The 57,671-nt window shown below is 52.1% G+C and carries 59 protein-coding genes and 3 pseudogenes; 33 read left to right on the forward strand and 29 right to left on the reverse strand.

The genetic code is table 11. The annotated features are described in order from the left end of the window. Window positions 1-67 precede the first annotated feature (67 nt). From A2G06_16395 to A2G06_16405, 3 genes are all read left to right on the forward strand, one after another. Window positions 68-436 (forward strand): hypothetical protein, encoded by a 369-nt coding sequence (locus A2G06_16395; protein ID ANA41842.1) that lies wholly within the window; start codon window positions 68-70, stop codon window positions 434-436. Then, window positions 423-1,010, forward strand: a complete 588-nt coding sequence (locus A2G06_16400; protein ID ANA41725.1) for a hypothetical protein — start codon at window positions 423-425, stop codon at window positions 1,008-1,010. The genes A2G06_16395 and A2G06_16400 overlap by 14 nt, the downstream gene beginning before the upstream one ends. Before the next feature lie 767 nt (window positions 1,011-1,777). Then, window positions 1,778-2,077, forward strand: coding sequence for a hypothetical protein (locus tag A2G06_16405; GenBank protein ANA41726.1), 300 nt, complete (start codon window positions 1,778-1,780; stop codon window positions 2,075-2,077). 13 nt (window positions 2,078-2,090) lie between these two features. Here the strand turns inward: A2G06_16405 and A2G06_16410 are convergent, their stop codons facing one another. The 14 genes and pseudogenes from A2G06_16410 to A2G06_16475 form a co-directional block, all read right to left on the reverse strand. Continuing rightward, on the reverse strand, window positions 2,091-2,270 hold the full coding sequence (locus tag A2G06_16410) for a hypothetical protein (protein ID ANA41727.1): 180 nt from the start codon (window positions 2,268-2,270) through the stop codon (window positions 2,091-2,093). Between the two features lie 326 nt (window positions 2,271-2,596). Then, window positions 2,597-3,795: pseudogene (locus tag A2G06_16415) on the reverse strand (DNA polymerase IV). Between the two features lie 26 nt (window positions 3,796-3,821). After that, complete coding sequence (locus A2G06_16420; protein ANA41728.1) at window positions 3,822-4,076, reverse strand: hypothetical protein; 255 nt, start codon at window positions 4,074-4,076, stop codon at window positions 3,822-3,824. A gap of 3 nt (window positions 4,077-4,079) precedes the next feature. Next, a complete protein-coding gene (locus tag A2G06_16425; GenBank protein ID ANA41843.1) occupies window positions 4,080-4,685 on the reverse strand; it encodes a LexA family transcriptional regulator in 606 nt (201 codons plus the stop codon). Between the two features lie 104 nt (window positions 4,686-4,789). Further along, a pseudogene (locus tag A2G06_16430) lies at window positions 4,790-5,460 on the reverse strand (hypothetical protein). 14 nt (window positions 5,461-5,474) lie between these two features. Further along, window positions 5,475-5,861, reverse strand: a complete 387-nt coding sequence (locus A2G06_16435; protein ID ANA41729.1) for a hypothetical protein — start codon at window positions 5,859-5,861, stop codon at window positions 5,475-5,477. Window position 5,862: 1 nt separating this feature from the next. Next, window positions 5,863-7,347 carry a hypothetical protein gene (locus A2G06_16440; GenBank protein ANA41730.1) on the reverse strand — a complete coding sequence of 495 codons (1,485 nt, stop codon included), beginning with the start codon at window positions 7,345-7,347 and terminating at the stop codon, window positions 5,863-5,865. Between the two features lie 142 nt (window positions 7,348-7,489). After that, window positions 7,490-8,362, reverse strand: coding sequence for a hypothetical protein (locus A2G06_16445; GenBank protein ID ANA41731.1), 873 nt, complete (start codon window positions 8,360-8,362; stop codon window positions 7,490-7,492). Next, window positions 8,362-10,221: a hypothetical protein gene (locus A2G06_16450; GenBank protein ID ANA41732.1), complete on the reverse strand. Its 1,860-nt coding sequence runs from the start codon at window positions 10,219-10,221 to the stop codon at window positions 8,362-8,364. The genes A2G06_16445 and A2G06_16450 overlap by 1 nt, the downstream gene beginning before the upstream one ends. A gap of 83 nt (window positions 10,222-10,304) precedes the next feature. After that, on the reverse strand, window positions 10,305-10,772 hold the full coding sequence (locus tag A2G06_16455) for a hypothetical protein (protein ANA41733.1): 468 nt from the start codon (window positions 10,770-10,772) through the stop codon (window positions 10,305-10,307). Window positions 10,773-10,872: 100 nt separating this feature from the next. Next, window positions 10,873-11,160: a hypothetical protein gene (locus A2G06_16460; GenBank protein ANA41734.1), complete on the reverse strand. Its 288-nt coding sequence runs from the start codon at window positions 11,158-11,160 to the stop codon at window positions 10,873-10,875. 2 nt (window positions 11,161-11,162) lie between these two features. Continuing rightward, entirely contained in the window at window positions 11,163-12,137 is a 975-nt protein-coding gene (locus A2G06_16465; GenBank protein ANA41735.1) for a hypothetical protein, read from the reverse strand. Continuing rightward, a complete protein-coding gene (locus tag A2G06_16470) occupies window positions 12,134-12,409 on the reverse strand; it encodes a hypothetical protein (GenBank protein ID ANA41736.1) in 276 nt (91 codons plus the stop codon). Before A2G06_16470 ends, A2G06_16465 begins: the two co-directional genes overlap by 4 nt. A gap of 3 nt (window positions 12,410-12,412) precedes the next feature. Beyond that, on the reverse strand, window positions 12,413-12,613 hold the full coding sequence (locus A2G06_16475) for a hypothetical protein (protein ID ANA41737.1): 201 nt from the start codon (window positions 12,611-12,613) through the stop codon (window positions 12,413-12,415). 331 nt (window positions 12,614-12,944) lie between these two features. Here A2G06_16475 and A2G06_16480 point away from each other — a divergent pair, with 331 nt between their 5' ends. Beyond that, a complete protein-coding gene (locus tag A2G06_16480) occupies window positions 12,945-13,856 on the forward strand; it encodes a DNA polymerase III subunit epsilon (protein ANA41738.1) in 912 nt (303 codons plus the stop codon). 331 nt (window positions 13,857-14,187) lie between these two features. On the opposite strand, the gene A2G06_16485 is transcribed toward A2G06_16480, so the two are convergent. Continuing rightward, complete coding sequence (locus A2G06_16485; GenBank protein ID ANA41739.1) at window positions 14,188-14,736, reverse strand: hypothetical protein; 549 nt, start codon at window positions 14,734-14,736, stop codon at window positions 14,188-14,190. 475 nt (window positions 14,737-15,211) lie between these two features. Between A2G06_16485 and A2G06_16490 the strand changes: the two genes are divergently transcribed. After that, the gene (locus A2G06_16490) at window positions 15,212-15,574 is read left to right on the forward strand and encodes a hypothetical protein (GenBank protein ANA41740.1); all 363 of its coding nucleotides are present in this window, start codon (window positions 15,212-15,214) and stop codon (window positions 15,572-15,574) included. A 161-nt stretch (window positions 15,575-15,735) separates the two neighbouring features. On the opposite strand, the gene A2G06_16495 is transcribed toward A2G06_16490, so the two are convergent. The 8 genes from A2G06_16495 to A2G06_16530 all read right to left on the reverse strand — a co-directional run bounded on the left by A2G06_16495 (window position 15,736) and on the right by A2G06_16530 (window position 23,613). Then, complete coding sequence (locus tag A2G06_16495) at window positions 15,736-16,188, reverse strand: hypothetical protein (GenBank protein ID ANA41741.1); 453 nt, start codon at window positions 16,186-16,188, stop codon at window positions 15,736-15,738. A 29-nt stretch (window positions 16,189-16,217) separates the two neighbouring features. Further along, complete coding sequence (locus tag A2G06_16500; protein ANA41742.1) at window positions 16,218-17,705, reverse strand: hypothetical protein; 1,488 nt, start codon at window positions 17,703-17,705, stop codon at window positions 16,218-16,220. A gap of 178 nt (window positions 17,706-17,883) precedes the next feature. Continuing rightward, window positions 17,884-18,513 carry a thioredoxin gene (locus tag A2G06_16505; GenBank protein ID ANA41743.1) on the reverse strand — a complete coding sequence of 210 codons (630 nt, stop codon included), beginning with the start codon at window positions 18,511-18,513 and terminating at the stop codon, window positions 17,884-17,886. A gap of 202 nt (window positions 18,514-18,715) precedes the next feature. Beyond that, window positions 18,716-20,314, reverse strand: a complete 1,599-nt coding sequence (locus tag A2G06_16510) for a hypothetical protein (protein ID ANA41744.1) — start codon at window positions 20,312-20,314, stop codon at window positions 18,716-18,718. Beyond that, window positions 20,314-21,681 (reverse strand): conjugal transfer protein TraG, encoded by a 1,368-nt coding sequence (locus tag A2G06_16515; GenBank protein ID ANA41844.1) that lies wholly within the window; start codon window positions 21,679-21,681, stop codon window positions 20,314-20,316. Before A2G06_16515 ends, A2G06_16510 begins: the two co-directional genes overlap by 1 nt. Window positions 21,682-21,709: 28 nt before the next feature. After that, window positions 21,710-22,423 (reverse strand): hypothetical protein, encoded by a 714-nt coding sequence (locus tag A2G06_16520; GenBank protein ANA41745.1) that lies wholly within the window; start codon window positions 22,421-22,423, stop codon window positions 21,710-21,712. Next, window positions 22,410-22,928 (reverse strand): transglycosylase, encoded by a 519-nt coding sequence (locus A2G06_16525; protein ANA41746.1) that lies wholly within the window; start codon window positions 22,926-22,928, stop codon window positions 22,410-22,412. Before A2G06_16525 ends, A2G06_16520 begins: the two co-directional genes overlap by 14 nt. A 100-nt stretch (window positions 22,929-23,028) precedes the next feature. Next, the gene (locus tag A2G06_16530; GenBank protein ANA41747.1) at window positions 23,029-23,613 is read right to left on the reverse strand and encodes a hypothetical protein; all 585 of its coding nucleotides are present in this window, start codon (window positions 23,611-23,613) and stop codon (window positions 23,029-23,031) included. A gap of 130 nt (window positions 23,614-23,743) precedes the next feature. Between A2G06_16530 and A2G06_16535 the strand changes: the two genes are divergently transcribed. From A2G06_16535 to A2G06_16550, 4 genes are all read left to right on the forward strand, one after another. Then, window positions 23,744-25,048 carry a hypothetical protein gene (locus tag A2G06_16535; GenBank protein ID ANA41748.1) on the forward strand — a complete coding sequence of 435 codons (1,305 nt, stop codon included), beginning with the start codon at window positions 23,744-23,746 and terminating at the stop codon, window positions 25,046-25,048. 444 nt (window positions 25,049-25,492) lie between these two features. Continuing rightward, the gene (locus A2G06_16540) at window positions 25,493-26,119 is read left to right on the forward strand and encodes a hypothetical protein (protein ANA41749.1); all 627 of its coding nucleotides are present in this window, start codon (window positions 25,493-25,495) and stop codon (window positions 26,117-26,119) included. A 686-nt stretch (window positions 26,120-26,805) separates the two neighbouring features. Next, complete coding sequence (locus tag A2G06_16545; GenBank protein ID ANA41750.1) at window positions 26,806-27,132, forward strand: hypothetical protein; 327 nt, start codon at window positions 26,806-26,808, stop codon at window positions 27,130-27,132. A gap of 138 nt (window positions 27,133-27,270) precedes the next feature. Continuing rightward, window positions 27,271-28,158 carry a hypothetical protein gene (locus A2G06_16550; protein ID ANA41751.1) on the forward strand — a complete coding sequence of 296 codons (888 nt, stop codon included), beginning with the start codon at window positions 27,271-27,273 and terminating at the stop codon, window positions 28,156-28,158. A 435-nt stretch (window positions 28,159-28,593) separates the two neighbouring features. On the opposite strand, the gene A2G06_16555 is transcribed toward A2G06_16550, so the two are convergent. Then, window positions 28,594-28,776, reverse strand: coding sequence for a hypothetical protein (locus A2G06_16555; protein ANA41752.1), 183 nt, complete (start codon window positions 28,774-28,776; stop codon window positions 28,594-28,596). A 1,103-nt stretch (window positions 28,777-29,879) separates the two neighbouring features. Here A2G06_16555 and A2G06_16560 point away from each other — a divergent pair. Both A2G06_16560 and A2G06_16565 read left to right on the forward strand, forming a co-directional pair. Further along, window positions 29,880-30,647 carry a hypothetical protein gene (locus A2G06_16560; GenBank protein ANA41753.1) on the forward strand — a complete coding sequence of 256 codons (768 nt, stop codon included), beginning with the start codon at window positions 29,880-29,882 and terminating at the stop codon, window positions 30,645-30,647. Beyond that, entirely contained in the window at window positions 30,637-31,209 is a 573-nt protein-coding gene (locus A2G06_16565; GenBank protein ANA41754.1) for a hypothetical protein, read from the forward strand. The genes A2G06_16560 and A2G06_16565 overlap by 11 nt, the downstream gene beginning before the upstream one ends. Before the next feature lie 347 nt (window positions 31,210-31,556). On the opposite strand, the gene A2G06_16570 is transcribed toward A2G06_16565, so the two are convergent. After that, the gene (locus A2G06_16570) at window positions 31,557-32,771 is read right to left on the reverse strand and encodes a hypothetical protein (protein ANA41755.1); all 1,215 of its coding nucleotides are present in this window, start codon (window positions 32,769-32,771) and stop codon (window positions 31,557-31,559) included. Window positions 32,772-33,803: 1,032 nt separating this feature from the next. Here A2G06_16570 and A2G06_16575 point away from each other — a divergent pair. From A2G06_16575 to A2G06_16625, 11 genes are all read left to right on the forward strand, one after another. After that, entirely contained in the window at window positions 33,804-34,409 is a 606-nt protein-coding gene (locus A2G06_16575) for a hypothetical protein (protein ANA41756.1), read from the forward strand. Between the two features lie 7 nt (window positions 34,410-34,416). After that, the gene (locus A2G06_16580; protein ID ANA41757.1) at window positions 34,417-35,160 is read left to right on the forward strand and encodes a hypothetical protein; all 744 of its coding nucleotides are present in this window, start codon (window positions 34,417-34,419) and stop codon (window positions 35,158-35,160) included. A 30-nt stretch (window positions 35,161-35,190) separates the two neighbouring features. Beyond that, window positions 35,191-35,493 (forward strand): hypothetical protein, encoded by a 303-nt coding sequence (locus A2G06_16585; GenBank protein ANA41758.1) that lies wholly within the window; start codon window positions 35,191-35,193, stop codon window positions 35,491-35,493. A gap of 86 nt (window positions 35,494-35,579) precedes the next feature. Further along, a complete protein-coding gene (locus A2G06_16590) occupies window positions 35,580-35,846 on the forward strand; it encodes a conjugal transfer protein TraL (protein ID ANA41759.1) in 267 nt (88 codons plus the stop codon). Further along, window positions 35,843-36,439, forward strand: coding sequence for a hypothetical protein (locus A2G06_16595; protein ANA41760.1), 597 nt, complete (start codon window positions 35,843-35,845; stop codon window positions 36,437-36,439). The genes A2G06_16590 and A2G06_16595 overlap by 4 nt, the downstream gene beginning before the upstream one ends. A gap of 62 nt (window positions 36,440-36,501) precedes the next feature. Next, window positions 36,502-37,455, forward strand: coding sequence for a hypothetical protein (locus A2G06_16600; GenBank protein ID ANA41761.1), 954 nt, complete (start codon window positions 36,502-36,504; stop codon window positions 37,453-37,455). Beyond that, on the forward strand, window positions 37,452-37,730 hold the full coding sequence (locus A2G06_16605; GenBank protein ANA41762.1) for a hypothetical protein: 279 nt from the start codon (window positions 37,452-37,454) through the stop codon (window positions 37,728-37,730). The genes A2G06_16600 and A2G06_16605 overlap by 4 nt, the downstream gene beginning before the upstream one ends. Before the next feature lie 542 nt (window positions 37,731-38,272). After that, window positions 38,273-38,827, forward strand: a complete 555-nt coding sequence (locus tag A2G06_16610) for a hypothetical protein (GenBank protein ID ANA41763.1) — start codon at window positions 38,273-38,275, stop codon at window positions 38,825-38,827. Next, window positions 38,824-39,330 carry a hypothetical protein gene (locus tag A2G06_16615; protein ID ANA41764.1) on the forward strand — a complete coding sequence of 169 codons (507 nt, stop codon included), beginning with the start codon at window positions 38,824-38,826 and terminating at the stop codon, window positions 39,328-39,330. Before A2G06_16610 ends, A2G06_16615 begins: the two co-directional genes overlap by 4 nt. Then, window positions 39,327-41,777 carry a conjugal transfer protein gene (locus tag A2G06_16620; protein ID ANA41765.1) on the forward strand — a complete coding sequence of 817 codons (2,451 nt, stop codon included), beginning with the start codon at window positions 39,327-39,329 and terminating at the stop codon, window positions 41,775-41,777. Before A2G06_16615 ends, A2G06_16620 begins: the two co-directional genes overlap by 4 nt. A gap of 46 nt (window positions 41,778-41,823) precedes the next feature. Next, entirely contained in the window at window positions 41,824-43,743 is a 1,920-nt protein-coding gene (locus tag A2G06_16625) for a hypothetical protein (protein ID ANA41766.1), read from the forward strand. Between the two features lie 284 nt (window positions 43,744-44,027). Here A2G06_16625 and A2G06_16630 read toward each other — a convergent pair whose 3' ends face one another. Both A2G06_16630 and A2G06_16635 read right to left on the reverse strand, forming a co-directional pair. Continuing rightward, on the reverse strand, window positions 44,028-44,237 hold the full coding sequence (locus tag A2G06_16630; GenBank protein ID ANA41767.1) for a hypothetical protein: 210 nt from the start codon (window positions 44,235-44,237) through the stop codon (window positions 44,028-44,030). Between the two features lie 2,238 nt (window positions 44,238-46,475). Continuing rightward, complete coding sequence (locus A2G06_16635) at window positions 46,476-46,676, reverse strand: hypothetical protein (GenBank protein ID ANA41768.1); 201 nt, start codon at window positions 46,674-46,676, stop codon at window positions 46,476-46,478. Between the two features lie 280 nt (window positions 46,677-46,956). On the opposite strand from A2G06_16635, the gene A2G06_16640 reads away from it, so the two are divergent. From A2G06_16640 to A2G06_16660, 5 genes and pseudogenes are all read left to right on the forward strand, one after another. Further along, a complete protein-coding gene (locus tag A2G06_16640) occupies window positions 46,957-47,454 on the forward strand; it encodes a hypothetical protein (GenBank protein ANA41769.1) in 498 nt (165 codons plus the stop codon). Continuing rightward, a pseudogene (locus A2G06_16645) lies at window positions 47,451-48,067 on the forward strand (hypothetical protein). The gene A2G06_16640 and the pseudogene A2G06_16645 overlap by 4 nt, the downstream one beginning before the upstream one ends. Next, window positions 48,064-48,648, forward strand: coding sequence for a hypothetical protein (locus A2G06_16650; protein ANA41770.1), 585 nt, complete (start codon window positions 48,064-48,066; stop codon window positions 48,646-48,648). Before A2G06_16645 ends, A2G06_16650 begins: the two are co-directional and overlap by 4 nt. Further along, on the forward strand, window positions 48,645-49,634 hold the full coding sequence (locus A2G06_16655) for a conjugal transfer protein TraU (GenBank protein ID ANA41771.1): 990 nt from the start codon (window positions 48,645-48,647) through the stop codon (window positions 49,632-49,634). The genes A2G06_16650 and A2G06_16655 overlap by 4 nt, the downstream gene beginning before the upstream one ends. A 29-nt stretch (window positions 49,635-49,663) precedes the next feature. Further along, entirely contained in the window at window positions 49,664-50,617 is a 954-nt protein-coding gene (locus A2G06_16660) for a hypothetical protein (GenBank protein ID ANA41772.1), read from the forward strand. A 37-nt stretch (window positions 50,618-50,654) separates the two neighbouring features. Here A2G06_16660 and A2G06_16665 read toward each other — a convergent pair whose 3' ends face one another. Both A2G06_16665 and A2G06_16670 read right to left on the reverse strand, forming a co-directional pair. Beyond that, window positions 50,655-51,041, reverse strand: coding sequence for a transcriptional regulator (locus A2G06_16665; protein ANA41845.1), 387 nt, complete (start codon window positions 51,039-51,041; stop codon window positions 50,655-50,657). A 5-nt stretch (window positions 51,042-51,046) separates the two neighbouring features. Continuing rightward, the gene (locus A2G06_16670; GenBank protein ID ANA41773.1) at window positions 51,047-51,406 is read right to left on the reverse strand and encodes a hypothetical protein; all 360 of its coding nucleotides are present in this window, start codon (window positions 51,404-51,406) and stop codon (window positions 51,047-51,049) included. Between the two features lie 537 nt (window positions 51,407-51,943). Here A2G06_16670 and A2G06_16675 point away from each other — a divergent pair. The 6 genes from A2G06_16675 (at window position 51,944) to A2G06_16700 (ending at window position 57,437) form a co-directional block, all read left to right on the forward strand. After that, complete coding sequence (locus A2G06_16675; protein ID ANA41774.1) at window positions 51,944-52,303, forward strand: hypothetical protein; 360 nt, start codon at window positions 51,944-51,946, stop codon at window positions 52,301-52,303. Window positions 52,304-52,367: 64 nt separating this feature from the next. Beyond that, window positions 52,368-52,772, forward strand: coding sequence for a peptidase (locus A2G06_16680; GenBank protein ANA41846.1), 405 nt, complete (start codon window positions 52,368-52,370; stop codon window positions 52,770-52,772). Between the two features lie 40 nt (window positions 52,773-52,812). Then, on the forward strand, window positions 52,813-53,067 hold the full coding sequence (locus tag A2G06_16685) for a hypothetical protein (protein ANA41847.1): 255 nt from the start codon (window positions 52,813-52,815) through the stop codon (window positions 53,065-53,067). A gap of 9 nt (window positions 53,068-53,076) precedes the next feature. After that, entirely contained in the window at window positions 53,077-53,820 is a 744-nt protein-coding gene (locus A2G06_16690) for a hypothetical protein (protein ANA41775.1), read from the forward strand. 12 nt (window positions 53,821-53,832) lie between these two features. Continuing rightward, a complete protein-coding gene (locus tag A2G06_16695) occupies window positions 53,833-55,167 on the forward strand; it encodes a hypothetical protein (GenBank protein ID ANA41776.1) in 1,335 nt (444 codons plus the stop codon). Further along, complete coding sequence (locus A2G06_16700) at window positions 55,146-57,437, forward strand: hypothetical protein (GenBank protein ID ANA41777.1); 2,292 nt, start codon at window positions 55,146-55,148, stop codon at window positions 57,435-57,437. The genes A2G06_16695 and A2G06_16700 overlap by 22 nt, the downstream gene beginning before the upstream one ends. Window positions 57,438-57,671 lie beyond the last annotated feature (234 nt).

A 57,671-nucleotide genomic window follows, 5' to 3' on the forward strand; every position in this document is an offset into this window, starting at 1 on the left:
GAATGGCGTAATTTTGCAATGCGACAATTTTCCCAACAATGAGGAGGAAGGAAAGGAGGCGAGGGCGATGGCGACGAGTTTCGGGCAACTCCTGAAAGACGCTCGGAAGAAAAAAGAGAAAACGCTCAAGGAAGTCAGCCAGGTTGCAGGACTATCACTAAGTTACATTAGCGATATGGAGCAGGGGAGAAAGAAGGCGCCGGCAATCGATATAGTGAGGAAAATCGAGACGTTTCTTGAGATTGCTGATGGCTCCCTCGTAAAGGCCGCGAACGCAGAGGTAAATACCCGCAACGAGGTTCGGACGATATTCCGTAAGCGCCCTGAACTGAATACCGCTCTTTTACGTGTTGCAGAAGACTGCACCGAGGAAGAGGTTAATGAATTGATAAATGAAATGCTTAAAAGGAAGGGCAAACTGAATGAGCAACCCTAATTTCTCCTTCAAGCCGATGAGTGGCAAAAAGATTGACCAGCTTGCCACAGCCTACATCTCATTTTATCAGCCTGAAATCCTGAAAAAACCCGCACCATTTGACGTCCACAGGTTCGTCGACACGAAACTGGAGGATCTGACCGGTGTGGTCCCTGTATATTCGCGAGAACTCCCCCCAGAGATTTATGGCCTCACTGACAGCTCCGAGAATCGGCTGGAAATCCAGGAGGCTCTCGCCGAGGACCCGTTCCAGGAAAAATTCTTCCGTTCAACACTGGCCCACGAATCAGGGCACTGTATCATCCATGTCCCTCAGCTGCGAAAAATAAATCGGGGGCAGGTGTTCAGGCAAGGGAAAGAAGAAGGTGGGGTCCAACTATACCGGAAAGACGATATCCCACTATACTGTAATCCGGAGTGGCAAGCGTTTCGCTTCGCGGGTGCATTGCTGGTACCTGAGGGGCCGTTACGGATGATGCTTGCCGATGGGGCAAGTAACTTCGAAATTGCCAATACTTTCAATATTCATCAACCATTCTTGAGGTCGAGGATGAAAGCGTTGAAGCTCATATAAGTAAAAATAGAAAAGCTCTAACGTCTGGCAACGCTAGAGCTTTCCCCCGAGTGGTAGGCCTTGGGGGCTTTGCAACCGGTATTCCCTTAAAGGGTAAAAATAGCAAAAACCCTCCTGGTTTGCAAGGTCTAAATTGCCTATCGGAAAGGATAGGTACTCCACATGGAACCTGTGGAAAGACCTGGGAAACGGCTGATTTACGTCGCGTACATCACCATAAAGGGTGTTCGGCGTTACGCAAGTCAGTACGGCCGTAAGGCATGGCCCATCTGGGTAGATGCCTAAACTAAACCAGGAGGGGGAGTAATCCCCCTCCGCAACCCGCAAGTACGGAGGTAACAATAATGGCAAAGAATCCACCGGCCGGCGACGCTCACAGGCATGGGCAGGTAACAGGCAGAAGCCAAATCTATAACCCGAAAACGGAGACCTGGACAAAGCGGGATACTTCAACCGGTAGGTTCATGGACCAGAAAACCGACGGCACTCCCTTCAAAGGGGTGAGAAAGGAAAAGTAAACATGCCTGACAACAAGAAACTGACTGGTTCACCCGACAACAAGAGAATCGATATCAACGACCCCAGTGAGGTCCGGGACTGGACAATGTCCTTTGGCTGTACTCCTGCCGAACTGAGGAAAGCGGTTAGCGAAGTAGGGACATCCGCGGCTGCCGTAAAGAAGTACCTGAACAAGTAGTAACGGATTAATTACCGACCGGCTCTCCTGTTTCGGCAGGAGGGCCTTTCTTTAGGAGATATCCGTGGTTGTGTACCCTATTAATGTCCCGCGCCGTCATTACAACGGAAAGGAGGCAAAAAGACGGGCAAAAACGGCTGAGTTTAATCGTATCGCTGCGGAATTGCGGGTATATCTCAATCGGTGCATAGAAAGGCGATCGGACGACATCCAGGTGTACTACTACAATGGGATTGCCTCAGAAACCGGGAATAGCGTGGATGTAGTTCGGGACATACTTTTCCCTCTCGAATGTGGCCACTACGGTCTCACTGTGGCTAAGTCAGAAGAAGCTCTCCGGAGGCAGTTCCAGATAGCCACGACAGCCTAAGCCGGTTTCACTCTTAGTCGTCAACCACAACTTCGCCATCTTTGACCACGCCTTCCTTAATTGAGCCGTCAGGCATTTTTACATCTACCTTGGTTCCCTCGGGAAGATTGGTGCCGGTATTGGGATGAACCGCTTCGACCAAGCCTTTTACAATGCTTTCCCCGGAACTTATAAGCGCATCCAAGATACCCATAGCCGTTTCTCCTTTCACCAAGAATGTGCAAGATAATTATACCAAGGGACGAACGAGAATCTGTTGTTTTCGGATGTAATAGTTCTTTTTACTCGAGCCAGGAAAAGAGTTCATCCCTGCTTTTTCATCCGTTTCAACTCCTCCAGGATTTCTTCCTTTCTTAGAGCCCCTTTGCGCTCAAGCACGTTTATCAAGGCCTCCAGCTGAAAAGCGTTACTGAGCGCCAACTCCTCGACTGTCACGATTTGCCCTTTTTCCAACATCTTTGCCATGTGCCCTCCTAAAATTCCCCGTCATATTTACTATTTTCGCAGGTTAATTTCGCGCTATTTCACATCCACATTCCGGATACCGTCTGGCCTCCATGCCGGAGAGATGACGAAGCTCCCCTTCTCCTCCCCGGAGTCCAGCAAACTCCCGAAGGTCACTGCGAAGTCGCCGTACTTGTTGTTTACTGCATCCATTGCCCCGGTTGCTAAAGCCTTCCGTCTTTCCGATTCGAAGAGCGGCAACTGCTCCCGCATGTAGCAGAGGTTCGAAATTCTTACCCCAAGGAGCCGCACAGGCTGCTGAATGTCGTAAGTGTCAAGGATCTTCACCGCCTCTTCGTAGATCTCGTCGCTGGAGTTTGTGGGGGTAGACCTCGACTGTTGCCTACCGAAGGTCGAAAAGTCGGAATAACGGATCGTTAGATGTACGGTCTTCCCAGCCACCCCATACCTACGAGCCGTCTGCCTACCATCTCGGAGAGTTGGAGGAGATACTTGAGGATTTCCTTGCGTTCGGTGATATCCCGGTCGAGGGTTATCGAGTGACCCACCGATTTCACCTCCTCCGCCTCCTCCGCCGGAACCACAGGGGAGTTATCCATCCCCAGCCCCATGTAATGTAACCTCTCCCCTATCACTCCGAACTTACGCCGGAGTATGTCCACCGGGAACCGCCCCAGGTCGCCGCAGGTTTTGATACCAAGGAGGTAGAGTTGCCGCTGGGTCTTCCTCCCGATCCCACACAGGTCTTCGATGGGAACCGCCTCCATGATGCCGAGGACCTCCTCAGGCCGAATAATCGTGAGGCCGTCCGGCTTCTTCATGTCAGAAGCAAGCTTAGCCAGGAGCTTGTTGGGAGCGATGCCGATGGAGCAGGTGAGACCGAAGTGGTGCTTGATTTGCGCCTTGATCAGGAAGGCTATCCGTTCGTCGCCACCGAAGAGGGTGAGAGAGCCGGTAACATCGAGGAAGGCCTCGTCGATGGAGAAGGTTTCAACCAGCGGAGTGTATTCAAGAAAGATCTTGTTGATTTGACAGGAGGTCCAAGTGTATTTGCGGTTATTCCCGACGACGAAGATGATATCCGGACAGGCTCTCTGGGCCTCCCACTTTGTCATGCCCGTCTTGACTCCGTAAGCCCTGGCTTCGTAGGAGGCAGTGGTCACCACTGTTCGACCCGAACCGACCACGGCGATGGGTTTCCCCCGAAGGGCGGGATTACTTTGCTGCTCAACCGACGCGAAGTAGGCATTCATGTCCGCGTGGATGATTACCCGGCCGTTCACAGCACATCCCCATCTACCGCCTCCAAAGTCCAGAGCTGGTCCTTGGCATTGTAGATCAGTTCGTAGAGGGAGGTCCCGTCGGTCACGGCGAAGTGGAGGAGAAGCGCGTTTCCAGCCATGTGTCGCCAGCGGTAGGTCACCTTCTCGATGGTGCGCTTCTCCCTGCGCCAGTCAAACCAGATTGGATGGATGGACGGCCCCGGGCCGAAGACGACCCCTACCCTGATCTGTTCCCGTATCCTCTGCAGCATGTCTCATTCCAGCGTCCGAAAGATACCGACAACCTTCCCCACGATCGTCACCTCCCCTTCCCCCTCGCGGACAACGATCGGCTCCATGTTCGGGTTGCGGGGCTGAAGGCGGATTTGGCCCCGCTCCCGGTAAAACGCCTTGAGGGTCGCCTCGCCGTCGACCATGGCAACGACGATGTCGTTGTTGGCCGCGGTGGGTTGGGGGCGGATCAGGGCGAGATCGCCGTCGAGGATGGCGGCATTAACCATGGAGTCTCCCTTTACCCGCAAGAAAAACTTCCCTCCTTTGATCTGGGCCTGATCGATGGCGAGATACCCCTCGATGTCCTCGATCGCCGGTTGAAGCATCCCGGCCCGCACCACTCCGACGACTGGCAACGATACCGACCTAGCAGCCTGGCCCATGAGAGAAACACCGCGCGAGCTGCCGGACTCTCGCCGAAGGTACCCCTTGCGCTCCAAGGCTTCCAGATGCTTCATGACCCCGAGGGTGCCGTTCACCTTGAGATGCGCGGCGATCTCTCTGATCGTCGGCGGGTAGCCATTGGCAGCGAGGAAGTCACCGATGAAGGTGAGCACTTCCTGCTGTCGGGGGGTGAGGTTCTCGATCATCGCTCCTCCAGGTTGTCAAATGTTATAGTTGTCACATGTCAACCTAACACCATTTTGGAGACCTGTCAAGAAGGCCGTGCGATGGTCTGCTGCTGCTCGGTTTAGGGATGTTGAAGGGGCTCGATCAACTCCGGAGAGTCGTTTCGGGGGCTGTTGACCCCGGTTCCCACCGGGTACATGGCGAGGAGTTCCGAGGGATAGGGCTGGAAAAGCGGCGTCAGCTGCTCCCGAGTGGCCTCACAGGAGAGCCAGATGTCCCAGTCGTTTCGGCCAAGGATCACCGGCATCCGGTCATGGAGCGGCCGGATGAGGCCGTTGCTGCTTGTGGTGAGGATGGTACAGGATTCGACAGTCTCCCCCTCCGGGGATTTCCAGGACTCCCAGAGACCGGCGAAGATCATGGGTCCGCCATCCTTCATGTGGACGTAGAGAGGCTGTTTTCGGCCCCCTTCCTCCTTCCACTCGAAAAAGCCCGAGGCGGGAACAAGGCAGCGCCGGGAACGGAAGGCATGGCGGAAGGCTGGTTTCTCCGCAACCGTCTCGGAGCGGGCGTTGATCATGTGGTTGCCCACGGCAGCATCCTTTGCCCACGGGGGAATGAGACCCCAACGTAGGTAGCGAGATGCCTCTTGCCGCCGGCGTCCAGACGGATCACCGCCACCTGCTGGGTCGGGGCGATGTTGTACCGAGGCTGGATGCGTTCAGCCTCGATTTCGCCGATGACTTCGGCAAGAAGTTCTGGTGATATCGCAAGGGTAAATCGGCCGCACATATATTTCAGTTCACCTACAGCCTCAGAGCCCGCTTAACCATTGACAGGATATTCTCCGTCCCGCTCGTCTTGATGAAGTGGTCAAAAGCTCCCATGCCCATACATCTCTCAGCCAAGTCCAAATGGTCCTGTCCAGTCAGGACAACAACCGGGACATCAGGGTAAGCAGGTTTGATCTCAGCCAATACCTGCTCTGCGTTCATATAAGGCATTGTGTAATCGAGAAGGATCAGAGACATCGGCTGGGAGGCAAGAAGTGTGCTCACCATACGGCTATCCGTGCAGAAAATGACATTGTTGATACCCAACTTACGCAAGAGAAGCATTCGCATGCTCACGAGCCAGGATTCTTCGTCGTCCACAAGGAGAACGGGTCTCGCCGGGAATTTCACTTTATGCATATCATGACATCTCCGAAGCAATGGGTAGAGAAATCGTCACTGTCATACCTTTACCAACATCTGACTCGAACTTGATGGCACCACCATGTTCCTTGATGATCTTCGCCGTAATGGCAAGGCCGACACCCGTGCCTCCCCGATCTCTTTTCGTCGTGAAGAACGGGTCTGTCAGATGGGGTATCAAGGCAGCCGCGATCCCCTCTCCCTCATCTTTCACGATGACCACAACCTGTCGAGTCTGTTGGTCGTTGGAGGTAGAGAGAGCGATTTTCCTGTTCATGTCCGGAAGAGCCTGGCATGCATTGATGATCAGGTTGATCAGCACCTGTTCCAGCTGTTGGGCATTTCCCCGCACCGCAGGGATGGGATCGGTTAAGTCTAATTCAAGATTATCTGTTGAACTCCTGACCTTTCGTGACGTTAACCTGACTGCGCTCATTACCACGCTGTTTATATTGACATTTTCCTTCATGTCGGCAGACTCGTTCTTGGCAAACCTCTTCAGGTCCTCGACAATCCGCTTTATTCTTTGGGCACCGTTGCGCATCTCGTCAATAAGGTACGGCATTGTCTCGTCGTACTCATGGTAGTCAAGCCCCCCAAGGGTGAAATCCCCGTGCGTCCTGTAGTGCTCCGCCAAGATCTCGCGACTATCCTCGAAAGCGTCCTTCAGCAGGTCAAGGTTCAGAATCATGGTCCCCACTGGGTTGTTGATCTCGTGGGCCATGTATGAGGCCATGGTTCCAAGGGAAGAAAGCTTGTTGGCTTCCGTCAGTTTTGCGTGCATCGTTTCTTCTGCATGAACAACCCGAGATTCCATTTGATTCAATAGTTCCTGCTGGAGGGAAAGGTTCTCCTCTTCCCGGGCATGGAGCGCCTCAGACATGTCGTTGATGGCACCCGTCAGGTACGCAAACTCATGTTCAAAGAAGTCTGCTTCGATCTGCCGGGAGTCCCCTCTCTCTATCGCCGCCATCCCTTCCACCAGTTGGTCGAGGGAGGAAGTCAGACGGCGCATAAGAAGATAGCCAAGATACGTTGCCACCATCCAGAGCAGAAGGCCAGCGCCGAGGATCGGAACGGCTACCAGAAGACTCTCTCGCTTCCGTCCTTCGTAATCCATGTGAACCACCACCTTGCCGACAACGGTGGATCCCGGGTCAACACCAGCGATAGCCGCTTCGGGCGATAGCGACTGATCGATGACAATGTTTGCATCGGCGGTGACAACGTTGTTGTTGTGCCGGCAAAGCGGTTCAGAAACGTACTCTGTGCCGTCAGGCAGATATACCTTTATGCAAGAGACTCCCTTGTTGCGAGCCCCCGCCACAAGATGACTCCGTACCGCCTCATTGTCGCCAATATACACTGGCGTCTGCAGGGTAGTTGCCAAAAGCTTGGCAATTACTTCACCGCTTTGGGCTAGTTCATCTTTTGTCGAAGAGTATTCGTGATAGATGAAAAAGGCGAGAAAAGTGCCCGTCATCAGGCAGATAGGATCGCGACCAGTCCTAGCGTACTGCGCCGATAGCCAGGCCTGAAGACATGGCGGAAATCGCTCCAGGACGCAGCCTTTCTGAACTTACGCAGGGAGGAACGGAAGCGTTGCGTGGGTTTGGTCAACATGCCTAATTATCACATGTCGACTCGAATACTGAAGAAGAAATTCCCAGGCGTCGGCCAAGCTCTTCATTTCCGCACTGTGAGAAAAAGGAAGACGCAACCGTAGGCTCCTCGGGAACTATCCCATCCTCAATCGCTTGGCATAGCATCCTGCCGGCCTGTTTGCCAATGCTCGTCCGGTCGGGCTCGATTGCCAGGGTCGCACCTACCTTGAGGTACGTTTTACTGAAAACAATGGCAGGGATATTGTTCGCGGAAGCGAATTTCAGCAGAGGTTCCACCGTGCCTGCCGTGACGACATTTGTGTCGGGGACTATCCAGAGGGCTTCGACGTTGGCCCCCTGCAGGCTTGCAAGGGCTGTGGGAAGCCCGACGGGACTCGGGATCTCGCGCTTCTCGAGGGTAATCCCCATGGACTTCGCAATCCTGTCGGCCTGACGGACATACCCGAGAAGTTTTCCGTCATAGACAACGCCAACTCGCTTCTTGCCCATGGACTTGAATACGGAAAGGTACTTTGGGGGTGCAGCCAAGTAGGGGATAGTCTTCGCATTGGAAGGAAACGCCTGGGTCTCAAGGGTCAGTACACCCACTACCGGCACTCGACGTTGTGCGATTGCAGCACGGAATGCCTTGTCGCCGATGGCAAGAACAGCTTTTGCCCGCGTCTCGCGAATCGCCCGCGGCACGTCCACTTCGGCTGTCTCGTCCAGGATGATGATCTTCGCCTTTGCAGAGCTGCAACTCCTGTGAGCGGCAGTGACAACTTCCTGGTACATCTTGCTGCGAAGCGACTGCACAATTAACAATTCTTCGGCATGAGCCGAGATGGTCAGAATTGCCATTGCCACGATGATGAGAAACGATCGCCGTACCATCAGAAATCCACCCTTATCCCCCCTTCTATCCAGCGGGGCTGGTTAGGAAAAACAGGGGATGAATATTGCGACCCTTGGAAGATGTTATGAGCAGCGAATTGTAAAGATGCGGACGAGTTTTCCCAAGACAGGATCTTCCTGGTGAGAAGGAAGTCCCACGTCATGGAGTCCTTGCCGGAGGGAGTATTCCAGAACACATACTTGCCGGAGAGCAGAATGTCCGTCATGTCCGCACGGAAATTCGTGTTGAAGACGACGTGGTGCCGAGGCAGCCCTTCCACAACGCTCCCCGTGTCCCGATCGTAAATGTCGGTGAACGTATACCCAACCGAGAATGTCGTGTTGAAGACCGGGATAGTCTTCAGTTCCGTCTCGAAACCCTGCCGAACAAGGTTTTTCACAGTGACAGGCCCAAGGTCGAAGAATTTCAGACTGAGCTTGATATTCTCCGTCCGATCGTAAAACAGGTTGGTTTTCAGCCACAATCCAGGGACATGGTTCGTTTCCACACCTATCTGGTAACGCCACAGCTGCTCAGGCTCGACTGTCGCGACATTGGCCAGGGTCGGCAGGCTGTAGCCATAACCGAACGAGGACCGCAGGATGGTCTTATCATCCAGCTTGTAGATAAGTCCAAGACTGGGGGAAACGGTATCGTCGCTCTCTGAACTATAGTCATAACGGACAGCGCCAGTGGCCGTCAGGGATCCTGTAATGTTCCACCCGCCGGAAACGTATGTTCCAATGAGGAGAGGATTCAGTTTCTGGCGGATATCTTTCTGTGGCGGGGCAAGCGAGAAATCGGTGTTGCGAAGGGAACTCGTTAAACCATCGAACCCAAGTGTCAGCCAATAGGATTCGGTGTTGAGTTTGTAGGCAAGCTGTAAACCGCCCGTTGTCTCCCTGATCCCTTGTTTTTGCACCAGAATATTGCCGACGGGCAGAAAAGGGGGGATCGGGCTGATGTTTTGGAAATTGTTTACAACATCGAGGTCGTAGAGATAGAGCGATATTTCGAACTCGGAATCCGTATTGATCCGAGTTTGAAGCCTTGCGATTGCAAATTCGGCATCACCGTGGTTATCCGCCTTGACGTTCAGATCTGAGAATTTCAGGAGATCTCTGTCAGCGTACGTGCGGGCGTAGAGGAGTGTCAGATCGTTTCTCGAACCAAGCTTTTGCGTCAATTTGCCGTAATATGACCGGCGGTCATTGTTCACATGGGGTTGGAAACCATTTGAACTTCCATATCCACCAGAAAGGAAATAGCCTGTGCCGGTTTCATCGAGGGTTCCGTTTATATTGGCATGCCCGCTGGTGGTATCCTGCTCACCATATGACCAGGTCACTTCGCCACCAAGCTTGCGGTCTGCCGCCGGATCGCGGCTTATCAGGTTGATGACTGCTCCAACGCTTCTTCCCCAGACAGACGAGGCAGGCCCTTTTACAATCTCGATCCTTTCCAGAGATGTGACCGGAATAATTCCGATATCTGCGGTTCCATCGCCAAGGTTGTTCAAAGGAATGCCATCGTAGGCCACCAAGCATTGCCGGTTTGGCAATCCCTGGACCATGGGTACGGAGAGATCTCCGGGTAAGCGGTTGGGAAACGGGAGAACGCCAGAGTAATATTTCAGAACATCATCCAGGGTATGGGCCTGCAGGCGCTTGATGTCTTCCTGAGTGATGACTGTTACGTTCTCTGCGACTTCTGAAAGGCTTCTGGCCGAACGGCCAAACGTCACCTTCGGAGGGAGGACTTCATCCCCATAGATTTCAGCAATGTCCCGGTCGTCCGCTAATGCATTGCCCGTCAGGCACCCGACAATTGCAAGGACAAGTATCGGTCGATAGTTCATGAGCTAGTAAAATCCGTCGTCTTTTAGTTCGCCATCCTTTCCGTTTATCGGTCAAGCCGCCGAAAACTTTAGAAAATTCAGACTCAATAGACCAAGGGAATCAGTTTTTTTGTTCGGCTGCAGTATTCCGCATAATCGGAGCCAAACTCATCGGACATTACGGACTCTTCAACCCGGATTCTGTATGAAACGGCAAAGAATACCGGGACGGTTAACACGATAAGGCCAATCCAGTTGTTCGTGAGGACGGCGAGACCGAGGAAGGTCAGTAAGAGCCCCGTGTAGCTTGGGTGTCGAACATACCTGTAGGGGCCTGTAACAACCAGACTGTGTCCTCTCGTTATGGCGACATTGACCGTGAAATACTTGCCCAGGTAGATAACCGCCCCCCACCTGATAGCCAAGCCCAGGCAAAGGAAAACAAGAGCAACTTCCTCACAGAGGGAAGTCCCGCAGATGGCGTAGGGAAGGAACCGCTTGGCAAGAATCGCCACGGAGAGGGAAATCAGGATGATTCTCCACATCTTGCGCAACGATCCTTTATCTTTCACGGACGCACTCCCTGCCTTGGCTCGTCTTGTAACTGCCAACATGACCTCCGAGATTGGGACAAGAGTTGCTACGTAATCGGCAGCTGACATTGATCTTCTCCTACTTGTGGCTATGCGCGTTCATGCTCTTTCTCAAAATCGGACTTGGCTTGAACGACACCACTCTCCGGCCATCAATAGTAATTTCTTCGCCGGTCTGAGGATTCCGCCCTTTTCGAGGATGCTTGGACTTGGCTAAAAAAACGCCAAACCCTGAGATCTTGAGCTCGCCTTCACGTGCGATCGCGTTTTTGAAGAGTTCGAACGCACTGTCAACCAACTTGCGGCATTCACTCTGGCTCCCAAGGCCGTTTTCGAACAGTCGCTGGGCAATTTCTTGTTTGGTCATGATTACCTCACCATTCTTGATATGTCATTCAACACTGCATACAGCATCAGGGATACGATCAGGCCAAGACTCAGGGCCGTCATAACCCTCTGCACCTTCTCGTGCAACGGCCTCCGAAACACTCGCTCCCAAATCGTCACCAGCACAGTCCCCCCATCAAGCACCGGGATCGGAAGGAGGTTCAAGGTTACGAGATTGGCGCTGATGATCCCCATGAAGTAGAGTAAAGCCATAAGGCCAAGGCGGCTCTGTTCGGCGCCGGCTTTTGCGATATACAGGGGCCCGGCCACGTCGTTCAGCGATTGCAGGGAAAAGAGCGATGCGAACAGGATGGCAGAGGCCTCGACATTATTCCACGTCATCTTCCATCCCTCGCCGAAAGAACGCATGCCGTAACGGAGGGGGACAGTTTCCCCGGCAGCTTTCACGCCGATCACTCCCCTTCCCTCACGGATCTCCGGCTTCACCGAAATGGTCATTTCGCCATGTCCTGTTGCGACAGTTAGCAGCACATTCCTCTCCCGGCCCTGGTCGATTCGGGAGATCATCTCCGCCCAGGTAGACACAGATTTGCCATCTACCTCAATCACCCGATCGGCTGGCTGGATACCGGAAACTGCGGCCGGACGGCCCGGAAACACTTCGCCGATTTTCGTGGTCATTTGGGGGATACCTACAAGGGCTGCTGTTGTGAAGGCAAGATAGGCAAAGACAAGGTTCGCTGCCGGACCCGCCAAAGACACGATGATTCTCTGCCTTGCCGGCCGCTTCAGAAGGGACTCATCCGTTTTGATATAGCCTCCAAGGGGGATTGCTCGAAGGGAGTAGGCCGTCCCATTACATTCCCAGCCGAAAAGCCGCGGCCCGAAGCCGATGGAAAACTCCGGCACGGGAATGCTATACCAGCGGGCGGCAAAGAAATGGCCGGCCTCGTGCATGAGTATGAGTACGCCAAGAGCAATGATGGATAGGATCATGGTTTCTCTCGCGAACAACCTATTTCCTGCCGCAGCAGCTCTACGATCTCCGGTTGTGGGCGGAGAATCGCTCCGGACTCGACATCAAAAACAGCATCGAGAACCTTTTGCAGTACCTGCTGGTGACGACAATCATCTTCGGCAATCTCATCCAACAACGACAGAGCCGCTCGAAGTTTCCGGGTAGGAGCGGAATCGGAGGGGTTTTCCTGTATGCAGATTAAAGCAAGCTGCAATGCCTCTTTGAGTTGTGCCCAGTGCTCCTCGTTCATTTCTTATTTCCCTTTCTCCACCCGCTTGATGAAATCCTTGGTAGCCATTCGAAAAAGTTCAGCCAATTTCATTCCATGCTTTCGGGCGAAATCGGTGAACCGGGCGTGCTCGTCATCGGTCATCCCAATGGTCAGGCGAGTAGTCCTTTTTTCTTCCTCCGGCAATGGCGGGCGACCTGGCTCTTTTTTCTCTTTTTCAGACATCGTGATATTCCTCCAGTGAAAATAGCCTCTCTGGACTGATTTTGAACGGGGTGACAAGGCCGGCAGCGCAGAGTCTGAACAGCATCGACGGTTATTGATTCTTGCCAATCTGGGCAACGGCAGCGTAGATTTTAGGTTCTCCTTTATCATCCCTGTCGTCCTCGGACGAAAAAAGCACAGGGGTCGGCCCATGGGAATGGAATGGGTTTTTCAGTATATTTCGCTCCCTATAAATTGCACCAATTAAATACCATTTTATTAGTTGTAAATCAATGTTATTATAGGAATTATTCTTGCCCTCTGGGCTCTTATGTGAGAGGGATAATATCTTATGAATGCAAACAATGAATTGGATAAAGCGCTTCAGGTCTTGGAGTCCTCCGGGGACTTCAAAATCCTTCGTAGACTCGACATTGACAAGGATCCGCGGCTTTCCGGCAGTCGGGTTCCCGAGAGAGCCAAAATCGGTCTCTGCCTTGATACAGAAACGACTGGATTCCGATTCCCAGACGACAAGATAATTGAGGTCGGGCTGGTAGCGTTCGAATACGACATGGTGAGCTGCGAAATTACCCGTGTCATTGATCGCTACTCTGCATTCGAGGACCCAGAGACACCGCTCACTCCTGAAGTGATAAAGGTTACGGGAATAACGGATGAAATGCTGAAGGGAAAGAGGTTCGACGACGACATGGTGAATGCCCTCGTCAAGCGGGCAGACCTCGTAATCGCGCACAATGCCGCGTTCGACCGCCCATTCATCGAGAGACGCTTCCCAGCCTTTGAATCACTCCCTTGGGCATGTTCCCTGTCGCAAATCGACTGGGCCGGCGAGTTCATCACCTCGAGGCCGCTGGAATACCTCCTATTCAAGTGCGGCGGGTATTTCATTGATGCTCACCGGGCCTTGAACGACGCCGAGGGGTTGCTCGGCTTGCTCGTGGAGGACCTACCCGATTCAGGAGTACCAGTATTCAAGACCCTTCTGGCCGCAGCACGGCAAACGACCAGCAGAATTCAGGCGGTTGGAGCTCCATTTGAGTCAAAGGATACTCTCAAGCAGCGCAACTATCGCTGGAATGACGGAACGAACGGCAAGCCGAAATGTTGGTGGAAGGATCTGCCGACGGAACAGGAATCCGAGGAACTGGCCTTTCTGGGAGAATTTGTCTATGGCGGAAATACAAGCAGCGTTGTCATATCAAGAATTAACGCCTATTCCCGCTTTTCCGGACGTGAGTGAACCATTCTTGATGTGGTTCCAACAAATCTGCGGCGTCGTATCTCTAAAAACGATTAATTGCACCAAAAAAACTGACCCCTTGCCAAATATTACTCGTAGAGGGATTATTGCGCTCCCTCCCCCGTCTGAGGATGACGGGGTTCCTGTTCAAGAGAGGGCTGGTCTTCGATGAATGGGCTTAAGAAAATGCTCGTATTGGCGGGTTGGTCATTGTCCGTCGTCTATCTTTATGCCGGTGGCTCCTTAAGCGGGTTTGGCCCCCAGGGGGATTATCGCCATCTTGCCCTAGCTGGCCTGATCATTTCCACTGGCGCCATGGTGGACCGGTCCTTCACTCGTTTTTTAATCCGGTCCCGGAAGGTGCTTCGCGATCGTTCGCCGCTGGCCGAGTGCGAATAGAGTTTCCTTCCAGAGCCGCCTTCAATCCCAACAGGTAACGGATCCCCCAGCGGATGTCCCTCCGGTCCTTTTCGGATTGGGGGCTACGTTCTTCTAGCTGCAAACTGACAGGATTCACCGTGGCAAATTGCCGCCGAGCACTGCACCCCAGTTGCCCAGGTGGACAGACCTCATCGATGATTTCCCCATTCTCTTCCACCCACAAATGAGGATATGGTTTTCTATCGGGCGGAGAGATCTCGCCGAAAATGACCCGGCTGCCCGGACGGCGGAAAGCTTCCTTCGAGTTGACGATTCGGCAGTTCCCGTTCCCCCCCAATGGGGTGAACCAGAATCCCGTCATGTCCCAGCCGAGCTTTCCTTCCAGCCATCCCCAAGATTTCGGAGAGATTTCCTTTATTTCAAGTGGCACCAATATCCCCACCACAAAGAAAAGAAATAGGTAACTGAGGAGTTTGAAGTATCTGAAGATATTTATCACTTGTCTTCTGCGTTTCTTGGATTTATTTGGGCTGTTTATCTAAGCCCTGTTTTCTAGCCACCAAATCGACAGCATTTAAACATGGGGAAATGATCACAACAAGTTGATTTAGTCTCCACCTCGTTGTATATTTGGTCCATGGAAAAGAAAGCAACAAATAAAGCTTTTGTGATCGGAGCTAGGCCGCCGCAAACCCTTTCCTCAAAAGCCAAGCGACAGCTTTCAAGCGCAAAACCTTCGAAGAAGGCCCTCAAACTGGCAGAAAACGCTGGTAAGGTCTTGGCCGCAACAGGAGGCGTGTGTCTTGATAAAGCGGGAACGGCTCCTGCGCGCACTTCAAGATCTAGAAAAAAGAAATCTGTGAGCGTTAAGTAGATTGGCTTTCGCACCACCACAGATACTGTCTAAACCTGCATTGACACCTGCCTCTTTCTCGGCAAGGTTTCGATATTCGGATGCCGACGAACGGAACTATGTGGTTCAAACGGTCAAACTTGCTGCAAAAGACCGAACCCGCATACATCTTCTCGGAGATGATGCAGGCAATTCATATGGTTTCGTAGCTCTCTCTTTGAGTTCCTTCGAAAATAAACCCTCTCTCGTAATCGATTATTTGTTCACATCACAGCAGTACCGAGGAATCCCTTTCCCTGACATCGGGGGCAAGATTGCCGATTTTCTGATTGGCTATTCCATTCAGACAGCATCGATGCTCAAAGTAACCGTTCCTTTGAGGTTCATCGCTTTGCAAGCCGCCAACGCAGAACTCGAAGAGTTTTATACGCGAAGAGGCTTCCATAAGATTGACTCCACTCACTGGATGTTCCTCCGCTTCTAATTCTCATTCGCAGGCCGTTACCCAAGAACCAATGTTCCCCTTCAGAACAAGTGATACTCACCTTATCCACAATAACTGTTGATAAGCCTACAAAGCAAAACGCTCCTGGTCACTATTGACAAGGCCAGGAGCGTTTTGCATGAAATTTCAGCAGACCCCTTTTAGGCGGTGGCTGCAGGCATTTCTTGAGGCGACGATTCCGGTTGTTTCGTGTCCGCTTTCGACTGCTCAAGCGGTTTGGCAGTGTACCCGCGGGGCGGTGTATAATTTTGGCCGACGGCTTTGGCCAACTCGATGTTGAACTGATTGATGTCCTCGCGAATCTCATTATTGCGTTTCAGGAATCTCGCGAGATCGTCAATGGTCAGCGTCGGATGCCGGTCGAAGTTGACCATTCGCAAGCGGTACATGAGATAGTCCGTTGCATTGAGGAGGTTTATGTATTCCGCATTGTCTGTAGTTCTTTGCGAGATTACGTTGTAGTCCTTATCCGCGGCAAGCCGTAATTTGCGGTCCTTGAAGCTCTCCCGGGGCTTATCATTGTCCTGGTGCCCCTTCCCGTTGCCGTTGCCCTTCTTTGCGGCGTTGGCCACTTGGTTCTTGTTGTCCGCCATGTTGTTGTCCTCCTTATCCGTTATGATTGCTACTTCTTCGCAAGATGATCGGCGATTCCCTTGGAAAACCGCCCTGTTACTTCAAGGTAAACCTTTTCTTCAGCTGCCTGCATTCGCCGTTGCAGTTCCCCAATGGCGTTTGATTCGGCAAGAACCGAGTTGTAGTTTGCTCTGACAGCCTCGAGCTTGGCCTGGACTCTTTGCTTGAAATCTTCGAATGCTGCTTTCGTAGGGTTGAGCAAGCTTTGTTGACAGGTAGCCGGATCGGCACCTGCCTTCGCCCCTGCAGCAGAACTGTTGATATGAGCCACCACCTCCGGAAGTTGCTGAGCCTTGTTCAGGAGGTCAATCAGCATGTAGTAGGCAAGTGCATTGCCGGCAAGATTGGCGAGTTCCTGGACCGTCGCCCCCTCCATCTTCGTCGATGCGGCCGCACGGAGATAGTTGTAGGCTCCGGGAGGAATACTTCCCAGAAAGTCCTGCTCCTCCTGGGAGTAGGCGGCGCCGGCTTTCATTTTGCCGATGATGCTGTTGAACATGCCCGTCGCATATGTCATGAGTGACTTGTTGGTGTCGGTGATCGGTATACATGCACCTTCCGGCGTCTCTTTGATCTGCGTCTGCCCCATCAGGAAAGCAACGGGGCTCGCGTTTTCATCGCAGGATGCGTACACATTCGCAACGAACGTGCTTCCCGTTTCGGACGGAGGGGTGATCCTGACATCGCCTACAAACCCTCGAATGAGTGCGATGTACTCCGGGTCGAGGCTTTTCTTGGCGCCAACGTTAGCGAGAAAACTTCCTCCGCCATAGATATCGAGCACATCCTGGGGACAGCCTTCGATCGCCCCTTGGGCGGTCTGTTGTATGGTCGGAGCCGTGCTCGCCCCGCCAGTAGCCATGGACTTTTGCTCAGATTTGAACAGGCCGGTAACTTTTGTGTAAAGGTCTCCCATTCCGCTGGAACCCCAAAAGTCAGCCTGTGCAGAGTTGAGTTCCGCCTGCATCTTGTCGCTCATGAGTCCCGACCCGGGTGAGGCAATGGTGGCGACAAGGGCCTTGGAAGCCTTGCAGTCATCCAGCTGTAACTGGTTCAGTTTGTCCGCCCAGGCACCCAAGTCTTTGAGAGTGCCGGAAACTTGCTCGGACACCGCCTTGAGAGCGAGGTCAAAAGCTGCCGCCGGCGCTGCGCTCATGATTCTCTGAAGTTTCTGGACGAGGTACTCAGTGTCCATGAACCCGAATCCCCCCATGAAGGCGTCAATGCCGCCGCAGCCCGACTTCAGGTGCGGTTTTGAGATGGTCATCAGGTAGTCGTTGCTGTTTTTCCAGTGCGCCTGGAACGAGCCACCCGAGTAGTATCCCCTTGTGGCACCTTGGAATGACGAGGGGCCCGTGGACTGTTTGCTGGCAAGCCAGTCATCCACCCACCCCGACCGAGCGATGGCGGGGAACGTGGCCAGCAGTAGCGCTAAGCCAACAGCAGCCCTTTTTTTTGAGCGACGTCCGATTTTCACTGCTTCCTCCCTCCCCCGGCCCTTCCCTGCGCGGCAACCATGGTGACTACCTGCGACAGGATATTCATGCATATGAACCACACTGCTTTCGCTGTCAGGACTCCCGCACAGATGGTTAGCGCCAGTTTCGTGTCTATTCCGAACATCCTCCCCCCCCTCTTCCGCCGACATGACAATTTCATCTCGATTTGTTCGTCACATCATAGCCACCACCCCGCTGAAATTCGTACATGTCGAACTGTTCGGGGGTGACTTCCTTATTGAGAACCCGCACGGCCTTGAAGGTCCGGTCCGTTATTTCGTCGGCCGACGCAACTCCTGCGGTAACCGGGAAATAGTCCTGGTTCCCCTTTTGAATCAGGATGATGGTCGGAGTTATCGAAACACCGAACCGAGCCGCAATGGCGGGGTTCTGAGTGATATCGACGGTCTTGACCGTCCAGCCGGTTGACTGGGTAAACCACTTGAGGATGCCGGCCTGTTCTGTACAGTAGCCACATCCCGGCTTGGTGAACATAACGAGTGCGAATGTCTCGCGGTTGGCCGCGAGCTTGTTTCGTTTCTCCGCTTCACTCATGGTGACCTGAGCGGTACGGCCGGGATTGGTGATCGGGTAGTCGCCCTTTGTAGTCAGCTCTGGATTTTTTTGCCAGGTGTAGTCGCTGACTGCCGTGAAGGCGAAGGCTTTCTTTCTGGTCACTTCGTTGACACGCCAGAAGTCGCGGACATTCTGCTCGGTGGGCCTGCGGAATGCACGGGCCCGCATGTCATCCCAGAGCTCCCCGAGGTCTTTCGGTCCATGTCCCACATCATTTCCTCGGTGATCCCTTTGAGGGACTTGTACTTCCGTTTCTTCTTCCCGGACTTCAGCTCCGGTTCAGGCTTCTTTTCCTCTTCTTTCTTTGGCGGATCACGGTCATACCACCACCACCCCTTGCCGGAGTCCTCATAGTAGTTGGCTGAAGCCTGTCCTCCCGCAGCGAGAGACAGGAATATGGCAGCCGCGGACACTACGAGACGTTTGCGCATTGCTTGACCTCGAACTGTTTCGGTATGATCTTCGTGACCATTTTCTGAATCAACGAGCCTTTCCGATTGTGCAATTCGGCGATCGTCTCACCGAAGGCGGCGGGAAAGAACGGGATAAGAAACATTGAGAAGCTCTTCCCGCTACCAGTCACCGCATTGACCGGGACCTGGTAGTACCCTTCTCCCATGAGACCAACTTCCACTTTCCCCTGCCGGCCAAGCTCCTTAATGGCCGTATATAGGAAATCGCGACGATCGGCCACATTGGCGTCCGCCAGCAGTAGTTTGGTATCCGTATTGCCGGCAACTTTTTTCAGGGAATCCCAGACGAGCCGTTCATCCACCCAGACCATGCCGGTACCGGGGTCGGATACTGCCAGCCAGACCGTTTTCCCTCCGTTGTCTGAGATGATTTTGTCGATGGATTCATGGATGCCCGCCAGCAGCTTTTCCGTATCCCACCATTCGGGCAAAGACATTTCCTTGCAAACGTGGCGGCCTTTTTTGTTGCTACCATCTTCATTGGCATAGACATTTGCCGACGAAGTCGGTGGTGGAGCTGCTTCCCCCTTTGGCCTGGCCTGCCTTTTCCTGGACGGCTTTATTTCAAGTGAAGAGCCTTGTCCGGCTACGGTTTCGGCAGACGGTGCCGCCCTCCCCTCTTCAGTTGCATCTCTCTTGTTCAGGTCGGACCCTACAACAATCGAGTCATGAGCGGCTGCTTCCTTGCGGTCTATCCAGGCAATCAGACCTTCGCCTTCTATCGTCCGGGCTTCCCCATCCGCCGCCTTGAGTTGTTCTGCCAGAGGACTCCCCGGAACCAGAAAGTGATGCCCCATGATGACCCGACTGAGTTCGTTGCGGTTTGGCAGGGATGCGTACTCTTGTATGCCATTCAGGATGTTGGTCGACAGCGCAGGGTGATCGCCCGACTTGTAGAGCTTCTGGTAGTATCGAGGGATTTTCCCCAGGTCGTGTCCAAGAGCTATAATCAGGGCGTCAGGGAGCATGACGTCGTACTGGAACTTGGCTACGTACTTTCGGGCAACCAGGAGAGCGTGCTGCCAGAGGGGCACTCGCGAAAGAAACTGGTACAGTTCGTCACCCAGATCCCTTTCCGCTTCGTGGCTGTTCGCCCTATCCTCTTTGCCGACAACGGACGGGCAATCCCCCTCCTTGTCGAGTATCTGCAGGATTTTGACGATTACCGTCCTACGTGTGCCCTTGACGATCGGCCGGCTGGCGACGAACTCCTCATAGAACTGATCGATCTCCTGATGGTCGAAATGCGGCCTTATAACCATTGCCGCATTTTCCGGCGGCTCATCCTGCTCTCGCCACATGAATGCTATTTTCGAGAGCTCGATCTCCTGATCGATCCATAGCCAGCTGATTTCCTCCAGCTTTTTTTGCTCGTATTCGTCGGTAGCCGGCTGCGAAACCGACGTGATTTCTGCTGGAGGATCAAACGACTGCGAAGGAGATACCGGGTCCTGTTTAGTCATGAGCGATTTCACGCCAAAACAGATTCCTGCTCCGAACACGGCAGCGGCTGATAGGAAATAGGTGGAGGTGTCCATCAGGCGGAACCTTCGACAGTCCCCTCTTCAACGGTCACTGGTGAGAGCAGAGCCGGTGCCGAGGGAAAGATGATCTTCAGCCTGGAGTCTGATACATCGGTGGTAATTCCCCTCCACCGGCCGTTGTAAGAGGTCATCAGGAACTCACGGGGCTGCAAACTCAACACATCGTATGTCTTCACCGCTTCCTGCTCTATCTCGCGGGTTGTGACCTGGTTTGTGCCGTAGATGCCCGCAAGTACGTTCTTGGTCCCAAAGTGCTTGACCACGTACTCACTGGTCACGGCGTCCGGGCAGCGGAGGAATATCTTCGTGTTGCAGGTGTTCAGTACAACCTGGGCCAGCTCTTCGTTTTTCATGGCCGCCTTGAGCTGTGCTATGTCCTGAACGTACAGTGTTGTCATGACGTTCGCCGATCCGGCCATGGCCGTGAGGTTCTCGAAGCCGTCATAAAGGACGTTGTGAGCCTCGTCGATGTGGATGGACAGGGGATGGTTAAGACGCTGCTTGTTGGAGTTATAGACTCGCCCTATATGGCCCTGGATCATGGACACCAGCAACCGGCTCAGGATGGAAGACGCCTCACGAACCATGAGCGCTCCCGTGTGAACGACGAGGATGACCCGCTTCCCCTCTTCCAGGCGCTTGATGAACCGGTTTGAATCGGCTTGGCCGATGATCTTGCCGATGTTGCCGCTGGATAGAGTCATGAGTGTGGTCTGTAGGGACATGGAGACCTTGGCAAAGTGCTCCTGGTCGCTGCACAGGAGATCCTCGATCATGCCGGCAATCCGAACCGCTTCGTCGGTACCTATTCTGACCAGCATCTCCTTTGTTTCTTCCAGGCTCTTCCTTCGGACACTCTGTCGAATGTGGTCGAGGTTCTGGTTGGGGAGCCTTCCCTCGTGCTTGGCAATGATGATGTTGGCTGTGATGGCCACGGTGGAGATAGCAGTTGCCAGCTGCTTGAAGAATTCTTCCTTGGATGGCGGGATGGCCGCGGTTATGTGTCCGACCAGCTCGTCGACCATGAAGTAGTAGGCCATTGGATCGATGACGGCGGAGTATTCAGGATAGATCACGGAGACCAGCTGGAGTTCGTCGAGCCGTTTTGCCTGTCGTGCAGTATCGTAGATCTTCGCGAAGAGGGCCTGATCACCTTTCGGGTCGATACAGACCACGGACTTTCCGCTCAGGATGTCGTGCTCGATGAAGTTCTCTTCAAGCCTTGTCTTACCGACACCGGTTGTTCCCACAACCATCATTCCCCGCCGGCGGTGCTCCTCGGAAATCAAGATTGGCTGAATGCGAGTGGGGTTATCCAGGTTGGATCCCGAACCGATCAACAGAGAGTCGTCCCTTGCGATCTCACGATGCCCCTGTTTTCCAGGCTTTTTACTGAATAATCCGAACACGGTAAATGTCCCCGGTTTCCTTGCCTACTGAGTTAATGATGTCCTTTGGAATCTTCCGTGCTGTGATGATCTCCGCCGGGCCCCCCGGTATCCGACGATGGCAGATGATCCTTTCTATGCCACTCATCTGCCGCAACAGCAGTGCCGGAAGTTCTTTGCTAGTTCGGCTCAGCCTGATACGGACCTTGGCATTTCGTTCGCTGGCTACGGGAAGGACGCTGGTGACAAACCAGTGATAGACCTTGCCGGCCGTGTACTTGTTACGCTCGTGCATTGGCTGGTAACGCAGGGGGCATGTGCCGAGAAGAATGATGCGACGATAAATGTTGCTCAGCTCCATCTCGACCAGCGCGCTTCCATCTGCTTCATATCCTGCAACAACTCCCTGGAGCACCTTTCCCTGGAGCTGGCGCAACCGTTCAGCCTCATGGAGTGCCTGACGCTTCTGCAATTCGACCTCGATTGTGAAGAGGACGTGGCGCCGAAGCTTCTTCCCTATTTTGTCAGGGGTAATCTCGACCGGCTCCCCGCAGTGTGGAAGTCCCGTCATCTTGAGGCCGTCTTGCGTGAAGTGGACGGTAAACGGCATTTGAAACGTGCGCGTGAGCACCTTTGCGACGGCTAACTCCACCGCTTCCATGACATCCGTTCGCTTTAGTTCGCTGTAAAAGGAAAGAATGTCATTCGGAATCATGACTGAAAACTTCCTCCCAGGGGGTCGGATGCTTTTGCCGTTCAGGTTCCCTGTGCTTGGTCGTTGCCAACAGAACGCGTCCCTCTCTGCGATGCTTCACCATCGACTTGAAGATTTTCTGAGCGTATTCCCGGTTGAATTCCGGAGTTCTGCTGTTGTAGCAGCCGATGCCCTGCCAGGTGTAGCCGTAGTCCTTGATGCACTTCGAGAGTATCCAGGCTCCGGCCTTCACGTTGATGCAGGGGTCTCCCAAGTAAGGCCACATTTTCCGGATGTATGGCGACCATTCTGTCCATTTGGAGTTGATCCCCATGAGCCCGTAGTCATAGGTTCCATTGGTGTTCCAATGTATGACCGTAGGTTTAAAGGAACTCTCCACACTGGCGATGTTGTAAAGGATCTCCGGAGCGACGCCATACTCCTCACCTGCCTCTTGGAAGCAAAATCCCCAGACGGCTGAAGGTAGCGCCGCAAGCGTAAGTATGATCGTTACAGTTCGCCTCATAGTCTCGAACGGACGCAGAAATGCCCTCTACGAGTAATATTTGGCAAGGGGTCAGTTTTTTTGGTGCGAAAAATTCGAGTTTTTGGACGAAGAGCGGGTCTTATTCGGGTGGGGCGAGCATCAGTGCTGATCGGCCGATGATCTGGAGATTGACAACTTCTGATTTTTGAATCTGTTCAGGGGGAATCCCGGGCGTTTGACTGGGAAAGAGGACGGAGCCATCCAGGCGGATGGTGGCACGTTTGAGGAGGATGCCGTTTTCAGTGGCTATGGCGTAAATGCCTGCGTTGGTGATCTTTTGTACGCTCGTGTCAACGAGATGGAGATTGCCGTTATCTTGTCTAATAACGATCAGGGCGTCAGGGGCAAGGTTCCTGCTTTCAAGAAATTTCCTACCGGGATGAATTTCATGTACATCGTTGCCCTTCTCGTCCCGGAGAGTTACGATGTCGGAAGTGCCTTTATGCGTGGATTCTATTCCGAGAAGTAACCGGTTGAGATCGATGTTTTTTCGTTGGGCCAGACACAACACTTCGTTCAGGATGGAGCTGTTCCTGGCCTTTTTCATTGAAAGCGAAGCACGGCTGATGGAAAGGCTATCTGCTACTTCCCCGTCGCTCTTTACCCCAAGTATCTCCTTGAGGCGGTCGACCAATTCAGTTGTCGTGAGATGGGCTAATTTCATCGTACCGTGTCCTATCCGGACAGCATATCACATATCGTTGATTTGTATAACGTTTTGTGGCACATTCCTAACCGAACGCAAATTATACGCAATTGCAATAGGTTATGGCTAACAAGGATAGGTGGTCGAAATGAGCGGAGTATTCCCTGTCAATCCTGTTCTCTTGATCGATGATGATGAAGGATGGCTGAAAAGCCTGCCGATCCTTCTGAAACGCAAGGTAGGCATTACGAATTTGATAACTTGCAATGACCCTGAAGCTGTCATGCCGATACTGGCTTCACGAGCTGTTTCTATCGTCCTTCTGGATTTTACGATGCCGCGCATGATGGGTGACCAGGTGCTGACGAACATAAAGAACGAGTATCCAGATATCCCCGTGATCCTTTTGACCGGTAGCGACCAGGTTGATGTAGCTGTCAGGTGCATGCAACGCGGGGCCTTCGATTATTTCGTGAAGACGTACGATACTGGCCGCATACTTTCTGGCATCCTTCGGGCAATACGTCTTCATGAGGTGATGCACGAAAACCGCTTGCTCAATTCAGGGTTCCTCAACGACACCGGCCCACAACACGGCGAGGCCTTCGCCGGCCTGTGGACTCGATCTTTCAGAATGTTGCGGATTTTTCGCTATCTGGAAGCTGTTGCCGGTTCCTCTGTGCCAGTGCTTCTTTCAGGGGAAGGGGGGACAGGAAAAACTACCCTGGCGAAGGCGCTCCATTCTGTTGGCAAAAAAAGGGGAGAATTCGTGCATTGCAATGTTGCTGAGCATGGCGATTTTCTCCCCAACGATCTATGCGGTCGCCGTCAAGGTGGCCTCCTTGACCAGGCCGAGGGAGGAACGTTGTACCTGGACGGCATCGAGCATCTATCCCGCGCGGGCGAGGATTTTCTGTCAGACCTCATAGATTCTCCCCGATATTCTTCCGATGCAGGCAGCCGATCCCGATGGTTTACGGGGCGTATCGTCGCTTCCACCTGTGCTTCGCTCGATTCTATTTCAGGTATGAAGCGTTTCTTGTTGAAGTTTAATTCCCATTCGGTCCAGATCCCTTCCTTGCGTGAGCGCCGAGAGGATTTGCCTGTTCTGCTAGATTGTTTTCTGGACGAGGCCTCAAAGCATTATGGCAAGAGCCGCCCTACCCCACCGCCTGAACTGCTCACGCTCTTAGGCGCTTACAATTTCCCTGGGAACATCCGTGAGCTTCGGGAGATGGTTTTTGAGGCTGTGTCCGTACACACTGCCGGCGTACTGCCGCTCGAGTTGTTCAGGGAGAGAATTTCTAACACGACGGCTGAACTCGCTTGTGATGAACCGCTGGTTCAGTTCACTGGACCCCGGTTGCCGACCCTTGCCGAGGTCCAAGAACTCCTGATAAGCGAGGCCCACCGGCGCGCATCAGGCAATCAGGGGGTTATGCTGATATGCTAGGTATTTCCCGAACGGCCATCAACAAGCGTCTGAACAAAAGTCTGGGGGGCGAGTAACACCCCCCTGCCCTTCCATTCCTCCCCGCTCCAACCATTCGCTCGTTCTTGTGTGAATTTTTTCACATCCTCCTACTTTTCCCATCGTTTTAAGTGCAACAATTTGTTGTTTAACACACCCTCTCAGCCATTACCTTTAGCACATTAACCCTTGTGAATTTATTCACACTTGCTCTTCCTGCAAATATACTGGCATTACAGGCTGTTATCTGTTTTTGACCATGAGAACAAACTCTTTTTCTATTCTTTTTTTCCCCGCACAGATGGCACGTTATCTGCCTAGTTAATCACTTCGTTAACTAATCAATTGCTAATCGGCCAGTTTGACAACAACATTTTGTTGTGATATGCAACATTTTGTTGCGTGATGACGGCGAAGGGGGGCAAAATGACTTTTGACGACGCGATCGGCTGGGTAACAACAAATGCGGGAGCAATCATCAACAATGCAGAGGAATATCTGCAGTACACTCCCTACGATCGGGAGGACCTGATCAGTTGCGCGAATCAAGCAGCCATCACTGCCGTATTCGCATCTCAGGAGACGAATGGCATTAAGTTCGAAGCACTTTTTTGGAACAATTTCCGCGCTCTACTACGGGAACTTGTGCCTTGCCCCCAAAACCACCGCTGGAGTAAGTCAGTCCCATCAAACGTCTGCGTTGATATCGAGGAAATTGCAATTGCTGACCCTTTGTCGGAACAGCCAGAGGTTTCTGCTGCTTTGCTCTCCGAATCCGTATTCTGGGCCGGTTACGAACATCTCACCCCGATTGAAAGACGGCTTCTTTACAACCTGCTTGGGATCGGCCGGGCTGGCTACCACACCTACGAAGAAGCCAGTGCCAAACTCGGACTTACTAAATCATCTGCATACTCAATGTTCGAGAGAGCATGCGAAAAACTTTCCAGGGCTTTCTCTTTGGGGCTGTCATCGATTGATGATCTCCCTGCTTCCATGACAATTGGCGAGTTGGAGTCCAGCATGGATCCCCATCTGTCCGTGGTGGCGTGATGGGCGCAAACTGCCTCAGACGGCTTTTCATGTCTTCCATGGATTTGGGCGCCACTCTTCAGCTCAATACTCTTCAGAAGGGAAAACGCCATCGTGCATTGACCAAACTAGTAAAAGCGGCTGGCGCTTCCGATTGGGTTTTTGAATAGAGCCGTAAGCCGTTAGGCAAATGATGGGAACCAAAGAGAAGACGGAGCTCTCAGACAGTTCAGAAACTAAACGCTTAGATTTATATTTATAAATCTAAGAATTTTTATCGGCAGAATTGCCATAGAAAAATTACTTATATTTTATCTACGTAAAATACTTTCAATAAAATAGTAATTAATTTGATTCTGGGGGATATCGGAATGAAAACTTCTTTCTCAGCCAATGGTCGGGCTGTAGAGGCAAGGACTAGATACAACGAAATCATTTGCGAGGCACACAAACGCGGGATGAGCGTAATGGAAATCACCAGGGTCACAGGTGGAACTAGGCCTGAATTTTTTTATTCGGTTCTTCGAAATTGTGGATGCATCAAGTCCATGAAAAGGGGAAGGGCACCAAAAGTGGAATTACCGCCACGAATTGCAAAGGTCTTTGAGCAAAAATGTTTCTCTTTCCCCAAATGGTGCCACGTCTGGGATTTTTCTGTAGAGGACGCAAGAGCCGCCTTACAGGAGGAGTTCCCCCCAGGAAACGATGTGAGAAGGGCTGACATTCACAAGGCTTTCCGACGAGACTTTCCAGAAAGGTACGCGAATATTTTTCCTGGCAGTGAGTTGTGCCACATGCCAGTTATTCGATTGAAGGCGGGCTTGATCCCGCCCGATACCGACCAAATTGTATCAATGGCGTGGAGCAAGGACGGGGAATATTATCTAGCTTCACTCTACGGAGAGGAGGGCATTGAAGGAATAGGTGAAACTTGGATAGACGCTGTTCGAGACCTTCAACAAGTATGGTGGATTCACAAAGGGATCGTTCGTCTGACAACCGCAATTAAGACAATCAGTTCATGGAGTTATTGAGCCTAAGTGTACTTGTTGATGCACTAAACAGGGCATCCAATTGTTGACTCACAAGTACACCAACGATGCAATTTTACACCTTGTTGGTAGCTGCCGAGTACACATCTTGGTAAATCAATTAGTTGACAAGGAGGTTATATGAAGAATTTTGTATGTGATTTTGGGTTTTCATCGGCAAAATGGATCTTTGGCAACAGGAAAGGCCGGGTTATTTCTGTCTACCAGGATAGATCCGACGGCGAGACTCTTATAGGCGAAGACGCCCTTGATAACCCTGGCGGCGTAGCGTACATCCGCACACCTCAGCATTTGGTCAAATACTACCCACTCTTTCTGGAAAAGTGTCTGGATGAGGCAGGAGTACACGACGAAGTAAAGGTTGGAGTGGGTCTTCCAGTCCAGTTTTATGAAGAGCAAGTGCGGGCCAAGGAGGGTGCCATAGCTGTACTGGGAAGAACACTCCTCTCGAAGAGAGTCAAGGATGTCCTGATACTCCCGCAGGGGATCGGCGGCATACGGTCCTACCTTATCGACGCCGGTCGCAACAAAGCAGGCCTTGTCCTTGGAATCGATATCGGATTCAACACCATCATATATACGCTTTATGACCCACAGAGATCAAAGGTCGTATTCACCGACACCCTCTACAAGAGGGGGATCTCCCAACTTGCCGCCAACTACCTTATGCCGAAGATTGCCGATTTCACATCAGGTTTGTCCATGACCCCGGTCGAGTTATCCAGACTCATGGAACAGGGATACATTACTGTCGGTACCGACCGACACGATCTCATACCGGAAATCAGGACCGCATCCCAGGAGTACATTAACAACATTTTGGCAGAAATCATGGAGGACGTGAAAGCCAACATCAGCATTACCAGACCACTTGAGACCATCGTTTTTTTCGGGGGCGGTGCTACTCACCTCAAGGGTAAGATCTGCTCGGACACGGTAGATGTAATCGTCCTTCCTCAACCCGAATATGCCAATGCTCGGGGTTTCTTGTCTTTCCTGGAGGGATAGCCATGGAGTATGTCCTTCGAATTGATGTTTCTGACGCGTTGTCAGTTGAGTCTCTGGAGAAGGCTCGTAAATGCCGTCGTATGGCTCGTCTCGTCACCGATGCCCTTGCTCATTATGTCCGAACAAAGGAGGGGCGAGCCTCAATTGATCTATTAACCAAAGGTAGTGTCCGCAGCGGTGCATCAAGAGCGCGGGCCGGGGCAAAACAGGTACCTCCTTCAAAAACTATAGCTTCCAAGCAGCCCGTCCCTGAGACGGTGACCATCGGTGATTTTCTGAAAATCTCTCATTTTGATCAGGAAAAATAGTCCACAGCACATCGTACAATTCTTAGTCCTCTGAGGCAGGTCAATTGGCGCTGTAAGAATTGACCTGCCTTTCCCCTCTTGCGCTCTTCTGTCCTTTCGAGCCCTCAACCCACCAGCCGCAGCGGCGTCACCCTCTGACAGCGATGACGGCATATGCCTGCGGGTACATCCTCTGCACCCTCCACCAGGAGCTCCACCAGGAGCACGCCCTGCCGAAGATCTCCCGTGCGTATCTGCGCTGCGCATCGGAAAAGACGGTGATGTCGACAACAGACCCCTCCTCGGCTTCCAGGGTCAGGGAGACCACCACGCGCTGACCGCTCCTTGTGGGGGTCGTATGGAGCACACCTTTATTCCCGCCACGCAGATCCTGTCGCCGTCTCTGTGCCCGCTTACCTGGCTGGAGCTGATCACACCCTATTGCGAGAGCCCCTCGCGCAGGTAGGCGGTTGGGTGACCGGTGAAGGTAAGCCCCGTGAGCGCCATCACGTAGGCCGCCTTTTGGGTTTCGAGGGGAAATCCTCCTCTTCGCCTGATTGGGGCTGGGCTTCCAGGGCAAGCAGGAGCTTTAGCCAGTTTTTCTGGAGGCCGTCGAAGGCTCCGCACAGGATCAGGTTCCGCAGTTCCGAAGTTGTCTCTTCGGCGTCTTGACCCTGCTCCGAAAATCATCAAGCCCAGAAATGGTCCCTTGACCCGTTCGCGGATGAGCTTTTCCAGTTCAGCGATGTCGCCCCTGACCAGCGCGAGTCCGGCACGGATTGCACGGCCGCTCGCCGTGAAGGAGTGCACGCTCATGTTGATGTCCGGTCGTAGCAGATTGATGCCTGCAGTGTTTTCTCCCGCACCTGCCTGACCACGCAACGAGACCGCGGAGATTTTGAATTCTGCGCGATGGGCGTAAGCGTCTGCACGCATAGCGTCAAACGTAACTATGCGGTCTACAAGCGCAGGCGACTTATCCCTTCCGGAATGGCTACGTAGTCAAAGTGAGGGTGTCGTGGGATGTTCCCGTATCGACTTATGTCTTACAGGCAGCGATATGTGGCAGGTACTCAATAACCCATTCGGTAACGAAGGATTTCTTGACCCGAAAAGGAACTTGGGGTATTGCGCGGAGGCGTTCATCGCCACGGGGCACAGGCGATCCCGGCTCTTCTCCGCCTATTGCCTCCTCCCGTCACGACCGACATCGCCCTTCGATTGAGATTTTCAAGTAAGGTGTGCCTTGAATACATATATGCAACACAATAAGAATTACATCTTTTATGCATGTCATATTGCATGCGGTAATTATTGCGAATATGTATTATTGTAATACAATATTTCATAATGTTTCCTTGTAATAGATTATGTGATATTGACATTTTTGGATTAATGCATTATTTAAATTACAACTTCGTACGGGAGGAGACGATGAGAAGAATAGCATTCGTAAACCAGAAAGGTGGGGTAGGGAAAACCACGACGGTTCAGAACGTCGGTGCCGGCCTGGCTCGCCTGGGACGCCGGGTCCTCATTATCGATTTAGACCCACAGGCAAATCTGACCGAAGGGTATGGGGTGAATCCGGATGAAATCGACAAGTCTGTTTACAATCTTCTGATGGGGACAGATGGTCTCTCTGCCGTCTCTGTTCAGCTAAACGAGAACTTATCCCTGGCACCTGCGTGCATCGATCTTGCCGGGGCAGAAGTTGAACTTCTGTCGTTGCCAGGGAAAGAACATCGTCTCAGAAAGGCCCTAGAATCAGTGGTCGACTATGACTATATCTTGGTAGACTGCCCTCCGTCTCTTGGCCAGTTGACACTCAATGGCTTGACGGCAGCCCAAGAGGTCATTATCCCGATCCAGTCGCAATTTTATGCATTCAAGGCGTTGCGCAAACTAATCGAGACGGTGGACATGGTTAAACAGTGGAGCAACTCTGAACTAGTAATCAGCGGAATAGTCGCAACACTCTATGACGCCAGAAAAAGCCTCAGCAAGGACGTTGTCGCGCAGCTTCAGGAATACTTTGGTGAAAAGCTGTTCAAGACATTGATACGTGACAACACGAAATTAGCGGAAACGCCGGCTGCTGGCAGCGATGTGTTCACTTATGCCCCAAACAGTATGGGTTCATGGGACTACAAGGCACTGTGCGACGAGATCGCTCAAATGGAGGATCGTTATGGCAGGTAAAAAGGAACTGGTCAGGGGTGGTCTCGCATCAGTATTCGGAGGACTCGATAAGAATCAGGAAACTGAACCCGCCCCACAGGGGGTCGAAGCACCGTTGATCCTCTCTGGTCCTTTGGACTCAACGAAACATCCTGCGCTCCAGAATGCTGATTCCGGTGTAGCTGAGAGACAAGACGCCGGAACGTCCAATCCTATCCCTGCAGCTGCTAAAACCAAGAAAGAAGCCGAGACAATGACTGCGCCCCAAGCTCCTGAGCGGTCTACCAACGCAAGGAACCCCCTTTCGCAACTCCAAGATGAGAACCGCGATCCCTATGCCCACGTACGCAGGGTTAAATGGCCTCTTCTCGAGGCAAGCGACCCGTATATCGTCCCCGGGCCGGAGGGCTTTGAGAGCCTAAATGCCACTATCAATTTCCGACTTCCCGCAAATCTTGACGCAACACTGGATGCTCACTGTCGTTCCGTTGGGGCACGAAAAAGTGCATGGATCCGCGAAGCTATTCTGAAATTCCTTGCCGAAGAGCAGGTGGCATTAGAAAAGTTGCAACAGAAAGGGTAGTGGACTTGCGTGGAAGGCGCTTCGGCGCTGTTAGTGGGTTCCGGGTTGCCCCCGACGATGGAACTCTTTGGGGGCTTTCTATACGCCTTCCAGACACATATTTAGTGCCGACGCCCAAGCAAGAGAGACAGGGTGACACCCTTAATCTTTCAGGACGTCACTCCGCGCCATGCGAGGGCACTAATACAGGATATTTCACCGTTTCACGAATTTGCGAGCACTCTACCCACCATGATTGTAATATTGTATTACAATAATACATTCGCACATGCATTATTCCATATCAAATATTAGTCGCACCGGATCGATAGACGCACACGCTTGTTCGTTGTCGATTAAGCATGCGGTCAATTCAAGTCTACGCCCATCTTGGTTTTCAGATAGGTCATGATCTTGATTTCCCTCGGACCGAAGAAATTCCCGGCTGAAATCTCGCTGATAATTTCGAGTTGCTTTTCATCGGACAGCTGGTTGAAGTATCTGATGTACTGGTCTTTCTCGCTTTCAAACTTCTTTTCTTCTAATGTGCGTTCCTCATCTACTTTAATCTTCAGTTCCGCTTTTTTCTTCTCGCGTTGTTTGACGGAAGAGGCCTTTGCGCGTTCGCCAGCAGCGAAGTCTTCATCCAATGCTGCGACAGTGTAGGCCTCAACGTTCTGTTTCGCTCTCGACACAGCATACTGGATGTTCGAGCTGACATACTCAAACCCTTTTTCATCCAGCCTCTGTCGCATTAACGCCATGAATTTTTCGTTTTCAACCAATTCTGGGATGTGAGAAATCATCTCTTCGATTTTCAAAACCGCATCTTCGAGAGGAATCCCATCGGCAGCAGTAGTTTGCTCGTGGACGGAAAACTGCAAGCCGATCACCTTTCGGCCATCTTTAATATACTCAAGCGCAATTTGTAGGTCAGTTTTCTGATTAATTTCCTCCATTGCTGGTTCTATCACTCGTCGACGCAGGTCAGGAAAATTCTCGTATTGACCGTCATCTAATCCCATCAATTTTCTGAACGTCTTGATCGTCATTCTGGGGATAGATACATTGACATAATCACGCGCAATCTCGTAAAGAGCCAAGGAATATTTTGAAGAGAGCCCCCTTGTAATCGCAATGTTTATGCGGGCATACATCCTGGGGTTTAGTAGCGCGTTTTTAATTGATGGTGGAAATGCGTACGATACTTCTCCTCCAGACACCTTGACTTCCGAAAGCAAGGTGAACGCTCCCCATTCCTCCTGTTTGTCTTTCCCAAGAATGTTGTAATCAACCACAATGGACATCAGTTCCTTTAAGGACTCCTGTATGTGTTTTGTGTCCTTTATCTGAAGTCCACCAAAGGTGCGTAATTTATTGAGCGTCACCGAGTACATCTCAAGATCTGGATTCTCTATGGCCTGTTCGCGAGCGAAATAGAGGAATGCGTTATAACTTTTTCTTTGGATCAAGGAGATCCGGTTACTGATCTGAGAAACAGCGCTGTGTTTTTTGAGCTCATAATTCGATTCTGGAACTATCGGCACGCCGGCAATGGAGAGTGGTATCTGTGTTTCGCCCATTTAGCACCTCCTCATAATTTGGCCGATATTATGACATGGACACACTCTTTGTCCAGCATATATTGCATGGACAAAATAGGGATGTGCTGACCATACAAATCTGTACAAATTAGGGGGTTATGTGCTGAGAAACTGAAAATTCAAGCTGCAAGTCTATTCGCGCAACAGAAGAAGAAGGCATCAAATTCGAATCATGGACAGATTAGGGTAACACCACCTATCGTGGACAATTTAGGGCACCTCTTGATCCAGAAAGATGGACAAAATAGGGGGAAACCTGGTGCTCCTTGCTTATGATGGTCGTTATAGGGGGGTATCGACCTTTCATGATGGACAGATTAGGGCTACAATGGCCTTACAATTACCTATTATGTCTTGAATTGCGACGGTTCATGGACAGATTAGGGCGACCGTTAACATGATGGACAAATTAGGGCCAATATCGATGTCCACTGGTGGACAAATCAGGGAAATCGATTGCGTTCAGGGCCAATTATTCGAGAAACGCCCCCCTATTTTGTCCATGTATTGAAAATCTTCAGCCCTATTTTGTCCACTATTCTCGTTATCATCGCATTGAAGCCCTATTCTGTCCATCATTGAGACGCCAAACGCCCTTATTTGTCAGGAGAAGTCCCTATCCTGTCCAGCCAACCCCCTAATACGTCATGAAAACCCCCTATTTTGCCCACATTCCAAGCCGCAACTACCTGTTTTGATTAATCTTTACGGAAGCTAAACAGTATTTAAAGGTTGTCTTTAAAAGATTATAAAAGTTCTAAAAACAACTACAGAGTAGCGGTTAATTTAGTCGAACCAAATTAAATTCAAAATCTTCTCAATTCGTCACCTAGAACCTCCCTCCCTAAATTGTCCATCTTTCCTCATCTACCACCATTAATCCATTCAAGCCAACGCTTCCAACGAACAGAATTCCAGTCGATTCCAGGCATTTCCGGCGCATTCAAAAAACTCAATTTTTCCGCACCAAATAATCTGACTCCCTGCCAAAGATTAGGGAAGAGGGGACATATGCGAAAGAATTTCTCAACTATAGTAGCAGCTATTTCATTACAGGCTCTCCTGGCCATGGGTGCAACAGCGGAAACGATCAAGCAGCGGGAATACGTCTATTCATACGACGAGGAAGTCCGAGGACTCGAGGAAGATGTGTTTCTCTTATGCACTGATTGTCCGGACAGCCAACTCACTCAGATTTATTCAATAGCTGTTCGGTACTCCAGATCTTCAGAAGGGGGGCAGAATTCCAGACCGGCAACGGAATCTGTTGAGAAAGCGGTGTCCGCCCCTTTGCCAGAGGTATCGCCCCCTGAGCGAAAAATCCTCGGGATAATCCGTTTTCCGTTCGATTCTTATGTACTCAGCACGGCTACGAAGCGTCAATTGGACGGATTAGACCTCAGCAATAAACTCGTCCGCTTGGAAGGATACACCTGCAGCATTGGGCCGGAGAACTACAACTTAAAACTGTCCCAGCGCAGGGCCAGATCAGTGTCAAAGTACTTAAAGTCCAAGGGCGTGTCGATCCTGGAAGCAATTGGAATTGGAGAGTCACAAAAATTCAAAAACAAGTCGGCGAACCGTCGGGTTGAAATAATTGATGACACAAAGGAGTAACGCCCGAATGAAGAAATTTATGACTATCGCAACCGGTCTTGCACTGGTTGCTGCAGGAGTTGCAACTACCGGAGCCAACCAGTCGCCAAAAGAATCAGCGATAGCGGAGTTGAAAAAGCAACTACCAAATCTGACTGCTCCGCAGATAACGGAATCGGAAATCTCCGGGCTGTTCCAGATCACAGCAGGCGACCAGGTATTCTACTGGCATCCTGATGGATTCTTGGTACTGGGCGAGATTTGGGACGTCAAAAAGGGTAAAAGCCTGACGGCCGAGAAGAAAGAGATGGTCCGAAACGAGAGAGAAAAGGCTCTCGGTCTGAAAATAGCCAAGCTTCCCCTCGAGAAGGCTGTGAAGATAGGTAATGGTAAAAACGTAGTCATTGAATTTACAGACCCGGACTGCCCTTTCTGCCGCAAAGCAGACGATTTTCTGTCAAAAAGAGATGACATAACCCGATACGTCTTCCTGTTTCCCCTGAAGAACCTTCATCCCCAAGCTGCAGCGAAATCAGCTTACATCCTGTCTAAGAAAGATAAAGCAGCCGCTTTGCGGGACGTATTCAATGGTGCATTCGATAAATCGGCGGTCCCCGTATTTGACGTAGCAGCTCTCGGTCAGGTGGAGGAAAACCTGAAAATGGGGGCAGACCTTGGGATCACAGGAACACCTGTCATAATCGTGAACGGCTCTATTGTCCGTGGAGCTGATTTGAATCGAGTGAAGTCGCTTTTGGAGAGCAGGTCGTAGTCAAACACCAACAACGAAAGGAATTGAAAGATGCTCAGAAAACTGTCCAGTAAAAAAATCGCCGTTCTCGTCGGTCTTCTGACTTTGGCTGCCACAAGCGCGTTTGCATTCGTGGCTCCGCAGAACACTGACATTCTGTATCCGGTCTACGATATCTTCGTCAACAAGCTTGTTGGAAACGGGCTGAACTACATCGTTGGCTTCCTCGGTATTCTGGTTGCCGCATACATGCTCATGCAGCAGAAGATCGTTCCTGGGCTGTTCGCGATTATTGGTGGAATAGTCTTCCTTTCCGCCGGCAACATCACGACCAGCTTCGGTCTGTTGTTCTAAAACCTACACGCTCTCCAAAGCACGATGCGGGGTGGGCGTCCACCCCGCATTTTTGAGACCATACAACGGACAATAGGATCAAACACATGCGATTTAGATTTCCAACATACCTGACTCAGCCATATCAAATTTTATGGTTCGAAATTGATGATCTGATGTTTTTCCTGATGTCAATCATTGTTGCTCAAGCCATAGGAGGCTGGAGCTGGCTTGGCGTGATTCTCGTCCCCTGGGGCTGTACAAAGCTCAAGAGAAACTATCCCAGGGGGTTTGGCAAGCATGTCCTTTACTATCTCGGACTTATTAAGATGTCAAACTACCCCGATTACTTCATAAAGGAATTTGTGGAATGAAACTCGATCGTTACCTCTCGACTTCATCAAATCTCTTTGGCGAAAATCGTCTTCTCAAATTTGTTGTTCTGGCCCTGGGTTGCGCTACGGTCCTCAATACGTGCGGAATGATGAGGGCCCAACAGATGGAAAAGGTTGTCATAGTTCCGACGACTGTCACTGAAAAGATGTGGATCGCCGGCGATCAGGCATCAGAGGAGTACATAAAGCAGTTCGTGAGAGATGCTGCCGGACTTTACTTAACTTTCCATCCGGCCAATGTCCGTCAAAATTTCTCAGAACTACTGAAATTGTACCATCCGACTGAATTCGGGGCTGCCCGTAAGAGCTTGTACGATCTTGCGGACAGGATTGAAGAGAGTAAGGCCTCCAGCGCATTTTACCTGACCAAGCTGCTGAATGACGAGAAAAAACACCAGCTGGAGATCACGGGAGTAAAAACGATGATCATCAGCGAGAAGGTGACGGAACAGGCTGTCAGGAACTATGTACTCGAATACAAGATTGAGTCAGGGAAGTTCAGCATCGTTCGATTCATGGAAAAGACGGCCTACGAAAAAGCCAAAACCGAGGAGAACAATGAGAAGAAATAGAGTGCTTTTGGTGGCGGCTTTCTTGGCTGTTCCGGCGATCGTGGCCGCTGCCGAGTCAAAGAATGACCATTCTCTCTCGAAATTTCCTCATCCACGGCAGGGGAGGGAAGGGGGGGCAAACCACGATCGTATCCCTTCGGGAGGAGTCGGATAGTAAGGATGTAAAGGAACTGCCGAAAATCGATAATACTCCAGTTGTCGTTCCTCCCGAGACATCCACGGTTGTCCTCATGAACAACTCAGACGTTAACCGTATTGTTTGCCCTGTTGACATCAAGGATGTCGTATTCCTGAAAGAGAAGGGTGTTTCAGTGAAAGTCACAGGGAAAGATGCCTTTGTGAACTTCAGGTTTGTGAAAAAGGGAGAAAAGACTCTGTACGCCACCGAGCCGACTGAAATGTATGTCGTATGTGGCCAAGATACCTACAACCTTGTTGTGGTACCCAAGTCGAATGTTCCTCCTCAAACTGTTCGCCTCTCGAGCGGGATTGAAAGGAAGATCAAGAGCAATAGCGACCTACTTGGTGGTTTGCCATTCGAAAAGAAGGTCATGCGAGTGGTGAAGGACGTATATACCGACCAGTTGGCCGATTCCTACAGTGCCACCGAGATAAAGAAGCAGGTGGGAAACTGGCAGGAGATTACTATCATCCACAAGCGAAATGTGGATATAGAAGGGGAGGGACTACGGGTCAAGGAGTATGAGACTCTTTTGAGACAGGGACAACTTCCGTTCAAACTTTCAGAAAAGATTTTCACGAAGAAACCGTTCGCTGAGAATCCGGTAGCGATTTCCCTCGAGAAACACATAGTTCGGCCGGGAGAGACTGTCCGGATATTTATTGTTGAGCAGCGTCAGGAAAAGCTTCAGAAGTCTCTTTACCGTAGCAACGAGTCGACCGAACTGAACCCCTTGGATGATCAGCTGGCCATGAGAGCTCTCGAGGCTTCCTCCGAACGTGAGGAGAAGAAGTTGGCGGGAAAAACAGAAAGGGAAGAGGAGGCTGACGAATGAAAGAGAAACTCCTCGGAAAACTATCCCTATGGTGGAACGGTCTTCAGCCAAAGCAGCGTAAAACCGTCGTGCTCATAGGCGTCTGTGCGGGTGCCTTTATTATCGCATTGCTCGGTTGGGTCCAATCCAGAGGAAAGGTAAAGGAACAACTTGCTGCGGCCAAAAGGGCAGAAACCAGAAAAGACATCCCCATCGAACCGGGCTTATGGAAAAGAAAAAAGAGTTGGACAGCCAAGCGGAAGTTCAACGGCTTAAAGACCAGATCGAAGCTATAAAAAATGGGAGAGCCGTTGATGGTTACGGCAATCCTATCTTGCCGAATCTGCCAGGAACTCCGGGAGTATCAGGGAATTCGTTGCCCGCAGGCATGCCTGTTACGGTAGGGGGCGCAAACCAACAAGTTCCTGTGAAACCAGGGGACCCATCCATAACAGCGCAAGGTGTCGTGGCCGGGCTGGTGAAGCAACAACAACCGCAGAACGCAGTGTCGCAGGGGAGGGCAGGCAAACAGCATCTTGCGGGTATGTCGTTGCCGCCATTGCCTCCGGCGTCGGCTGGAGTGAACGTGCCGCCTCCGCCGCTTCCGCCGGGAACGCCGGGAACGGTGACCCCATCCGATCCTCCCGCACAGGAATTCGGTGAAATCAGTATCGTCTCCTTCGAGGGGAAAAGCAATGAAGGGAAATCAGCCGGTACAGATAACGGTAAAAAAAAAGGGACCGCGGGCACATCGGTCTATTTACCTCCTTCGTACATGGAGGCGACCCTTCTTTCAGGGGCTTATATCCCTACCGCTGAATCAGCGAAAGGGCATCCGATGCCGGTGCTGCTTCGCATAAAGACACCTGCCTTTCTGCCCAACGAAGCTAAGGCAGAGGTGAAAGGGTGCTACGTCATCGCCGACGGGCGTGCAAACCTTGCCACGGAGCGTGCTGAGATGACGGTCGTTTCCTTGTCATGCCTGGACAAAAAAGGGCAGGCGGTTATCGATCAAAAGGTGAAGGGGTGGCTCATCGACAGTGATGGAGTCGCCGGGATTGGCGGGAAGGTTGTAGCGAAGATGGGGGCCATGGTTGCGAGATCCTTGATCGCCGGTTTCTTCGGAGGCATGGGAGATGCCCTGAAAAGTTCCGTGACGACCACCTCCGTTTCCCCTCTTGGAGCAACCCAGAGCATTGATACGGACAAGGTGGCGATTGCCGGGGTTGGTAATGGTTTCTCGAGCGGCTTTAAGGAGATTCAGCGTTTCTATCTCGATCTGGCCAAGCAGACCTTGCCTGCGATCGCCATACTACCGTCGAAATCGGTCACGGTGGCGATCAGCGAAGGAACAATGCTCGAAATCAAGCCTATTAAGGGGATCAAAAAATGATGTTGAGGCGTTTGCTTGTTCTTTCTGTACTGGCAGCCATTGCGAGTGGTTGCAGCATTCTGAATCCTTACGATGCAGAGTTCCCCTGCAAGGGGGGATTCCCGGGCAAGTGCACCAACGTCAGGGAAGCACACCTTGAATCTCTTGCCGGCCTGGATGGAGGAGTAAAAGAACAACGTAATCCTCCTCCTTGCGAGGGTGAGGACTGTCAGTCCAGGAAGTTTTCGGGGCGTTCGGAGCAGCAAGGCGTAGGTGATCAATTGCTGAGGACAGCCGAAGCAAAAACGGCTGAGGGGACGTACAAAGAGTCACTGTACAGGCGACTCGACGGTCTGCTCCAGGAGCCAAAGATGCCGGTGGTTGCACCGCCGAAAGTCATGCGCATTCTCATGCTTCCATACAAGGGACAGGATGGCGAGTTCTACATGATGCGGCACCTGTATTTCTTCGTCGACGAACCGCGATGGGTGCTTGGCGACAGTATTGAGGAGATCCCGGAATGACACATGTGTTTTCGATGCTGTTTGGAAAGCGTGGCGGGGTGACGAAGAAGGAACTGCAGAGGCTCACGGAGCGTGAATCATTCTCGAAGTATCTCCCTTGGATTGCCTACGATCCAGAGTCTCACCTCTATCTACTTGCCGATGACTGCTACGGTTTCGCCTGGGAGTGTTCCCCCCTTTTTTTTGCCGGCGAGAATACCGTATTGACGCTTGAAGGGTTGTTCGGGGGGGATCTTCCCCCGGAGTCGGTGATCCAGTTTGTCCTGCACGGAGACCCGCACATCGATCCCCTCCTGGACGATTATAAGCGCAAAAAAACATTGGATAGCGATGTAGTTCGCCTCGTTACAGATTCTCTTTCTGACTTCTATCGCAGAGGAGTCACCGGATTGCCGAACATGGCCGGCATTCCGCTCAGGAAATTCAGATTGTTCGTCTCAGTGAAATTCCCTCAGAAGTGGGCGGAGAAGGCGGACACCAGGCAAACATGGTCAATGATAAGCGAAATACTGCATGGAGCCTCGCTGCATCCCTGTCCTTTGACCCCGAGCATGTTGCTCGATTGGGGTCGCCGGCTGTTTAACGACAAACCTTCGCTTCAAAACGACTATTACGACGACAACATCCCGATACGGAGCCAAATGCTGCTCGGGACGAGGGTTGAGAAGAAATTCAACACACTGCACATTGACGGAAAGATATTTCGGTGCATCACGCCCAAGACTTGGCCACAAGAGATCGATCCGCTGCACATCAACAAACTGTTTGGTGGCATCCGCGGACTGATGAGCGACGGCGAGCAATTGAAAACCCCCTTCATCTACTGCATGACGGTCCTGATGGAGAACCAGAAGAACAAACTTCATACCAAGTGTAACTTTATCCTTAAGCAGCAGGGTGTCGGTTCTTTCGCTCCATCGCTTGAGCGAAAGAAGGGTGAGTATCTATGGGCCGTAGACGAACTCGAAAGGGGCAAAAAATTCCTGCGGATCGTTCCGGCCTTGTGGGTTTATTCCGATGATGAATGGAAAGTCAACGAATCCCTAACGCGGGCAAAAGTGATCTGGGAGACGAACGGGTATGTAATGCAGGAGGATAAGGGCATTCTTGTTCCGCTCTTCATTTCGTCGCTGCCGCACGGTTTTTATAACGTCGGAAACAATGCCAATACTCTTGAGCGTGACTTTATCGCCCCGTCACAAACAATTGCCGCGGCTATCCCGTGCCAGGGTGACTTCGCCGGATTCGGCACTCCTTCGATGCTGCTTGTCGGGCGGAAAGGAGAACTGTTCGGTTTTGACCTGTTCGCCAAGGGGGCTGACAACTTTAACGGTTTCTGCGTTGCCGGTTCCGGATCAGGAAAGTCGGTCTTTGCAAACTCGCTCATCTGTAATATGCGGGCTGAAGGAAGCATTATCAGGATCATGGATATCGGCAGGTCCATGAAGAAGCTGGCCAAGATGTTCGGGGCCCGATACATGGAATTTGCCGAAGACTCGATTGATTGTCTTAACCCATTCACTCACGTCACTGATGACACAAGTCTGCAGACGATTATCCCGGTCGTAGCGCAGATGGCCTTCTCTACAGGGGCTTCCATGCCCACGGAACTGGACATGAGCCTTCTCGACATGGCAGTGCAATGGGCCTTTGACAACGAGGGAAACGACGCTGGGATCACTACAGTTTACCGATATCTCAGCGAATTTGATGAACTGGTAGGCACTGACAGCCACGAGATCCGCGAGGCGGCGAAGAAGCTGTCATTCAACCTCGGAAATTGGGCGAATGACGGGGTCTACGCGAAGTATTTCAACGGGAAGGCGACCTTCAACATTGCCTCTGATGAAATGGTGGTTCTTGAGCTGGGGCGCATTAAAAGCCTGAGCAACCTCTACAAGGTAGTTACCCAGCTCGTCATCAATGAGGTGGCGATCGACGCTTATCATTCCCCGGGAGACCGCAGGCGCTTCATACTGATGGACGAGGCCCACCAGTATCTTGGCGAGTCCAGCCACATCAAGGGGACGATCGAGGGTTTCTACCGGATGCTCCGTAAGCATACCGCCGGCTCGTTCGTCATTAGCCAGTCGGTGCTCGATCTCAACAGGTTCGGAGCAGTCGGTGATGTCATCCTCAACAACAGCGCCTACAAGTTCTACCTCAAGAGCGATGATTACGAGAAGGCGCTGAACATGAAATTGATCGACTATGACAAATTCACCATGGACTTGCTCAAAAGCGTGACAACGAACAAGCCGAACTACTCCGAGATATTCATGCACACCCCGTTTGGCAAAGGTATCGGTCGTTTGGTTCTCGACCCGTTTTCTTACTACGCCTACACATCGGACGGTGAAGAAGTCGCCGAGATCGAGTCTATGGTTGACAGGGGATTGTCGTATGCGGACGCAATACGCGCAATGGTGGCGAAATATCGGAATTAGCCTGTTAGCGTCTGCATTCGTGGCGGGAACTTCTTGGGCCGGATCAATGGCCGAAGGTCAGGCTGCCGGCACCGCAGCCGGAGAGTCTGTCAGGGGGTTGTTCGGAAGTAAGGATGGTTTTAATTCGAACATCTCCAAGCCCTTGACCAACACAGACACGCCTCTCAAGACCGTCGACGGGACTACTGCATTTTCCGCCAGCCTTGCAATGCCCTCTACATCCAGGTTCCTTGAGCTCATGATCCAACCCGGCGGGACGGGTGACCTTCAGGTGGCCACATTCTCGACCGACCTGGATATGGACGGGAACTTCGATTACGTGTATCAGGTTCCGCGGCCTGTTTCGGGTGCCTGTGGAAACGGGTACATCTCCTGTAATCCCGGCAGCTGGTCGAACTGCAAGCCCTATAAGTGGGTGGCCGACCAAAATGGGCACCTGTCCGATATGAACGTCTCCATCACGGAACTGGGAGGATGCTACTGCATCAACTCCTCGTGCGGATCCAGCCTGGTCTGGAATAACGCCAGCATCGTCTTGAAGGACCTTGCCGGCGGAGCGGTGGCGGCCATCCAGAAGGCGAATATTGGCTTCATGGTAACCAACGTCTCCGTTACACCGGTGAGCATCAGCTACTATGGCCGGCTCACGGACTCAGTGAACGTTGCCTCGACGAGTTCAACCTCTACACTCCCGCCTCCAGCCCAGACGAAGAGCTACTTTACAAACCCGGGCGACCTCTCGGTAACGGTCAATAACCTTGTCACGACCTCCGGGAGCGATCCCAACAGTCTCTATTCGCTTCTGAGCAACTCCCTTTCAATGAAGGACTCGGCCGTTGTGCAGAAGACCTGCGCGATCACGAGGAGCGGCGGCATCGTCTCGGAAAAGCAGTCTGACACGCTTAATGGTACCGATTCAACTGCCACTGACCACTTAATCTACATTAGGATCAGCAAGGTCGATGACTACACCCTGAATCTCGAAACTATCGATACCGGTCCTGGCGGATATCCGGCAGCCGCACACAGTAACAACTGCGATGGTGTGAGCAGTGGATGGAAACTCTTCAAAACGATTACTTTGCCTGTGTCCGCGAATCAGAACAGTAAGCTGACCAAGGCCACGTGGTCTCTTCCGTCCATGTGGGGTGGGGGGTGCTCTAGTGGGTCTGGATTTGTTGACGGTGTGCTTAACGGCTTTGGTACCCCTATTCAGACTACAATTACGTGTGGCGCCAAAGGCTGTCAGGGTGTCGGTTTCGATTGGACGTTCTACTACGAGTACACGACCGACACCTACAGCGAGTCGGTGAGCGATCAGTGCCAGGCACTTGCCAACGATACCACCTGCAGGCTCAAGGAAGAGGTCGTGGATAATGTCACGATCACGCAAAACTTCAACAGTACCGGTCTGAATCCCCTGCCTTCCTGTCGTGACTTCGCCGGCGAAACCGCGACAATGAACATATGCCGCCCCTGGTGGCTGAAAAAGCGTACGTATGTCTGCGAAAATGCCACTCCATGGGATTTCTCCGATATCGGCAAGCGGTTTGGAATGGTGACGAAATCGATTCAGCAGAACGGCACGAGCATCACGTTCAACGATACGACCAAGGGGAAGGACGGTACTTGGACGGATAATAATAACATCGACATCACACTGATATCGGTACCGGCAGGAGAAGCATGCGAGAAGGCGTGCAAGACGAGGATCCCAAAAGAGGATAACGAGGTGACCGTCGATGGCCTCGGGAGCTCGATAAGGGCAAACAACGCGAACGCTAACGATTTCCTCTACAAGCTCTGTGTCAACAACGTCTGCCCGGTCGATCAACCCGGCGAAGTGATCGTCTCCGACTGCCAATGCGGAAGCAGTTTCGCCGAGGCCGCGGCCGCAATCCAGGCAATGCGCCTGGCCGGCAAGGACACGATCTGCACCAGTGGCACACCAAAGCCCCTTCAGTAGGCAACTGACATGAGAACCAACAAGGTATCCACCTGGCTCAAGAGAGTCTTCGTATCGAGCCTCTACGCGGTCTCGCTTTTTATCGCCACGGGAGTGCCGCAAACGGCGATGGCGATCTCCTGCAATGACCTTGTCCCCGGCACTTCCGTTAGGTACTCGGACGCTCTGGTGCACTTCGTCTACGACGGGCACAGGACGTACGCCATCGCAAAATCCGCCGTCACGGGCTCCCGCGAGCTGCCTGACGCCTTTTTCGCGTTCAGTTCGGGGATAGACAGGGAGTATCAGTACAGCGGGAAAGATACTGCCTCGCTGAAGCTTTTCGTCAACAGCGGGAAGTACGGTGCAGCGAGGGCGATATTCATCGACAGCAAGGCAAAGCAGGATTTCATTATCAAAGAGTTCCGCCAGTACCTAGGCACGGCTGAATCCGCCAAATCTACGTACATCGATGCCTGGAAGGAATTCGGCGTCAACCAGCCCTTCACCACCATGGCGGGAGGATCTCTCCCGTTTACGAGTTGGCCGGGCGGCGTGGCGCCGGATGTAGCGAACATCACCGCACCGCAGGCCGTTGTCATGGGGAGCGACGGTGTTTGGAAAAACGGGGAAAGTGCACAACGCATCTCCCAGGTCGTGGAATTTGACGGCAAATTGGATTGCGCTTTTGACGCGAATTCAGCAACACAGGTAACGCCGCCACCCCCACCGCAACTGCCACCGACCGATCCCAATGCAATCCTGGACCTGATCTGTTCACAGGACCTCAATGCAGATGGGGAGATTTCTTCCAACGAACTGCAAAACTGCCTCAAGACCCCCCAGGGTGATTTCTGCCCGGTCGGGGCACTCGATTGCACCGCCAGTTACCAGTCGCCCACATGCCCGCAAGGATCCACCTTCAATCCCAAGGCGGATATGTGTCAGGCCGACCCGCAGATCCAGTGTCCTACTGGATATACGTGGGATACAAGTATCGACCGGTGTAAGGCTGCCGCGTCGTGTCCTGATGGGGGAACGTTTAACCCGGTTACCGATCGTTGTGAAAAGATTGTCGCGAACGACTGCCCCGCAGGTTACACATACGATGGCAATCAGTCGAGCTCGACTTTTGATAAGTGCACCATGAATGTTCAATGCCTCGCTGGGGGGGCGTACGTCTCTGCCCGGGATCGATGCGAGAAACCTTGGACGGCGGTTTGCGACACCGCTCAAGGCTTCACGTACAATCCTTCCAGCGGACAATGCGAGGCATCACCAGTCTGTACATCGGGGTCATACAACCCGACCTATAACCTCTGCATGAAACCGTACGTGCCGCAGTGTCCCACGGGATTTACCTACGTCCCTGAACGCAACCGGTGCGAGGCACTGCCTCAGTGTCCTTCCGGCGCAAGCTTCAACATCGTTACCAACAAGTGCGAGGTTGCTTCGTCGCCGGTGACAACAACCGGATATGCTCAACCTACGAGCGGGAAGACAACCATCACAAAGTATCAGTGCCGCGGGGCTACAAATCCGTCGTCTGCGACTTCGTCGCCGACATGCCTTGATAGCCTGTCATTCAATTTTACGGTGCAAAACGGGCAGGTTGTGCTTGCTCAAGAGTGCGCTTGGGGGGGGTCAGGCAACTGTGGTTGCGCAAGTCCCCATTGGAACGGCTGGTGTCGTAGCGGTACGGACTTAACCCAGACAAGAACCGGCAATACCCTTACTGTGACTGCCACCATCTTTGATTATTCAACGGATTACAGTTCTCCCTATTGTGCCTCTGGCTATACGTTGCAGTATGACTATGAAGGAGGCTATTACTGCGCTGGCTGCCCATACACTGATCCTTATGAAGGTGGTACCTATTACCAGTGTTATGACACCGTTCAGTATGTTCAGACAAAACAGTACACTACCGGTGCAACGGCGAGTGCAGACCTATCCGAGTTCTTTTCGTGTCCTCCCGGCTACACGGTGACCCCTCCCCCTTCGACGAGCCAATGCACGGCGATAGTGACTCAATGGGGGAACCAGACAGGAATTTTAGATTGTTCCCAGGCTTCCACCTATACCTGCACTGCTCCGGTAAGTGCCTGTCCGAGTGGCACAACCCTATCCGGAAATATGTGCATTGCCGCGTCGAATCCTACCTGCTCGGCTGGAACATTCGATTATGCCACCCATTCATGTTTTACGCCGATCATTAAGCAGTGCGACGACGGCTTTTCTTACGACGCGGGGAGTAATCAGTGTGTCAAAGCGCCATCCTGCTCCAGTGGGGTGCTGAATACCGTCTCCGACCGTTGCGAAGTCTCTGTTGTAAAGGATTGCGGCGCCTATGCCCTTGATTCCCAGTCCAACCTGTGCTTCTCATCGCCTGTCTGCGGGGAAGGGGCATATGATGCATCATTGAAACTCTGTGAAGCATCCGTTACGAAAAATTGTGCCAACTATTCATGGGATGTGGCATCGGCAAACTGCATCTCTCCGATCTCCTGCCCGACGGATTCGGCCTTTCCACTTTACTCGACCATCCAATACTCCGACTCCCTCGACAGTTGCCTGAGCGATGTCGTTCATGACTGCATCCAGGGGACAACCTATGCGGGCCTTCCCTCGACGAAGTGCGAGGCGGTTCCGATTTGCGACGGTGCGGTTAGCTACGACCCCGCACAGCACGCATGTTTTGTGGGTAACAACACCTGTCCATTAGGTACTCAGTATGCGTGCATGAACAACCCTCATACCGACACGATGCAATGTTCCGCCAATTCGTGCTTCAACCAGGCAACCCCGCCGGGCGGTGAGATCGAGATAACGATGGACGAGTCCATGTACCAGGACGACGCCCGCAATCCCGACGGCTCCTGTGGCGGCCAGATCATGATCTTCGCCGGCAAGCCCTCACGTTGCAGGCCCCCGGGCCTCAAGGTGGGATACATGAACAACTGCTGCGAAAGCGACCAGATGATGTCGGAGGATGTGGGAAATACGGCTCAAGCTGCAGTCACTGGAATTAAAACACTATATGAGATAGGGCAAGTCGCTTACTATTCATACATGGTATCCACGGGGGCATATACGGCTACTACGGTGGGAGGAGTAACGACAATAGCTACAACAGGGGGGGCCACAGTTGCATCATTATCAGGTGCGGTAGGCTCAGGTGTGGCCGCAGGTGCTAGCGCAGGGGCAGCTGGCGCAACAACAGCAGGAAGTATGATGGCCAGTATGCAGGCCTATGCTTCGGCATTGCTAAATCCTACTACCATAGTCATTGCAGTTGTGGTCATGGTCGTCATGAAGGTCTTGATGGGGTCAGGTTGCGACCAGACGGATATTCAAACGGGCGGCCAAGTTGAATCTAAGCAGTGCCACTACATAGGGGACTATTGTGAAAAAAAATGGCCACTGGTCGGATGTGTGCAGAAAGCAAAGGGCTATTGCTGCTTCAATTCAATGATGGCTCGGATCATCCACGAACAAGGGAGGCCACAACTGACAACGTTCGGTGCGGACGGTGCTTGGGGGACTCCGAGCTCTCCCAACTGCCGCGGGTTCGTACCTGGGGAGTTCGAGTCCCTCGATTTCGCGAAAATCGATATGAACGAGTACTTCGGCGAGCTTCAGAAGGATATGGCGACTAAGATTCAGAACGCACAGGACAAGATCAATGCCACCATCCAGCAGCGGACGGAACAAATCAAGAACGGGAAATGAAATTATTTAAGGATCTTATCATTTCAATAAGTTTGGTGTATCTTTCAGGTTTGCCGGCGGAGGGGAAAGAACTTGCCATCACTGGAAGGACATATCCGATATCCGAAAGGGACGCTTTGGAAGAGGTTGAGGAGCGGGCGAAGTCGGTTAACTGGCAAAAGCACCTCAAGTCCATTAAGCCAGAAAATTATCGTCCGGCCAACTTGCCTACTTTACCAAGAGCCCAGAGGTCTCGTAAGTTTCTGGTGGATATGACCTATACCCTGGAAAACGACATAGTGAACGATAAGGGGGAACTGCTGTACCGAAGGGGTATAGGTTCAATCCTCTCGATTATGTGCCGTACAAGAAGACATTGGTGGTGATCAACGGTGACGATCCGGATCAGGTGAAATGGTTCCAATCGTCATCACTGAAGGAACGTCTGGATGTTTCATTGTTCATATCGCAAGGGACTTCGCTCGAATTGGCGAAGAAAATCAAGAGGCCAGTCTTCTATGCCACGACCCCGTTAGTTGCCCGTTTCCAATTGAAGGCCGTCCCTTCAATTGTGAGGGTTAAAGGCAGGAACATGGAGGTTGAAGAAGTGGCCGTGCAAAGGAGTGCTAAATGATGAAATCTCGCATCTTATTGGCTGGGGGCTTGATGGTGGTACTGGCAGGTTGTACAGGCCCGAATACGGTAGCGCGAAACGTTGAAACTGCTGCAACCATCAATAATTTAGCAGGAGCACCAGGTGCAGGTTGGGTTGGGCTTGCCGCTTCTGCCGTCGATGTTATCTCCAGAGTCGGTAAACCAAAAGTTGGTAAAACCTCTGACCGATTAACTGCTCTTGTTGCAAAAACCCCATCAATTTTTTGGGATATGAACGGGCAATACAGGTGGGGTGAGTATGCTGTTTGGAGAGAAGACGGGGAGACGAAGAGAATCAAGATAGATCAAATCCCACAGGAAAAATTGAATTATAAAGCAGCGTGGGCACAAGCAGTAGGACTTATTCCGCAAGGTATTTTCTCTAAGGATAACCCAGAAGTCCAAAAAAGAAATCTCGATGCCTGGGAAAAGGGAGAGCTTGTCGTAGCTGAATATATTGGCTTGAATGGAGTTAAAATAGTTGCAATCTCAAAGAATAACGAACCCTTTGAGCTTATGCTGCCAGAGGAATGGGCCGAGAAGTCCAAGGCAATAAAATGAAGAGAGTTTTGGTCGCTATCGTAGCATTAGCTCTTGTCTACAGTAACGCGGCAGCCGGCACCCTTAACCCCGTTACCGACGTTTGCTGGCGCTGCATTTTCCCTATAACAACCGGAGGGGTCGCCTGGGGAAATTCGGGTGAACCACCTGCAGGAAATGTAACGGCTCCAGCCTGTGCATGCACTGGCACGAGCGGTGTGCGTATCGGCGTGACAACCTCCTTCAACGAGCACGCTTGGCTGATCGAGTCGGTGAAGACACCATACTACTTCCCCGCACTGAATGCTGAACTGTCCAATCCGGATCCTGGCTACAAGTCCGGTGACTCGCGTGGCAGCAGTGGCGATGCAACCCGTGAATCATTCCAGCACGTGCACCACTACATTTTCCCCGCATACAGTCTGGTTGGGTTGTTCACCGATATGCCGTGTCTTGAGCGCAATGCCTTTGACCTAGGTTACATGACAGAAGTCGACGATATGTGGTCGGATGATCTCCTCGCGCTTCTTATCAATCCTGAAGCCCTGGCTTTCGGCAATCCGGTGACTCAATTGTCGTGCATCGCCGATTCGGTTGCGGCAGCAGTCGGGTATCCGATAGACCCACTTTTCTGGTGCCTTGGGTCGTGGGGATCCTCCTACCCTTTGACCGGGACCACGGCAACCAGTGATCCAACGACTGCGGCAGCGGCGACGGCCTCCCGGCTAATCTTCAAACTTGGCAGGGAAGGAGCCCTATGGGACACAGGGATCAACGAGTGCTCGGATCGCGGGGTTTTGACTCCGTTCATGATCAAATCAAACTACAAACTTCAGATCGCCAGGCCGGTGGTTGGAAACCAATGTATCCCCATCGGACGTTCAGGGCTTATCTGGGGGAGCGGAAAAAACCCGGTGGTTGGCGGCGCCGGGAAGACGGACGAATTTCTGTGGGTGGTCACGAGGAGGCGGGTGTGCTGCGTTGGCTACAACGTAACTCAACAGTAGCGGCTCTTGCGGTCTTGCTGGCGCCGGCCGTGGCGGGGGCAGCAGGCTTCATCTATACCCCGGACGAATGTTACGTGGTCCAGAAGGTGGACAAAGCCTCAAATGCGGTACATCTGTCCGTTGCCGGAAAATGCCAGAGGAGGGTAGGGCGAGCCTTTGTAGACCTCGATGGTGAAGTTACGATCTATCGTGACGGTCGTGAGTGGAAGAAGCAGACCGTGCAACCTCTGTCCATGCCGGACCTTTCCAAAACGCTGAAGGATGCCGAGCGAATGGCGAAATACATGAGCGTACCGAAGAATCGCTTCGAGAAGGAGATGCAGGCGGAAGCGGCAAAGACCATTGCCGTTTATCATTCTCCTGAATACCAGGCGAAGATCGCGGCGGAAATGGAGAGAATAAAGCGGGAGATGTTCCATGAGCAGCTGAAGGACCTCCCAGCCGAAAAAGGGGGCCTGAAACAAGAGAGCGAAAAGGCGGAAAACATCTTTGCCGCACCGGGCCGCCTACAGGATGACGAGCGGATTTACGTCTTCATCTCCTCTTCGATGCCCATGGAAACTATTCGCTCGTATGCCGCGGCCATTGGTCGCATGAACGACCCGAAGAAAATAGTCATGGTTATGCGAGGATTCATCGGCGGCATGCAGAAAATCGGCCCGACCACGAGCTTTATTGCCGACTTGTTGAAAGTGAAATCCTCATGCGACCTTGCGGCCGGAGAACAGTGCCAGATGGTCAACGCGAACGTCCTGGTCGACCCCATTTTATTTCGGCGTTATGGCATCACGCAGGTGCCTGCCACCGTCTATGTGAAGGGGGTAAAGGTTAACATCCCCGAGCAGAGCGAAGGGAATGATGACGTTTCGGTGGGCTCATTTTGGACGGTTTATGGAGATGCTGCCCTCGAGTACAACCTTGACAAGATACGGCAGGATTCTGGATCCGAAAGCCTCAAACGTCTTCTTGCATCAAGGCGGTGAGTACTTTCCATGTCTAAATCCGGCGGAGAAAAATACGTCAAGCTGCCTTCTTGGCAAAATGCTTGTGCAGACCGAACTCCACCTGAAAGTCGGTCGCCTTGACTATTGGACACACCGTCTTGTTCTCCCTGACAAGGTCAACGATCCCAAATCGGGCCATCAGCTTGAGAGTGCGAGACAGGTTGCTGCTCTTGCGGCCGGTGGCAGCCTCCAACTCCTTGATGGATTTTGGCTTCTGCTCGACGATGATCCGCAGAAGTTCCTGATTCTCACTGCTCAGAACCTGTGCCATGGATTGGATCGACTCGAACCAGATCTTCGGCTCACCACGTTTCGGCTTGTATTCCCCCCGAGCAATCGCCAAAGTCCGCTCCCTGTATTCATCCCGCGACATAATACCGACCTTCATCACCTTACCGGTCATCGTTATCACCTCTTCTCCTGATCCATGATCCTGTCCACCTCCCGCCAGAAGTCTTCCAGAAGTTGCCCCGCTGACTCGTACTCATAAGGGAGAATCTCGTTGCGGCGGTGCTTGTGGTCCCAGGTGAGCTTGTGTGCCCCGTATTTTTTCCTCTTCGGCTTGTATCCGTGTGTGTTGTCGAAGCCCAGTACCCGCCTGTTGTGGTTGTCATGCAAGGTAAGCGAATACCTTATTCCCTGAGGAATGTGCTCATTCGGCTCGACCCGATACGCCTCGAACTTGGTCCAATAACCGTTGTTCATTGGGAATATCTCCCCGTTGAGCATCAGTAGGTTCTCCAACGTCTCATCGTTCTCAACCTTCATAAACGGAGCATTCCTTACAGTATGATTATCACCAGAAGATAACTATATCGTGTCTTGCTCAAAAAGGCAATACAAGCCTCTTCCTCATCGACTGATCAGCCACTTCCTGAAAACAGGGTCCACCACGCGAAGAACACCGTCTTCGTTGCGCTCCACAAGATCGAGATCGAGCAGCTTCTTCAAACTGTTCCGGATACCCCGACACCCGAGTCGTCACCGGCCGACGTATGCGGCCGTCAACAATTCCGCCGTCGGTTCGTAAGTCAATGCTTTCAGCATCAGTCGCTGTGCCGACATGCGGAGCTACATTGCTAAATTATTATAATGCAACATGAGCAAAGAATGGCGACTGCTACGCAGATTACCGCTACCAAACAGTCTGCTGAATTCACGCCTCTCTGACATTCCATTCCCTCTCATTTATTTGCACCAAATAATCTGACCCCTTGCCAAATATTACTGGTAGAGGGATTTTTGCGTCCGCATACCCTGATGCAAGCCACGTACTTATGAAAATTGTTGGGAAATGGAGGACACATGTCAGCAGAAGCAACAAAAGCCCAAGCTACTTCGTCATTCCCTTCGCAACCGCCAGTTCAGCCGGCCTGCGGAGTCACCAAGGCGACCGCTGTTTTTCTGGCCATTGTGGTTAGTGTCGCAACGTCTACGGCTTCCGTCGTGGCATACGACCGCTACTTCGCCCAGAAAGTTGTAGCAGTGGATATCAAGTCGTTCATCGAGGAAAAGAAAGCCGATTATGTAGCCGGAAGACTGGACGATGCCGGCATGAAGAGGGAGATGGACAAACTTGAGGCCGCGGTTGCCTCAATTCCTAAGAACAGGGCAGTACTCATGGGTGACCTGGTGGTGAAGAATGTGGAAATTATCAAACCTTAGCACGAGACAGCGTGCAATTGCAGTTGGCTGCACCGTTATTGCGGCGATTGCTGCAAGCTTTACAATCCCTCGATTCTTCGTCGTCAGTCTCACCGCCTCTCTCCACAAAAGGCTTTATCTCATCGATGAAGATACGTCGAAGATTAAACGAGGGGATTTCGTGCTATTTCGCCATTCGAGTGTAGCAACCCGCGGCATCGAGCAGACCATGATCAAGCTCGTGCGTTGTGACGAAGGGGATGAACTTGCCGTGGACAGGAGCAAGGTCCTCACCTGTAACGGGGAATACATCGGCAGAGCTAAGGACGCTGCGCTGAACGGGATGAGGCTACAGAACTTTGTCTGGAACGGGAAGGTGCCGGCTGGCATGTTTCTCCCCATGGGGGAGCACAAAGATTCATATGACGGGCGCTACTACGGGTTCATCCCGAAGGCGAAGGTGCTGAAAAAAGCACACCCGGTTTTTTGATAAGGGAGGGGAGATGTCAGTACCGGCGCATTCCCAGGAAATGCCGGCCATAGAAAAGCTGAACCCGCTTCAGCACATGAGGCCGGAAGATTACACGGCGCTCTGGCAAAAGCTGTTTGCTACCGTGCTGCATGGTTTTTGGGCACGATTCTTCTTCTATGCTCTGCTTTGCATGGCGCTTTACGTAGGCATTCGGCAGAGGAATCCGACTTTGGCTGGCATCTGCATCGTTATCGCGGCGATCGTCGCTTACGGGGCAGGGGTCATGGGTCTTTTTCATTCACTTCATTGGTAGGAGAGTCCCGTGTCGAGAAACAGCACTAACTCACAGCCGGATATCATGCCGTTACCGCCTTCGGCGGAGATCCATCCCAGGGGACTCCTGGAAGCGATTTCCTACATCGACCAGAACTTTGCCAACGAACTGGGGGGATGCATCATACACTCCCGCTTTCTGACCACGAAGCAGCGGATCGAGTTTATGGAGGTCGGATTCCGGTCCTCGTTTGCATCCGGAATGATTTCTGCGCTGCTCACGCCGGTAGCGATCGGCGCCATAGAGCGGTACATTCCGATTTTCGGCAATGCAGACCCGAACATCATCGACAAGTTTTCGGCAGTGCTGTTGGCCTTGTGTTTCAGCATTGGCTACGCCGCCTTTATTGCTAAGTCGTCAACCTCATACATTGGCGAGTATACGCGGTCGATGGTGCGTAACCTGTTGGGAGGCATGGCATTCGGGGCATTCCTTAAAGCGGTCATTGTCTTTATAGCCTTCCACACAATCTACTTCTACCTCTTTACCGACAAGAATATCCTCTGGATCACCTCGAAATTCTACTACGTAAAGATGTCAGCAGAGCGGGTTGCGGGTATCTACTACTGGGTTCAGGGGTTCAAGTCGATCTTCCTCACGTCGGCATATTTTGTCCTTATCTCGACGATTATCTTCGTGGCAATACCGTTTGCGGCCTATTTCTGGGCCTCCTTGCGAAACAGGAGGCTCATAAAGGCAGGCATCATACGGGTTGAGAACAAGGCATTTTAGGCAGGAGTTGCAATGGCTCGCTCGATCAAGACAGCAATAGTTTGCGTGGCATTAGCCTGCTTTCCCTCGGTAGCCATGGCGACATCCATGGAATACTACTGCTATGGCAGCTTTGAGCCAGTCGTTTCGGCGTTCAAACTCGTTGCGGCCATATTTGGCAACAACAGTTACCAGGCTCTTTTCTATACGGTGATTGTATCTGCAACAACGTTTGCAGCCTTGGGAGCTCTGGCGAAGATTTCATCAGGGGGAAAGGGGAGCATTCTCGGTTGGACCGTGCCCATGCTCCTGGGGATTACGTTCTACATTGCTTTATTTATTCCGAAGGGGTCGCTCCACATTTACGACCAGGTGCTGAATAAGTACGAGGAGGTTGGCAACATCCCCAACGGGATCGTTCTCGTTGCGGGAACGTTTAACAATATCGAGCGCGGGCTGGTCGAGATCGTTTCGGACTCAGGCTCCGTAGGAAGCTTCCAAAGTCAAGCAGGAGGGAAGGGGTTCCTGGGTCTATACTCCCTCACCACCAAACTCCTATCACCGAGAACCTCATCCTGGCTCGACCTGAACCTGAAAGTGTACATTGAGGATTGCGTAACTTTTGCGGTGAATAACCCATCATCCAACCTCACAATCGATGAACTTAGAAGGACCCCTGCCAGTTTGGCGACAAGTCTCGCAAAGGCCAAAAACCCGGCGATTTTCACGAAATATTTTTCCGACGGAGACAAACTCGGAGCTTCGGCGACATGCAGCGAAGCGTGGGATGGGATCGTTGCTGATATGACGCCAGAAGAACTGTCGGGGAACATTGAGACCACATGCACAGAGCTTGGATACAACGTAGCTGAGGCTGCACAGCTTAATCAATGCAAGCAGGCGATCAACGACGCGCAGAACTGGGTCGGGCTGGGAGCATTGACGCTGGATGAGTTTGTGAAGCAGCAGTTCATCAAGGAGCGTCTCGATAGCGTCTATCGGAGCGGGAATACCCAGGCCGTGAGCAACTATCAGTTTCTCACCAACGTATCCGGTTCCATGAAGTCATTCAATGAATACTATCCCGTGCTCCGCGGGGTGCTGACGGCGGTTTCGCTGGCCCTGATTCCGGTGCTGGTGATCTTCCTGCCGACCCCCATGGCCGGGAAGATTGCCACCATAATTTTCGGGTTCTTTGTATGGCTGACAGCCTGGGGCGTTGTTGACGCCATTCTTCATGCTTTGCCATGTCCTACGCGAACAACGTCTACGATCAGGTCCGAAATGAAGGGTTGGGGCTTGATGCCTTGTATTTCTTCCCGAGTTCTACTGTCAAGGCACTCGGTATGTTCGGAACGCTCAGGCTAAGCGGACTCATGCTGTCAACAGCACTCACCGGCATGCTGGTAAAGTTTGGCGGTCATGCAGTGGCGCAAATGGCGGGAGGGATACAGGCGCAGGTTTCAGGCGCTGGCAGCACTGCTTCTGCTCAGACAGAGCATGTTGTTGGGCAGGGGCAGGCTATTTCCGGGTTGGCTCAGGCTGCACCAGCCACAGAATGGGCGGGTAGGCACTCTTTTGAGATGAGGACGGCTGCTGCAGGGGCAGCCATGGATGCTGGAACACGTTCATTTGAGACTTTGGCTTCTACGTTTGGGAAAGATAGAGCAACACAACTGTATTCGAATGCATCTTTGGCGAAAACGCTTAGTCATGGAGCACAAGGGGAAGCGTATCTTGATGCAGGGATTGGTAACGCATATGCCGCCAGCCTTTTTGGTTCGAAAGTGGACTTAGCCTCGAAGCAGACGCTGGCGGAAATCGTGGGTGGTTACGAGGGTGGGATCAACGAATATGTCCAAACGAAATTTGCTGGAGAGAAGGCGATAAGGGACGTCTTCGGGTCGGAAAAAAACTTTCAGACGTTTACGACCATGAACATGTTGGGGAGCGCTGGAGATCTTCAGGGTGAAATGAGTGCATTTGCCGCTGCCCAAGCCATTGGCGGTCCAAAGGATTATATGCAGTTCCGGGCGTTGCGTTCGGAGATGAAAGGCATATCGGACTGGAGCAACGCCGATGCCGTTGGCCAAGTCGCTTCCAAGTATGGCATGACGCCTGTTCAACTTGCTCAAGCAAATGCCTTGTTCCAGACAGGGAAACATGCAGGAGAAGTTGCACAAGCGAAAGTAGCTACTGGCAAGGATTTCATGGAAACCGGGATCATTGTTGGCGCTGCAACGGGAGCTGCTCAAGGGTCCCAGGCGATGGTGGCAGCCCAAGAGATGGGTGCTTACATGCAGGCCAATCGTGACAAGACTTGGGAGATGCTGGCACGCGACGCCCAATTCAGATCACTGGCGACTGCGGCAATGCCGGCAGATATGAAATCCAATTCTGCCTTTTTCGCTAACGGGCAGATTACTGATGCCGGTTATTACGAGTTTGCAAAGCGGGTTGAAGGGGCAGGGATTAGATACCAGGATGGCCAAGGTGTCACAACGGCGACTGTTGGCGCCGATGGCTCCATTGTCCGGTCTGATTCGGATAAAGTCTACTCACCAGCTGAAGCGATGGTAATCGCCAACGAGATTGGGCGATTCGGCAACCCGAACGTTGCGTCAAGAATTATGGGATTGGCAAAGGACGGCCATTCTGTTCATGGAAGCGTTGTCCGCGGGACCAATGGCCATGCAGTTGACTTCAACTTCACACACGGCGGAACTGCTTCCGACAGGGATCTGAGTACCTCAGGCAAAGGAAGAATAGACAGTTACTCTGACATAACGAATATTGAAAAAGGCCTGAAAAAGTTCGACGGGACTGACATTTTCACAGGGATGAAGAAAGTCAGCGCAGATCGCGAAGAAAGAGATCATTTTGCTGGCAAAGTCGGCGACGTTGAATTCAAGGACGCGAAAATTACCAGAAATGGCAATAATTTTGTCGCTGAAGGTCATGCAATTGGCGGTGGCTGGATGAGGGTAGAAGGACAGGTCTTCAAGGGTGCTGATGGAAAAACACGCTACCTCGCCGAGTCTGTAGCCGACAATCAAGGGGTGCATTTTTCGCCACAGGCTGCTGCAGCTTCAGTTCTGAATCAGCATCGTGTTCCTGAGGCTGCAATGGGTAGTCAGCAGGCTAAGTCGGAATTTGCACATGCTTTCGTTGGAGAAATGCGTCGCTTACGAGGGGAAAGTGCGGTTTACACACGAGACGTTTCAGGTGGTGGACAAATTAGGGGCGGCGTTGGAGGCGGAGTTGAAATGCCGACAAAGAATATTCCCATATCTGCGCCTCCCCAAGGTCCGGTACCACCAAATCACAACGATATGTATGCGAAGCCGACACCGCCGGCGCAATCCCAACTACAATCGGCACAAAACGGGATGAAGATAAGCGGAGGTGGACATGCAGGAGCATCACTTAATATAGGATCGACGTACAGAGCTTTGGCAAGTGGAGACACAAACCTGCAGTATCGTGAGGCAATGAAGATTCTCGACCGTCATCAGAACACTGCTGAAGGACGGGCCGCAGCTGCTCAGGAGCTGCTGCAAATGTACGAAGGTAATGCTGAAAACTCAGGAAATCGCCTGCTGGATTTCAAAAACGGCGGGGCTTATAAACCGAAATAACTAGGAGGGTGACGTGCAAGCACCATCGTTCAATATCCAAAGGACCGCATATGATCCAAAACCAGTCAGGCCTTTGGCCATCTCAGCAAAACATGAAATTCTGACTAAGGGGGGAGAGTTCTTTTTGATGACAGTTAACGGTTGTACCTCACCGGAAACCTTAGTGGCTCATATAGTAGACAATCTCGATATCCCTCTGCCGGTCGCAACGCGCGCATTGGAGGCGTTGGCAGA

The organism is Geobacter anodireducens (genome assembly GCA_001628815.1).
Taxonomy (GTDB): domain Bacteria; phylum Desulfobacterota; class Desulfuromonadia; order Geobacterales; family Geobacteraceae; genus Geobacter; species Geobacter anodireducens.

Bases quoted from the DNA above. Each gene is read 5' to 3' on its own strand.
- A2G06_16440 (ANA41730.1), bottom strand. From the start codon at position 7,347: ATGACGGGCACTTTTCTCGCCTTTTTCATCTATCACGAATACTCTTCG.
- A2G06_16620 (ANA41765.1), top strand. From the start codon at position 39,327: ATGACACATGTGTTTTCGATGCTGTTTGGAAAGCGTGGCGGGGTGACG.
- A2G06_16450 (ANA41732.1), bottom strand. From the start codon at position 10,221: ATGAACTATCGACCGATACTTGTCCTTGCAATTGTCGGGTGCCTGACG.
- A2G06_16595 (ANA41760.1), top strand. From the start codon at position 35,843: ATGAAACTCGATCGTTACCTCTCGACTTCATCAAATCTCTTTGGCGAA.
- A2G06_16475 (ANA41737.1), bottom strand. From the start codon at position 12,613: ATGTCTGAAAAAGAGAAAAAAGAGCCAGGTCGCCCGCCATTGCCGGAG.
- A2G06_16480 (ANA41738.1), top strand. From the start codon at position 12,945: ATGAATGCAAACAATGAATTGGATAAAGCGCTTCAGGTCTTGGAGTCC.
- A2G06_16685 (ANA41847.1), top strand. From the start codon at position 52,813: ATGCCGGCCATAGAAAAGCTGAACCCGCTTCAGCACATGAGGCCGGAA.
- A2G06_16675 (ANA41774.1), top strand. From the start codon at position 51,944: ATGTCAGCAGAAGCAACAAAAGCCCAAGCTACTTCGTCATTCCCTTCG.
- A2G06_16560 (ANA41753.1), top strand. From the start codon at position 29,880: ATGAGAAGAATAGCATTCGTAAACCAGAAAGGTGGGGTAGGGAAAACC.
- A2G06_16435 (ANA41729.1), bottom strand. From the start codon at position 5,861: ATGCATAAAGTGAAATTCCCGGCGAGACCCGTTCTCCTTGTGGACGAC.
- A2G06_16470 (ANA41736.1), bottom strand. From the start codon at position 12,409: ATGAACGAGGAGCACTGGGCACAACTCAAAGAGGCATTGCAGCTTGCT.
- A2G06_16575 (ANA41756.1), top strand. From the start codon at position 33,804: ATGCGAAAGAATTTCTCAACTATAGTAGCAGCTATTTCATTACAGGCT.
- A2G06_16655 (ANA41771.1), top strand. From the start codon at position 48,645: ATGAAGAGAGTTTTGGTCGCTATCGTAGCATTAGCTCTTGTCTACAGT.
- A2G06_16650 (ANA41770.1), top strand. From the start codon at position 48,064: ATGATGAAATCTCGCATCTTATTGGCTGGGGGCTTGATGGTGGTACTG.
- A2G06_16640 (ANA41769.1), top strand. From the start codon at position 46,957: ATGGCCAGTATGCAGGCCTATGCTTCGGCATTGCTAAATCCTACTACC.
- A2G06_16610 (ANA41763.1), top strand. From the start codon at position 38,273: ATGCCGGTGCTGCTTCGCATAAAGACACCTGCCTTTCTGCCCAACGAA.
- A2G06_16695 (ANA41776.1), top strand. From the start codon at position 53,833: ATGGCTCGCTCGATCAAGACAGCAATAGTTTGCGTGGCATTAGCCTGC.
- A2G06_16570 (ANA41755.1), bottom strand. From the start codon at position 32,771: ATGGGCGAAACACAGATACCACTCTCCATTGCCGGCGTGCCGATAGTT.
- A2G06_16400 (ANA41725.1), top strand. From the start codon at position 423: ATGAGCAACCCTAATTTCTCCTTCAAGCCGATGAGTGGCAAAAAGATT.
- A2G06_16465 (ANA41735.1), bottom strand. From the start codon at position 12,137: ATGATCCTATCCATCATTGCTCTTGGCGTACTCATACTCATGCACGAG.
- A2G06_16600 (ANA41761.1), top strand. From the start codon at position 36,502: ATGACCATTCTCTCTCGAAATTTCCTCATCCACGGCAGGGGAGGGAAG.
- A2G06_16550 (ANA41751.1), top strand. From the start codon at position 27,271: ATGAAGAATTTTGTATGTGATTTTGGGTTTTCATCGGCAAAATGGATC.
- A2G06_16605 (ANA41762.1), top strand. From the start codon at position 37,452: ATGAAAGAGAAACTCCTCGGAAAACTATCCCTATGGTGGAACGGTCTT.
- A2G06_16540 (ANA41749.1), top strand. From the start codon at position 25,493: ATGACTTTTGACGACGCGATCGGCTGGGTAACAACAAATGCGGGAGCA.
- A2G06_16530 (ANA41747.1), bottom strand. From the start codon at position 23,613: ATGAAATTAGCCCATCTCACGACAACTGAATTGGTCGACCGCCTCAAG.
- A2G06_16635 (ANA41768.1), bottom strand. From the start codon at position 46,676: ATGTATCCCACCTTGAGGCCCGGGGGCCTGCAACGTGAGGGCTTGCCG.
- A2G06_16395 (ANA41842.1), top strand. From the start codon at position 68: ATGGCGACGAGTTTCGGGCAACTCCTGAAAGACGCTCGGAAGAAAAAA.
- A2G06_16445 (ANA41731.1), bottom strand. From the start codon at position 8,362: ATGGTACGGCGATCGTTTCTCATCATCGTGGCAATGGCAATTCTGACC.
- A2G06_16700 (ANA41777.1), top strand. From the start codon at position 55,146: ATGTTCGGAACGCTCAGGCTAAGCGGACTCATGCTGTCAACAGCACTC.
- A2G06_16510 (ANA41744.1), bottom strand. From the start codon at position 20,314: ATGGACACCTCCACCTATTTCCTATCAGCCGCTGCCGTGTTCGGAGCA.
- A2G06_16410 (ANA41727.1), bottom strand. From the start codon at position 2,270: ATGGGTATCTTGGATGCGCTTATAAGTTCCGGGGAAAGCATTGTAAAA.
- A2G06_16495 (ANA41741.1), bottom strand. From the start codon at position 16,188: ATGGCGGACAACAAGAACCAAGTGGCCAACGCCGCAAAGAAGGGCAAC.
- A2G06_16590 (ANA41759.1), top strand. From the start codon at position 35,580: ATGCGATTTAGATTTCCAACATACCTGACTCAGCCATATCAAATTTTA.
- A2G06_16525 (ANA41746.1), bottom strand. From the start codon at position 22,928: ATGAGGCGAACTGTAACGATCATACTTACGCTTGCGGCGCTACCTTCA.
- A2G06_16520 (ANA41745.1), bottom strand. From the start codon at position 22,423: ATGATTCCGAATGACATTCTTTCCTTTTACAGCGAACTAAAGCGAACG.
- A2G06_16670 (ANA41773.1), bottom strand. From the start codon at position 51,406: ATGAAGGTTGAGAACGATGAGACGTTGGAGAACCTACTGATGCTCAAC.
- A2G06_16585 (ANA41758.1), top strand. From the start codon at position 35,191: ATGCTCAGAAAACTGTCCAGTAAAAAAATCGCCGTTCTCGTCGGTCTT.
- A2G06_16630 (ANA41767.1), bottom strand. From the start codon at position 44,237: ATGGTGGTGAAGGGCTGGTTGACGCCGAATTCCTTCCAGGCATCGATG.
- A2G06_16625 (ANA41766.1), top strand. From the start codon at position 41,824: ATGGCCGAAGGTCAGGCTGCCGGCACCGCAGCCGGAGAGTCTGTCAGG.
- A2G06_16460 (ANA41734.1), bottom strand. From the start codon at position 11,160: ATGACCAAACAAGAAATTGCCCAGCGACTGTTCGAAAACGGCCTTGGG.
- A2G06_16580 (ANA41757.1), top strand. From the start codon at position 34,417: ATGAAGAAATTTATGACTATCGCAACCGGTCTTGCACTGGTTGCTGCA.
- A2G06_16420 (ANA41728.1), bottom strand. From the start codon at position 4,076: ATGCTGCAGAGGATACGGGAACAGATCAGGGTAGGGGTCGTCTTCGGC.
- A2G06_16535 (ANA41748.1), top strand. From the start codon at position 23,744: ATGAGCGGAGTATTCCCTGTCAATCCTGTTCTCTTGATCGATGATGAT.
- A2G06_16565 (ANA41754.1), top strand. From the start codon at position 30,637: ATGGCAGGTAAAAAGGAACTGGTCAGGGGTGGTCTCGCATCAGTATTC.
- A2G06_16615 (ANA41764.1), top strand. From the start codon at position 38,824: ATGATGTTGAGGCGTTTGCTTGTTCTTTCTGTACTGGCAGCCATTGCG.
- A2G06_16665 (ANA41845.1), bottom strand. From the start codon at position 51,041: ATGACCGGTAAGGTGATGAAGGTCGGTATTATGTCGCGGGATGAATAC.